The sequence below is a fragment of the Dactylosporangium sp. McL0621 genome (assembly GCF_049995355.1).
In the GTDB taxonomy this organism is placed as follows: Bacteria; Actinomycetota; Actinomycetes; order Mycobacteriales; family Micromonosporaceae; genus Dactylosporangium.
The window spans coordinates 12,579,655-12,636,363 of sequence record NZ_CP188259.1 but is presented as its reverse complement, the minus strand read 5'-3'; the positions used below and the strand labels follow the sequence as shown (position 1 = coordinate 12,636,363).

At 72.3% G+C, this 56,709-nt stretch carries 53 protein-coding genes and 1 pseudogene (1 of these 54 only partly in view); 30 read left to right on the top strand and 24 right to left on the bottom strand.

The window, feature by feature from the left end; translation table 11 throughout:
- The 8 genes from ACPPVO_RS60035 to ACPPVO_RS60000 all read right to left on the bottom strand — a co-directional run.
- Positions 1–1,932 carry the 5' portion of a UvrD-helicase domain-containing protein gene (locus tag ACPPVO_RS60035; protein WP_426508922.1) on the bottom strand. It extends 1,278 nt beyond the left edge of the window, so 1,932 of the gene's 3,210 nt are visible here — the first part of the coding sequence; it begins with the start codon at positions 1,930–1,932; the stop codon falls past the left edge of the window.
- Between the two features lie 36 nt (positions 1,933–1,968).
- Positions 1,969–3,201 carry a metallophosphoesterase gene (locus ACPPVO_RS60030; RefSeq protein WP_426508920.1) on the bottom strand — a complete coding sequence of 411 codons (1,233 nt, stop codon included), beginning with the start codon at positions 3,199–3,201 and terminating at the stop codon, positions 1,969–1,971.
- Between the two features lie 4 nt (positions 3,202–3,205).
- Positions 3,206–3,451 (bottom strand): MoaD/ThiS family protein, encoded by a 246-nt coding sequence (locus ACPPVO_RS60025; protein ID WP_426508918.1) that lies wholly within the window; start codon positions 3,449–3,451, stop codon positions 3,206–3,208.
- On the bottom strand, positions 3,448–4,488 hold the full coding sequence (gene moaA / locus ACPPVO_RS60020; protein WP_426508916.1) for a GTP 3',8-cyclase MoaA: 1,041 nt from the start codon (positions 4,486–4,488) through the stop codon (positions 3,448–3,450). Before moaA ends, ACPPVO_RS60025 begins: the two co-directional genes overlap by 4 nt.
- A 19-nt stretch (positions 4,489–4,507) precedes the next feature.
- Complete coding sequence (locus ACPPVO_RS60015) at positions 4,508–5,368, bottom strand: fructosamine kinase family protein (RefSeq protein ID WP_426508914.1); 861 nt, start codon at positions 5,366–5,368, stop codon at positions 4,508–4,510.
- Entirely contained in the window at positions 5,368–5,808 is a 441-nt protein-coding gene (locus tag ACPPVO_RS60010) for a hypothetical protein (protein ID WP_426508912.1), read from the bottom strand. Before ACPPVO_RS60010 ends, ACPPVO_RS60015 begins: the two co-directional genes overlap by 1 nt.
- A complete protein-coding gene (locus tag ACPPVO_RS60005; protein ID WP_426508910.1) occupies positions 5,783–7,438 on the bottom strand; it encodes a GTPase in 1,656 nt (551 codons plus the stop codon). The genes ACPPVO_RS60010 and ACPPVO_RS60005 overlap by 26 nt, the downstream gene beginning before the upstream one ends.
- Positions 7,439–7,532: 94 nt before the next feature.
- Positions 7,533–9,347: a dynamin family protein gene (locus ACPPVO_RS60000; RefSeq protein WP_426508908.1), complete on the bottom strand. Its 1,815-nt coding sequence runs from the start codon at positions 9,345–9,347 to the stop codon at positions 7,533–7,535.
- 226 nt (positions 9,348–9,573) lie between these two features.
- Between ACPPVO_RS60000 and dnaK the strand changes: the two genes are divergently transcribed.
- From dnaK to ACPPVO_RS59925, 15 genes and pseudogenes are all read left to right on the top strand, one after another.
- Positions 9,574–11,445 (top strand): molecular chaperone DnaK, encoded by a 1,872-nt coding sequence (dnaK, locus tag ACPPVO_RS59995; RefSeq protein ID WP_360368255.1) that lies wholly within the window; start codon positions 9,574–9,576, stop codon positions 11,443–11,445.
- A 26-nt stretch (positions 11,446–11,471) separates the two neighbouring features.
- Positions 11,472–12,095: pseudogene (gene grpE, locus ACPPVO_RS59990) on the top strand (nucleotide exchange factor GrpE); the annotation flags it as partial.
- Positions 12,096–12,120: 25 nt separating this feature from the next.
- Entirely contained in the window at positions 12,121–13,347 is a 1,227-nt protein-coding gene (gene dnaJ / locus ACPPVO_RS59985; RefSeq protein WP_426508906.1) for a molecular chaperone DnaJ, read from the top strand.
- On the top strand, positions 13,337–13,786 hold the full coding sequence (locus ACPPVO_RS59980; protein ID WP_426508904.1) for a heat shock protein transcriptional repressor HspR: 450 nt from the start codon (positions 13,337–13,339) through the stop codon (positions 13,784–13,786). The genes dnaJ and ACPPVO_RS59980 overlap by 11 nt, the downstream gene beginning before the upstream one ends.
- Positions 13,787–14,091: 305 nt before the next feature.
- Positions 14,092–14,523 carry a hypothetical protein gene (locus ACPPVO_RS59975; RefSeq protein ID WP_426508903.1) on the top strand — a complete coding sequence of 144 codons (432 nt, stop codon included), beginning with the start codon at positions 14,092–14,094 and terminating at the stop codon, positions 14,521–14,523.
- Between the two features lie 43 nt (positions 14,524–14,566).
- A complete protein-coding gene (locus ACPPVO_RS59970) occupies positions 14,567–15,136 on the top strand; it encodes a DUF1707 SHOCT-like domain-containing protein (RefSeq protein WP_426508901.1) in 570 nt (189 codons plus the stop codon).
- Positions 15,133–16,302, top strand: coding sequence for a hypothetical protein (locus ACPPVO_RS59965; RefSeq protein WP_426508899.1), 1,170 nt, complete (start codon positions 15,133–15,135; stop codon positions 16,300–16,302). Before ACPPVO_RS59970 ends, ACPPVO_RS59965 begins: the two co-directional genes overlap by 4 nt.
- A 92-nt stretch (positions 16,303–16,394) precedes the next feature.
- Positions 16,395–18,989, top strand: coding sequence for an ATP-dependent chaperone ClpB (clpB, locus tag ACPPVO_RS59960; RefSeq protein WP_426508897.1), 2,595 nt, complete (start codon positions 16,395–16,397; stop codon positions 18,987–18,989).
- 27 nt (positions 18,990–19,016) lie between these two features.
- Positions 19,017–19,382 (top strand): hypothetical protein, encoded by a 366-nt coding sequence (locus tag ACPPVO_RS59955; RefSeq protein WP_426508895.1) that lies wholly within the window; start codon positions 19,017–19,019, stop codon positions 19,380–19,382.
- Positions 19,383–19,430: 48 nt separating this feature from the next.
- On the top strand, positions 19,431–20,123 hold the full coding sequence (locus tag ACPPVO_RS59950; RefSeq protein ID WP_426508893.1) for a hypothetical protein: 693 nt from the start codon (positions 19,431–19,433) through the stop codon (positions 20,121–20,123).
- Between the two features lie 17 nt (positions 20,124–20,140).
- A complete protein-coding gene (locus ACPPVO_RS59945) occupies positions 20,141–20,917 on the top strand; it encodes an SDR family NAD(P)-dependent oxidoreductase (protein WP_426508891.1) in 777 nt (258 codons plus the stop codon).
- Positions 20,918–21,311: 394 nt separating this feature from the next.
- Positions 21,312–21,854, top strand: coding sequence for an orotate phosphoribosyltransferase (pyrE, locus tag ACPPVO_RS59940; protein ID WP_360368286.1), 543 nt, complete (start codon positions 21,312–21,314; stop codon positions 21,852–21,854).
- A gap of 57 nt (positions 21,855–21,911) precedes the next feature.
- Positions 21,912–22,292: an ArsR/SmtB family transcription factor gene (locus ACPPVO_RS59935; protein ID WP_203848243.1), complete on the top strand. Its 381-nt coding sequence runs from the start codon at positions 21,912–21,914 to the stop codon at positions 22,290–22,292.
- 17 nt (positions 22,293–22,309) lie between these two features.
- Positions 22,310–22,948: a class II aldolase/adducin family protein gene (locus ACPPVO_RS59930; protein ID WP_426508888.1), complete on the top strand. Its 639-nt coding sequence runs from the start codon at positions 22,310–22,312 to the stop codon at positions 22,946–22,948.
- A 77-nt stretch (positions 22,949–23,025) separates the two neighbouring features.
- Positions 23,026–24,546 carry a VWA domain-containing protein gene (locus ACPPVO_RS59925; protein WP_426508886.1) on the top strand — a complete coding sequence of 507 codons (1,521 nt, stop codon included), beginning with the start codon at positions 23,026–23,028 and terminating at the stop codon, positions 24,544–24,546.
- A gap of 206 nt (positions 24,547–24,752) precedes the next feature.
- Here the strand turns inward: ACPPVO_RS59925 and ACPPVO_RS59920 are convergent, their stop codons facing one another.
- The gene (locus ACPPVO_RS59920; RefSeq protein ID WP_426508885.1) at positions 24,753–25,532 is read right to left on the bottom strand and encodes a DedA family protein; all 780 of its coding nucleotides are present in this window, start codon (positions 25,530–25,532) and stop codon (positions 24,753–24,755) included.
- A 46-nt stretch (positions 25,533–25,578) separates the two neighbouring features.
- Between ACPPVO_RS59920 and amrS the strand changes: the two genes are divergently transcribed.
- The 5 genes from amrS (at position 25,579) to ACPPVO_RS59895 (ending at position 29,946) form a co-directional block, all read left to right on the top strand.
- Entirely contained in the window at positions 25,579–26,643 is a 1,065-nt protein-coding gene (amrS, locus tag ACPPVO_RS59915; RefSeq protein ID WP_426508883.1) for an AmmeMemoRadiSam system radical SAM enzyme, read from the top strand.
- Complete coding sequence (gene amrB, locus ACPPVO_RS59910) at positions 26,640–27,404, top strand: AmmeMemoRadiSam system protein B (protein ID WP_426508882.1); 765 nt, start codon at positions 26,640–26,642, stop codon at positions 27,402–27,404. Before amrS ends, amrB begins: the two co-directional genes overlap by 4 nt.
- Before the next feature lie 167 nt (positions 27,405–27,571).
- Positions 27,572–28,459, top strand: coding sequence for a phytanoyl-CoA dioxygenase family protein (locus ACPPVO_RS59905; protein ID WP_426508880.1), 888 nt, complete (start codon positions 27,572–27,574; stop codon positions 28,457–28,459).
- Positions 28,460–28,522: 63 nt separating this feature from the next.
- Complete coding sequence (locus tag ACPPVO_RS59900; protein ID WP_426508878.1) at positions 28,523–29,029, top strand: SigE family RNA polymerase sigma factor; 507 nt, start codon at positions 28,523–28,525, stop codon at positions 29,027–29,029.
- Positions 29,029–29,946, top strand: coding sequence for an LCP family protein (locus ACPPVO_RS59895; protein ID WP_426514920.1), 918 nt, complete (start codon positions 29,029–29,031; stop codon positions 29,944–29,946). Before ACPPVO_RS59900 ends, ACPPVO_RS59895 begins: the two co-directional genes overlap by 1 nt.
- 175 nt (positions 29,947–30,121) lie before the next feature.
- On the opposite strand, the gene ACPPVO_RS59890 is transcribed toward ACPPVO_RS59895, so the two are convergent.
- Positions 30,122–30,334 carry a hypothetical protein gene (locus ACPPVO_RS59890; RefSeq protein WP_360368310.1) on the bottom strand — a complete coding sequence of 71 codons (213 nt, stop codon included), beginning with the start codon at positions 30,332–30,334 and terminating at the stop codon, positions 30,122–30,124.
- Positions 30,335–30,574: 240 nt separating this feature from the next.
- Between ACPPVO_RS59890 and fbaA the strand changes: the two genes are divergently transcribed.
- Positions 30,575–31,600 carry a class II fructose-bisphosphate aldolase gene (gene fbaA, locus ACPPVO_RS59885; protein ID WP_426508876.1) on the top strand — a complete coding sequence of 342 codons (1,026 nt, stop codon included), beginning with the start codon at positions 30,575–30,577 and terminating at the stop codon, positions 31,598–31,600.
- A 291-nt stretch (positions 31,601–31,891) separates the two neighbouring features.
- Here fbaA and ACPPVO_RS59880 read toward each other — a convergent pair whose 3' ends face one another.
- Complete coding sequence (locus tag ACPPVO_RS59880) at positions 31,892–32,413, bottom strand: hypothetical protein (protein WP_426508874.1); 522 nt, start codon at positions 32,411–32,413, stop codon at positions 31,892–31,894.
- Positions 32,414–32,494: 81 nt separating this feature from the next.
- Positions 32,495–33,721 carry an LOG family protein gene (locus ACPPVO_RS59875; protein ID WP_426508872.1) on the bottom strand — a complete coding sequence of 409 codons (1,227 nt, stop codon included), beginning with the start codon at positions 33,719–33,721 and terminating at the stop codon, positions 32,495–32,497.
- Between the two features lie 227 nt (positions 33,722–33,948).
- Between ACPPVO_RS59875 and ACPPVO_RS59870 the strand changes: the two genes are divergently transcribed.
- A complete protein-coding gene (locus ACPPVO_RS59870; RefSeq protein WP_360368319.1) occupies positions 33,949–34,362 on the top strand; it encodes a DUF3151 domain-containing protein in 414 nt (137 codons plus the stop codon).
- A 26-nt stretch (positions 34,363–34,388) separates the two neighbouring features.
- On the opposite strand, the gene ACPPVO_RS59865 is transcribed toward ACPPVO_RS59870, so the two are convergent.
- Positions 34,389–36,065, bottom strand: coding sequence for a MinD/ParA family ATP-binding protein (locus tag ACPPVO_RS59865; RefSeq protein WP_426514919.1), 1,677 nt, complete (start codon positions 36,063–36,065; stop codon positions 34,389–34,391).
- A 712-nt stretch (positions 36,066–36,777) separates the two neighbouring features.
- Entirely contained in the window at positions 36,778–37,653 is an 876-nt protein-coding gene (locus ACPPVO_RS59860) for a diacylglycerol kinase family protein (protein WP_426508871.1), read from the bottom strand.
- A gap of 83 nt (positions 37,654–37,736) precedes the next feature.
- On the opposite strand from ACPPVO_RS59860, the gene ACPPVO_RS59855 reads away from it, so the two are divergent.
- Genes ACPPVO_RS59855 through ACPPVO_RS59840 form a run of 4 tightly spaced genes read left to right on the top strand, consistent with a single transcriptional unit; the run spans position 37,737 to position 41,559 of the window.
- Entirely contained in the window at positions 37,737–39,023 is a 1,287-nt protein-coding gene (locus tag ACPPVO_RS59855; RefSeq protein ID WP_426508870.1) for an adenylosuccinate synthase, read from the top strand.
- 9 nt (positions 39,024–39,032) lie between these two features.
- Positions 39,033–40,280, top strand: coding sequence for a phosphoribosylamine--glycine ligase (purD, locus tag ACPPVO_RS59850; protein WP_426508869.1), 1,248 nt, complete (start codon positions 39,033–39,035; stop codon positions 40,278–40,280).
- A gap of 35 nt (positions 40,281–40,315) precedes the next feature.
- Positions 40,316–40,807 (top strand): SigE family RNA polymerase sigma factor, encoded by a 492-nt coding sequence (locus tag ACPPVO_RS59845; RefSeq protein ID WP_426508867.1) that lies wholly within the window; start codon positions 40,316–40,318, stop codon positions 40,805–40,807.
- Positions 40,798–41,559, top strand: a complete 762-nt coding sequence (locus ACPPVO_RS59840; RefSeq protein ID WP_426508865.1) for a hypothetical protein — start codon at positions 40,798–40,800, stop codon at positions 41,557–41,559. Before ACPPVO_RS59845 ends, ACPPVO_RS59840 begins: the two co-directional genes overlap by 10 nt.
- On the opposite strand, the gene ACPPVO_RS59835 is transcribed toward ACPPVO_RS59840, so the two are convergent.
- From ACPPVO_RS59835 to ACPPVO_RS59820, 4 genes are all read right to left on the bottom strand, one after another.
- The gene (locus ACPPVO_RS59835; protein ID WP_426508863.1) at positions 41,541–42,818 is read right to left on the bottom strand and encodes a hemolysin family protein; all 1,278 of its coding nucleotides are present in this window, start codon (positions 42,816–42,818) and stop codon (positions 41,541–41,543) included. The genes ACPPVO_RS59840 and ACPPVO_RS59835 overlap by 19 nt on opposite strands.
- Before the next feature lie 22 nt (positions 42,819–42,840).
- Positions 42,841–44,391: an AMP-binding protein gene (locus ACPPVO_RS59830; protein ID WP_426508861.1), complete on the bottom strand. Its 1,551-nt coding sequence runs from the start codon at positions 44,389–44,391 to the stop codon at positions 42,841–42,843.
- A gap of 84 nt (positions 44,392–44,475) precedes the next feature.
- Positions 44,476–45,690: an acyl-CoA dehydrogenase family protein gene (locus ACPPVO_RS59825; protein WP_426508859.1), complete on the bottom strand. Its 1,215-nt coding sequence runs from the start codon at positions 45,688–45,690 to the stop codon at positions 44,476–44,478.
- Positions 45,691–45,695: 5 nt separating this feature from the next.
- Entirely contained in the window at positions 45,696–46,151 is a 456-nt protein-coding gene (locus ACPPVO_RS59820) for an SCP2 sterol-binding domain-containing protein (RefSeq protein WP_426508857.1), read from the bottom strand.
- Between the two features lie 71 nt (positions 46,152–46,222).
- On the opposite strand from ACPPVO_RS59820, the gene ACPPVO_RS59815 reads away from it, so the two are divergent.
- A complete protein-coding gene (locus ACPPVO_RS59815) occupies positions 46,223–46,882 on the top strand; it encodes a TetR/AcrR family transcriptional regulator (RefSeq protein ID WP_426508855.1) in 660 nt (219 codons plus the stop codon).
- A 14-nt stretch (positions 46,883–46,896) separates the two neighbouring features.
- On the opposite strand, the gene ACPPVO_RS59810 is transcribed toward ACPPVO_RS59815, so the two are convergent.
- Together ACPPVO_RS59810 and ACPPVO_RS59805 are read right to left on the bottom strand one after the other, a co-directional pair.
- A complete protein-coding gene (locus tag ACPPVO_RS59810; RefSeq protein ID WP_426508853.1) occupies positions 46,897–47,838 on the bottom strand; it encodes a rhomboid family intramembrane serine protease in 942 nt (313 codons plus the stop codon).
- 70 nt (positions 47,839–47,908) lie between these two features.
- The gene (locus ACPPVO_RS59805; protein WP_360368355.1) at positions 47,909–48,448 is read right to left on the bottom strand and encodes a peptidylprolyl isomerase; all 540 of its coding nucleotides are present in this window, start codon (positions 48,446–48,448) and stop codon (positions 47,909–47,911) included.
- A 185-nt stretch (positions 48,449–48,633) separates the two neighbouring features.
- Between ACPPVO_RS59805 and ACPPVO_RS59800 the strand changes: the two genes are divergently transcribed.
- Positions 48,634–49,266 (top strand): hypothetical protein, encoded by a 633-nt coding sequence (locus tag ACPPVO_RS59800; protein WP_426508851.1) that lies wholly within the window; start codon positions 48,634–48,636, stop codon positions 49,264–49,266.
- 269 nt (positions 49,267–49,535) lie between these two features.
- Here the strand turns inward: ACPPVO_RS59800 and ACPPVO_RS59795 are convergent, their stop codons facing one another.
- The 3 genes from ACPPVO_RS59795 to ACPPVO_RS59785 form a co-directional block, all read right to left on the bottom strand.
- Positions 49,536–50,675: a magnesium and cobalt transport protein CorA gene (locus ACPPVO_RS59795; RefSeq protein ID WP_426508849.1), complete on the bottom strand. Its 1,140-nt coding sequence runs from the start codon at positions 50,673–50,675 to the stop codon at positions 49,536–49,538.
- A 246-nt stretch (positions 50,676–50,921) separates the two neighbouring features.
- The gene (locus ACPPVO_RS59790) at positions 50,922–52,016 is read right to left on the bottom strand and encodes a PLP-dependent aminotransferase family protein (RefSeq protein ID WP_426508848.1); all 1,095 of its coding nucleotides are present in this window, start codon (positions 52,014–52,016) and stop codon (positions 50,922–50,924) included.
- 117 nt (positions 52,017–52,133) lie between these two features.
- Positions 52,134–52,520, bottom strand: coding sequence for a CBS domain-containing protein (locus ACPPVO_RS59785; RefSeq protein WP_360368366.1), 387 nt, complete (start codon positions 52,518–52,520; stop codon positions 52,134–52,136).
- A 164-nt stretch (positions 52,521–52,684) separates the two neighbouring features.
- On the opposite strand from ACPPVO_RS59785, the gene ACPPVO_RS59780 reads away from it, so the two are divergent.
- A complete protein-coding gene (locus ACPPVO_RS59780; protein WP_426514918.1) occupies positions 52,685–54,064 on the top strand; it encodes a GuaB1 family IMP dehydrogenase-related protein in 1,380 nt (459 codons plus the stop codon).
- A 95-nt stretch (positions 54,065–54,159) separates the two neighbouring features.
- A complete protein-coding gene (locus tag ACPPVO_RS59775; RefSeq protein ID WP_426508846.1) occupies positions 54,160–55,503 on the top strand; it encodes a hypothetical protein in 1,344 nt (447 codons plus the stop codon).
- A gap of 14 nt (positions 55,504–55,517) precedes the next feature.
- On the opposite strand, the gene ACPPVO_RS59770 is transcribed toward ACPPVO_RS59775, so the two are convergent.
- A complete protein-coding gene (locus ACPPVO_RS59770) occupies positions 55,518–56,669 on the bottom strand; it encodes a glycosyltransferase family 4 protein (protein ID WP_426508844.1) in 1,152 nt (383 codons plus the stop codon).
- Positions 56,670–56,709 lie beyond the last annotated feature (40 nt).

Sequence of the window (56,709 nt, the reverse complement as noted above, 5' to 3'; positions counted from 1 at the left end):
CGCCCGCAGCGCCTTGGCCAGCGTCTCCCGGGTCGAGGGCTCCATCGCCGCGAGCGCCCGGCGCGCCTCCCGCTCGCTCAGCGGCTCGAGCGCGGCCAGCAGGTCGGCCTCCTCGGCGATGCGGAACTGCGAGGTGAGCCCGACCGCGGCCGCGTTCTCGCGCAGCACGGACAAGCCCAGCGCGTGGAACGTGGAGACCGTGATCGCCTCGGTGACCGGCCCGAGCAGCCCCTCGAGCCGCTCGCGCAGCTCCTCGGCGGCCCGGCGGGTGAACGTGATCGCCAGGCACTCCTCCGGGTAGACGCCCAGCTCGGCGCAGAGGTACGCGACCCGGTGGGTCAGCGTGCGGGTCTTGCCGGTGCCGGGGCCGGCCACGATGAGCAGCGGCCCGCCGGGCGCCGAGGCCGCGACCCGCTGTAGCGCGTCGAGCCGGTCGAGCAGCCCGGTGCCGACCTCCTCCATCCCGGCGAGCATCGGCTCGAGGGGCTCGTGCGGCGAGGGCGGCGGGGCGATCGGCGGGGGCGGCGGGGCGGCCTCCGCGGGCCCGTTCCGCCGCCGCCGGGGCTGGGCCTTGGGGGCCGGCTCGGCCTTGCGCTGCTTGGGCAGAGCCGGCATCGGCACCTCGAACAGAACGTCCTCGTGGGCGTTCACGCGCAGCTCGGAGGGGTCGAACAGCTTGATGACGCCGTACTCCCCGTCGTATCCGGGCGTGCGCCGCACCTGCCCGCGCCGCAGCCGCGCGATGGCCTCGCCGAGCAGCTCGCCGCCGGCCCGGGCCACGTCCTCGACCGGCACCGAGCGCAGGATCGACAGCTCCGGCCCGAGCTCCGCCACCAGGGCCGCGAGCTTCTCGTCGACGGTCTTCGACTTCGGGCCGACCCCGTTGATCTCGCCGAGGATCTCGTGCAGCTGGATCAGGTGGGTGACCCCGGGCGCGCCGGGTGGCGTGAAGCCCTCGGGCCGGTCGGCGAGCTCCTCGACCCGGTGCAGCACCCCGACGGTGAGCGGCTTGCCGCACTCGGGGCAGCGGCCCTGGGCCTCGCGGGTGCGGGCCGGGGGCCAGTTCACGTCGCAGGCGCGGTGGCCGTCGGCGTGGTACTTGCCCTCCTCGGGGAAGAACTCGAGCGTGCCGACCAGGCCCTCGCCGGTGCGCAGCATGTCGCGGACGCCGAGGTAGGACAGGTCGCCGCGCAGCAGCGTCGCCTCCCGGGCCAACGCCGGCGCGGAGTGCGCGTCGGAGTTGGACACCAGCCGGTACCGGTCCAGCGACGACACCCGCCAGTTCATCTCCGGGTCGGAGGAGAGGCCGGTCTCCACGGCGAAGATGTGCTCGGCGAGGTCGGCGTAGCAGTCGGCGATGGCGTCGAAGCCGGACTTGGAGCCGAGCGCGGAGAACCAGGGCGTCCAGATGTGCGCCGGGACGAGGAAGCCGTCCGGGCTCGCCTCCAGGGTGATCTCCAGCAGGTCGCGGGAGTCCAGGCCCAGGATCGGGCGGCCGTCGGAGCCGAGGTTGCCGATCCGCCCGAGCGCGGTGTTGAAGCGGGCGACCGCGTCGAAGTCGGGCTGGTAGATCAGGTGGTGGACCTTGCGGGTACGGTCGCCGCGCTTGTAGATCGTGGAGATCTCGACGGACAGCATGAACCGCGCGGCGACATCGGCCCCGCCGAGGCGGGCCGGCAGCCGGCGCAGGATGTCGGCCTCGCGGTCGGGGTGCAGGCGGTAGAGGCCCGGCTCGGCCGGCACCAGCGCCTCGCGCAGGTGGTCGAACCAGGCGGGGTGGGTGAAGTCGCCGGTGCCGAGCAGGGCGATGCCCTTGCGCCGCGCCCACCAGGTGAGCGTCTCGATGCTGAGGTCACGACTGCACGCCCGGGAGTACCTCGAGTGGATGTGCAGGTCCGCGACGAACGAGTCGGTAGCGGCGTTCGAAGGCACGCTGCATCCTGTCACAGCAGCCCCACGCGTCGCCCGCTACGCGCCGTGGAGCTCGACGATCGAGATGTCCGGGGGTGCGCCGAAGCGGACGGGCGGGCCCCAGAAGCCGGCGCCGCGGGTGACGTAGACCTGGGTGCCGTCGACCGTGCCGAGGCCGGCCACGATCGGCTGCTGCAGGCCCACGAGCAGGTTGAACGGCACCATCTGCCCGCCGTGGGTGTGCCCGGACAGCTGCAGGTCGACGCCGTGCCGGGCCGCGTCGTGGGCCTGGATCGGCTGGTGGGCGAGCAGCACCACGGGGCGGGCGGGGTCGCGGCCGTCGAGCGCCTTGCCGAAGTCGGGGCCGTCGCCGACGTCCTTGCCGCTGAGGTCGTTCACCCCGGCGAGGTCGAGGCCGAGCACGTCGACGCGCTCGTTGCGCAGGACCCGCACGCCAAGCGAGTTCACCTCGTCGACCCACTCCTGGTAGCCGGAGAAGTACTCGTGGTTGCCGGTGACGAAGAAGCTGCCGTGCTTGCCGCGCAGGTCCTGCAGCGGCTCGGCGGCCGCGCCGAGCTCGGCGACACTGCCGTCGACCAGGTCGCCGACGACCGCGACGAGGTCCGCGTCGACCGAGTTGATCATTCGCACGATGCGCTCGGTGTGCGAGCGGCCCAGCAGCGGGCCGAGGTGGATGTCGGACACCACAGCGATGCGGAAGCCGTCCATGCTCGCGGGCAGCTTGGCCAGCCGGATGGGGACGTGCTTCAGGTTCGGGGCGCTCATGGCCTGGTACACCCCGATGCCCACGGCGCTCGCGGACAGCACGCCCGCGGTGACGGCGAGCGACCGGCCGAGCAGCAGGCGCCGTCCCGCGTCGAAGGCCGGATCGGCCGCGACGGGCGCGGGCGGCGGCTCGGCGGCGAACGCGGTGCTCTCTTCGACGTCACCGTCCGGGACGGCGGGGGCGGCTACACCCGGGCGGGAACGGTGCGTCCAGAGGCGTATCGCCAGCCGCGGTACCTCCAGGATCAGCAGCGTGACCAGCAGGTAGAACATCAGCGCGAGCCAGAGGAAGCCGGGCCAGGCCACGATCGCCTGCCGCGAGTGCGGCAGGACCCGCGACAGCGCCAGGGTCGCGGGGATCACCAGGGCCAGCAGCACCGCGATCACGGAGCCGATGATGCGGGCGCGGCGGGTGCGGGTGGTGTCCCTGACCAGGCGCTTCCAGAGGTACCAGTGGATGCCCCCGACGACGATGAGCACGACCACCAGGAGGACGGCGATCACCGGCTCAGCCGCCCGCGAACGGGGGCAGCACGTCGACCGTCGCGGCCGTGGGCAGGGCGGCGTCCCGGTCCCGCCAGGCGGTGCCGTCGACCAGGAACGAGCAGGCGGTCACCACGCCGGCGAGGCGCGGTCGGTCGGCGGTCACCGTCGCGACCAGGTCGGCCAGGGTCGCGGCCTCGACCTTCTCCTCGGGCACGCCGGCGGCCGCGCGGGCCCCCGCGAAGTAGCGGACGAGCAGCAACTCGGTCATCCTCCGATGGCAGACATGGGCCGGGCGGGCTGCAGGAACTTCGGGTCGTCGATGCCGTGGCCGGCCGGCTTGGCCCACATCGCCTTGCGCCACAGGTCGGCCAGCTCCTCGTCGCCGGCGCCGCCCCGCAGCGCCCCGCGCAGGTCGGTCTCCTCCTGGCTGAACAGGCAGGAGCGGATCGCGCCGTCGGCGGTCAGACGGGTCCGGTCACAGGCGCCGCAGAACGGGCTCGACACGCTGGCGATCACCCCGACCCGGGCCGGGCCGCCGCCGACCGCGGCGTGCCCGTCGACGATCCAGGTCTCGGCCGGCGAGCCGCCGCGTGCGTCGGGGTCGGGCCGCAGCGTGTAGGCCGAGCGCAGGGCCGCGAGGATCTCGGCCCCGGTGACCATCTCCTCGCGCCGCCAGGTGTGCCCCGCGTCGAGCGGCATCTGCTCGATGAACCGCAGCTCGTAGCCGCGCTCGAGGGCGAACGCGAGCAGGCCCACGGCCTCGTCGTCGTTGACCCCGCGCAGCAGCACCGCGTTCATCTTCACCGGCAGCAGCCCGGCCGCGGCGGACGCGGCGAGCCCGGCGACCACGTCGGCGTGCCGGTCGCGGCGGGTGAGCGCCTTGAACTGGGCCGGGTCGGTGGTGTCGAGCGAGACGTTGACCCGGTCGAGCCCGGCGGCGGCGAGCGGCTCGGCGAGGCGGGCGAGGCCGATGCCGTTGGTGGTGAGCATCATGCGCGGGCGGCGGGTCAGCGCGGCGACGGCCCGGACGATCTCGACCAGCCCGCGGCGCAGCAGCGGCTCGCCGCCGGTGAAGCGGACTTCGGTGACGCCGAGGCGGTGCACGGCGACGTCGATGAGCCGCACGATCTCGGCGTCGGTCAGCAGCGACGGGTTCGGCAGCCAGTCGAGGCCCTCGGCGGGCATGCAGTAGGTGCAGCGCAGGTTGCACCGATCGGTCAGCGAGACCCGCAAATCGGTCGCCACGCGCCCGAACCGGTCACCCAGACCGGCCCCGGGGGGTTCCTGCGATGCCGATGGGGTCATGCATCGAACGGTACCCGGTTCAGAGCGCCCGAAGCAGTGCCCGGACGGAGTCCCCGTAGGACGCGCCGAACAGCGCGGTGTGCACGAGCATCAGGTACAGGCGGTGCAGCGGCACCCGCTCCGGCCAGCCGTCGGCCAGCGGCCACGCCTCGCGGTACGCCGCCAGGAGCCGGTCGTGGTGCACCACCCCGCCCCACAGCCCGAGCAGCGCCAGGTCGGTCTCGCGGTGCCCGCCGTGTGCGGCCGGGTCGACGAGCCAGCCCCGGCCGTCGCGGTCCCACAGCACGTTGCCGGGCCACAGGTCGCCGTGGATGCGCGACGGGGGCTCGTCCCCGCCGTAGCCGGCGATGCCGCTCATCACCCGCTCGACCGCGGCGATGTCGTCGCGGGTCAGCGCGCCGGTCGACGCCTCCAGGAAGGGGAGCAGGCGGTGCTCGGCGAACCACTCGCCCCAGGGCTGGGCCGAGGGCTCGTTGGGCAGCGGGAGCGTGCCGATGTACCCGGGCCAGGGCGCCCCGAACGCGTCGGCGCCCGCGCGGTGCAGGCCGGCCAGCCCCCGCCCGAGCTCCTCGGCGCCCTCCGGGGTCGCCTCGCCGTGGTCGATCCACTCCAGGGCCAGCAGGTCCGGCAGCTCGGCGATGATCTCGGGCACCCGGGCGGCGCCGGCCGCGCGCAGCCAGCGCAGGCCCGCGGCCTCGGCGGCGAAGAACCCCGGGGGCGGGTCGGCGAGGGACTTGGCGAAGATCGAGCCGCCGTCGTCGAGGGTCAGCCGCTGGGCCGTGCAGATCGAGCCGCCCGGCACCGGCGTCTCGCGGATGCGCTGGTGCTTGATGAAGACGGGCAGCTGGGCCGGGTGCTCCCGCAGGTACTGCAGGTCCATTATTCGGACTCTTCCAGATGGTGGCTCGCGGCGAGGGCCGGAGGGAGCACGGCTCCGCCGATCAGGCTCAGCAGGCTCAGCACGCGGTCGGCGGTGCCCATGTGGCCCGCGTGCAGGGCGTGGTAGCCGAAGTGCAGCGTGCCGAAGACGGCCGTGGCGACCCCGGTGAGCCAGCTGACCGCGGGCCGGTCGGCGATCGCGGCGCCGGCGAACAGGACGGCCAGGGTCAGCATGGTGGCGCCGAGGTCGACGGTGAGGTGCTGGTTGAACGGCGGGTACGACGCCGTCCAGTGCAGCCCGAAGCCCGGGAAGGTGTTGAAGAAGTGGTGCGGGGCCGCGACTGCCCACGCGCCCCAGACCAGGTTGACCAGGCCCAGGGCGGCGAAGCCAAGCCGGCGGACGGGGCGGAGGAGCTTACGCGGCGGCGGCGAGGGCTTCACGCGCGTCATCGTACGAGCGCAGCACCTCCTCCACCGGCGCCACGATGTGGGTGCGGGCGACCCCGGCGATCGCGCTGCGCATCCGGCGTTCGGCCCGGGCCCGGGCGCGGCGCGCGGCGATGGCGGCGAAGGGGCGCACGACGACGGCGAGCAGCAGCCCGAACAGCAGCCCGCCGCCGAGCAGCACGGTGGCCAGCGGAACCCCGGAGCCGACCGTGGGCCCGCCGACGTCGGGCAGGCCGAGCAGGGCGAACACGGCCCGCACGGCGAGCCAGACCAGCCCGGCCAGGGCGGTCGCGGCGCCGAGCCACTGCAGCGCGCCGACCAGCCGCCACCAGGCGGGCCGGCGGGACAGGCCGAGATCCGCGGAGGCGACGGCGACGTCGAGCGCGTCGGGCACGTCGTCGACCCGCGAGCGCGACGCGGTGGTGATCGCGGTCGGCCACGGCTCCGGCAGCCCGCCGCCGGCCTGCGCGGCGACCTCGCGGGCGGCCAGCGTCACCGCGGCCTTCTGCGCGGCCGTGGACTCCGGCAGCGAGCTGGCGTCGGGGGCCACGACCGGCCCGGCCTCCAGGTGCAGGCGCTTGAGCGGGTCGGGCCGCAGGCGGCGGGCCCAGCGCAGCAGGGGCCAGCCGAGGGAGGCGGTGGCCCGGTGCCGGTAGGTGCGCTCGGTCGCCGCGGCCACGATCGGGGCGCCGGCGGCCTCGGCGAGCGCGCCGGAGAGGCGGTCGACCGTCTGCCGCGGTACCGCCGCCGAAGCTTTTGATCCGGTGCCGACCAGCGGCTGCAGGTCGGCGACCGCGTCGGTGACGTCACCGTTGAGGCGCAGGAGCGCGGCCTGCCGCTGGGCGACCGCCCGCTCCAGGGCGCCCCGCAGCGCGCCGAGGCCGGGCTGGCCCTTGGCCGAGGTGGCGAACACCGGCACGCCGCCGAGGCCGTCCTCCTCGAGCAGCCGGCCGAGGTCGGCGACGAGGCGCTCGGCGTCGGCCCGGTTGAGCCGGTCGGCCTGGTTGAGCACGACCACTGTCACGTCGCGGTGGCGCTGGAACTGGGCGAGGTACTGCTGGTGGACGACGCGGTCGGCGTACTTCTGCGGGTCGAGCACCCAGACCACGAGGTCGACCAGGCGCAGCAGCCGGTCGACCTCCAGGCGGTGCTGCTCCAGCACCGAGTCGAAGTCGGGCAGGTCGAGCAGGACGAGGCCGCGCAGGGCCGCCTGGTCGTCGCCGTCCAGCGCGCTCTCGCGGGTGAACCGCCGGTTCGGGGGCACGCCCAGCCAGTCGAGCAGCGGGCCGGCGCCGGCCTGGCCCCACACGCAGGCGTGCGCGACGCCGGTCGTCGGGCGGCGTACCCCGACCCGCGACAGCTGGAACCCGGAGACCGCGTTGAACAGGCTCGACTTGCCGCTGCCGGTGGCCCCGGCCAGAGCGATGACGGTGTGGGCCCGGGACAGGCGCAGCCGCTCGCCGGAGCGGTCGATCACGGTGCGGGCGGTGACGAGCCGGTCCTCCGGCACGTGGCCCTCGGCCGCGACGACGAACCGGTGCAGCGCCTCGACCCGCCCGACCAGCCGATCGGCGTTGACGGGCTGCCGCGGCACCATCTGCTTCACCCGCTCGACCAGGCTCATGCCGTCACCTCCGCCTCGCACAGGGGGCGGCGCCGGCCCCAGCCTGACAGGCTGCGTCTATTGATCGCGGCCCCTCCGCTTCGCTCCGGACCGCTCACGGTTGGTCCACCTCGGAGCGGGCGTTGTGGATTTCGGTGCTCAGCGTGCGCAGCCGGGGCGAGAGGTCCTCGTCCACGCCGGCGCCGGTCAGGGCGCTGCTGAAGCGGCCGGCCTCGGTGGCGAAGAGCTCCGCGACCCGCTCGGCGAGGCTCTGCCGGGCGCGCTCGGCCAGGGTACGCACGGCCTGGTCGCCGAAGATCGCCTCGAGCACCTTCTGGGCCGCGATCGTCGTGCCGCCGGCGACCGCGATCTCGGCCCCGGTCGGGATGAACGCCGTCGCCGCGAAGACGCTGACCATCACCAGCAGGCCGGTCGCGTTCACCGCGTAGGCGCTGGCCCTGGCGACCACGCGCTTGTCGCCGGCCTCGGTGCGCACCAGGTCGAGCACCGAACGCTGCCAGTCGCGCACGAGCCGCTCGATGCGCTCGTCGAGGTCGTCGGACGGGTGCACGAGGCCGGGCGTGGCCTCGAGCAGCGCGGCCCCGGCCGGGTGGGCCTTCCACGCGGTGCCGGCCCGCTCGGCGGCGTCGGTCGCGGCCCCCTTGAGCAGGATCGCGAGCCCCGAGGTGAGCGCCTGCTGGAACCGCTCGCCCGGTGCCGGGCGCCCGGTGATCGCGGCCACGGCGCGGTCGCGCAGCTTGCCGACGCGGGCCTGCAGCGCACGCATGATGTCGCCGGTGCCGACGAGCTCCTGCCAGCGGGCGAGCACCTCGCCGCGCAGCAGCGCGCCGTCGTGGATGCCCTTCTCGACCGACTCGGTGGCGGCCCGGTAGGCGACGTGCACCGCCTCGGTGAGCGCCTTGGCCGCGGCGACCTGGTCCTCGGCGGCGGCCGCGAGGATCACCACGTCGACGGTGAGCGCGTCGATGGCCCCGCCGACGGTCTGGCGCACCACGGCCGCGCGGGCGTCGGCGTCGCGGGCGAGCCGGCCGAGCCAGTCGTGCAGCGTGCCGATCTGCGCCTCGCCGAGCAGGCCCTGGCTGTCGAGGCGGGTCTCCGGCAGTACGAACAGCGATACCCCGCCCAGGTCCTGCTCCTGCAGCATCTGGGTCAGGTGCGGGGCGATCTCGTTCGCGGCCCCGCCGCCGGGCACGCGGTCGAGCACCAGCGCGACGGCGGTGCCCCGGTTGCGCGCGGTGCGCAGCAGGTTCCAGGGCACGGCGTCGGCGTAGCGGGACGCGGTGGTGACGAAGAGCCAGAGGTCGGCCGCCGCGAGCAGCTGCCCGGCGAGCTGGCGGTTGGCGTCGACGACGGAGTCGATGTCGGGCGCGTCGAGCAGGGCGAGGCCCGGGGTCAGGGCCTGGGCCGAGACGACCTGCAGGGAGCGGGTGTCGCCGCTGGGGCCGCTGGTGCGGGCGAGCGACGGCAGCAGGTTGGCCCGCGAGAACCAGGACATGTCGGCCGGGTGGCAGACCAGCACCGGGGCGCGGGTGGTCGGGCGCAGCACGCCGGCCGGGCTGATCGGGGTGCGGACCAGGCTGTTGACCAGCGTGGACTTGCCGGCCCCGGTGGAGCCGCCGACGACCACGAGCAGCGGGGCGTCGAGGCGCTCGAGCCGGGGGAGCAGGTAGTCGTCGAGCTGGGCGACCATCGCCTTGGCGACGGTGCCGGCCCGCTCGGCGCTGGGCAGCGGCAGCGCGAACCGGGTCGCCCGGACCGTGTCGCGCAGCTCGACTAGGCGCTCCGGCAGCGAGTCGGCCGTTGTGTGGTCTGCGTCACGCGGGCGCGGTGGACGACCGGACGATGGGGCATCCGACGAAGGGGTCGGGCCCGTCGACCGGGCGGACACCGACTCGCCCTGTGTGGTCACGGGTAAATCGTCCATGATGCGGCTCCTGAGCGCCATGCAATGGCCGTGAGCATCGATGCCACCGTGCGCAATCACACCCGGGAATCACCCCGGCCCCGCCGGAGTTGCGTCAGATGGACTCAAGGTTCCACTTGACGATCGAGAGTCACGTGGCACTATTGAGTGACAGTCACTCAACTTCGCGGCCGGCGGCTTCCGCCGACTGCCCCATGGAGGTCATAGAGCTATGGCACGTGCGGTCGGCATCGACCTCGGAACCACCAACTCGGTGGTCAGTGTCCTGGAGGGCGGCGAGCCCAGCGTCATCGCCAACGCCGAAGGTGCGCGCACGACGCCCTCCATCGTCGCCTTCGCCCGCAACGGCGAGGTGCTCGTCGGTGAGGTCGCCAAGCGGCAGGCCGTCACCAACCCGGACCGGACCATCCGCTCCGTCAAGCGTGAGATGGGCACCAACTGGGCCATCGACATCGACGGCAAGAAGTACACCCCGCAGGAGATCTCCGCGCGGGTCCTCATGAAGCTCAAGCGCGACGCCGAGGCCTACCTGGGCGAGCAGATCACCGACGCGGTCATCACCGTGCCGGCATATTTCAACGACGCTCAGCGCACCGCCACGAAGGAGGCCGGCGAGATCGCCGGGTTCAACGTGCTGCGCATCGTCAACGAGCCCACCGCCGCGGCCCTCGCCTACGGCCTGGACAAGGGCTCCAAGGAGCAGACCGTCCTGGTCTTCGACCTCGGCGGCGGCACCTTCGACGTCTCCGTCCTCGAGCTCGCCGAGGGCGTCGTGGAGGTCAAGTCGACCTCCGGCGACAACCACCTCGGTGGCGACGACTGGGACGAGCGCGTGATCGACCACCTGGTCAAGACCTTCCGCGGCCAGCACGGCATCGACCTGTCGGCCGACAAGATGGCCATGCAGCGACTGCGTGAGGCGGCCGAGAAGGCCAAGATCGAGCTGTCCGCGGCCACCACGACGTCGATCAACCTGCCCTACATCACCGCCGGCCCCGACGGCCCGCTGCACCTGGACACCCAGCTGTCGCGCTCGGAGTTCCAGCGGATGACGCAGGACCTGCTCGACCGGACCAAGGTGCCGTTCGAGTCGGCGATCAAGGACGCCGGTATCAACGTCGCCAAGCTCGACCACGTCATCCTCGTCGGCGGCTCGACCCGTATGCCGGCCGTGACCGACCTGGTCAAGCAGCTCACCGGCAAGGAGCCCAACAAGGGCGTCAACCCGGACGAGGTCGTCGCCGTCGGCGCCGCCCTGCAGGCCGGCGTGCTCAAGGGCGAGGTCAAGGACGTCCTGCTGCTCGATGTCACCCCGCTGTCGCTGGGCATCGAGACCAAGGGCGGCATCATGCACAAGCTGGTCGAGCGCAACACGACGATCCCGACCAAGCGCTCCGAGGTCTACACGACCGCGGACGACAACCAGCCCTCCGTGCTCATCCAGGTCTTCCAGGGCGAGCGGGAGATGGCGGCGTACAACAAGCGCCTCGGAACCTTCGAGCTGACCGGCATCCCGCCGGCGCCGCGCGGCGTGCCGCAGATCGAGGTCACCTTCGACATCGACGCCAACGGCATCGTGCACGTGTCCGCCAAGGACCTGGGCACGGGCAAGGAGCAGTCGATGACGATCACCGGCGGCTCGGCGCTGCCGAAGGACGACATCGAGCGGATGATGCGCGACGCGCAGGACCACGCCGACGAGGACAAGCGCCGCCGCGAGGAGGCCGAGACCCGCAACCTGGCCGAGGCCCTGCAGTGGCAGACCGAGAAGTTCCTCGCCGAGAGCGGCGACAAGATCCCGGCCGAGTCCCGCGAGCAGATGAACGAGGCGCTGGGCGACCTGCGCAGCGCGCTCGGCGGTAACGACACCGAGCGGATCAAGGCGGCGCACGAGAAGCTCGCCCAGGTCTCGCAGCAGGCCGGCAGCGCGCTGTACGAGCAGCAGCGCCAGCAGACCGCCGATGACGCCGCCGGCGCCACGGGCGGTGCGACCGGCGCGGGCGCGACGGGTGCCCAGGCCGGCGGCAACGGCCCGGATGACGTCGTCGACGCCGAGATCATCGACGAGGACAACAAGAAGTGACGGATGCCAAGAAGCCGGCCGAGCCGGAGGCCCCTGAGGACGAAGCCGTCACGGTCGACGAGACCGTGACGGCGGGGGCCACCGAGGAGCCGGAAGAGGAGAAGCCGGTGGAAGGGGAGATCGTGGACGAGGCGTTCACGGTGCACCGGTCCACCGACGGTCCGAACCAGGCGGCGGCGCAGGGCACCACCGACGACGCGCACCAGCACGGGCTGGGCGCGGAGCTGGCGGCCCTGCGCACCGAGCTCGACGAGCGCACGCGGGACCTCCAGCGGGTCACCGCCGAGTACGCCAACTACCGCAAGCGGGTCGACCGCGACCGGACGGCGGTGGTCGAGCAGGCCAGCGCCAACGTGCTGGGCGCGCTGCTGCCCGTCCTCGACGACCTCGACCGGGCGCGCGACCACGGCGACCTGGTCGGGCCGTTCGGGGCGGTGGCGGAGCAGCTCACCGCGGCGCTGACCAAGTTCGGGCTCACTGTCTTCGGGGCCAAGGGCGACCCGTTCGACCCCACCCGCCATGAGGCGGTGGCCCATCTGACCTCGGCCGAGGTGAGCGAGCCGACCTGCATCGACGTGATGCGGCGCGGCTATCTCCTCGGCGAGCGGCTGCTGCGACCGGCGCTGGTCGCGGTCGCCGACCCGGAGTAGACGAACGCCTGGAGGAGGTGGCGCGATGAGTTCGAAGGACTGGTTGGAAAAGGATTTCTACGCGGTTCTGGGCGTCACCAAATCCGCTTCCACCGACGAGATCAAGAAGGCGTACCGGAAGCTCGCGCGTGAGCTGCACCCCGACCGCAACCCGAACAACGCGGCGGCCGAGGAGCGGTTCAAGGCGGTGTCGGAGGCGTATGACGTGCTCTCCGACCCGGCGCGGCGCAAAGAGTACGACGAGATGCGGTCGCTGTTCGGCGCGGGCCAGTTCCGCCGCAACGCCCGGGCCGGTGGCCCGGCGGGGGCGGGCGGGCCCGGGTTCGACTTCACCGACCTGTTCGGCAACGCCGGGTCCGCCGCTGGTGGCGGCGGTCCGGCGGGGGCGGGCGCGGACCGGCGCTTCGGCGGTGCCGGCTTCTCGGACCTGTTCAGCTCGATCTTCTCGGGCGGCGGTGCTGCCCCCGCGACGGGACGGCGCAGCCGGGGGCGGGACGTCGAAACCGAGGTCGTGCTCAACTTCGTCGACGCGGTGCAGGGCGCGACGCTGCCCATCACCCTGCGCACGCCCGGCACCTGCGAGACCTGCCACGGCAACGGGGCCGCGCCCGGCACGGCCCCGCGCACCTGCCCGAAGTGCCGCGGCCTGGGCGTCGTGAGCAGCAACCAGGGCTCGTTCAGCTTCACCGAGCCCTGCCGCGAGTGCCAGGGCGTGGGCACGATCGTCGACGAGAAGTGCCCGGAGTGCCACGGGACCGGCGGGGTCACCAAGACCCGCACGATAAACGTGCGCATCCCGGCCGGCGTGGCCGACGGCCAGCGCATCCGGCTGGCCGGCCGCGGCGAGCCGGGCACCCGGGGCGGGTCGCCCGGCGACCTGTTCGTGCTCATCAAGGTCCGTCCCGACCCGGTCTTCGGCCGTAGCGGCGACGACCTGACGCTGACGGTGCCGGTGACGTTCGCGGAGGCGGCGCTCGGGGCCGACCTGCGCGTGCCGACGCTCGACTCGACCGTGACGCTGCGGGTGCCCCCGGGCACGCCCAGCGGGCGGACGCTGCGGGTGCGCGGCAAGGGCGTCGCCCGGCGCGACGGCAACGTGGGTGACCTGCTGGTCACCATCGATGTCCACGTGCCGGCCGAGCTGTCCGAGAAGGCCCGGCAGGCGCTGTCCGACTATGCGGCCGCGGCGCCGCCGGCCCCTCGGGAGCGGCTGGACGCCATCGCCCGGGAGCGAAGCAGTTATGAACGATGACGACGGCACCGAGCGCGAGATCTTCATCAGCTTCGAGGCGGTCTCCGACGCGAAGGTGCTGATCATCTCGATCGCGGCGCGGCTGGCCGGGATGCACCCGCAGACCCTGCGGCAGTACGACCGCATGGGTCTGGTGCAGCCCGGCCGCACGTCCGGCGGCGGGCGCCGCTACAGCGAGCGCGACGTCGCGCTGCTCCGCGAGGTGCAGCGGCTCAGCCAGGAGCAGGGCGTCAACCTGGCCGGCATCAAGCGGATCATCGAGCTGGAGGGTCAGGTCGGCGACCTGCGGCAGCGGGTGGCCGAGCTGGAGGCCGAGCTCGTGCGGACCCGCACACGGCTGGCCCAGATCGAGGCGGCGGGCTTCCCGCGCCGCGATCTGGTGCCGTCCAGCCAGCACCAGACCGCGCTCGTGGTGTGGCGTCCGACAAAGAGCGGCTGACGCACGTTTGGCCCGCGCACGTCACGGGCACCAGTGCGACAGGGAATGGTGCGGTCGTTCCGGAGGCTGACCGGAGCGACGAGCGCAAGGGGTGTGGTCACCTCGAGGGGCGTCTCGCTTTCGCGGGACGCCCCTCGTTTTGGTGGCACTTTCGGATGACATATCCGTCTATGTGGTGGTTCACCCACGGTAAGCAACCGCTCGGCTCTTCCCATGCCAGGTGGATGCGGGCTAAGTTGTCGCCAACCAGGACCCGGGCGGGACGGACTCCGCCGGTCGTGACCCGCTGGCCACGGGAGCTGACGGTGAGTGTGACAGAGGCGGGATTCCGGGGCTTCGAGAACCCGGTCGACCCTACCCCGGCCGAACTGCGCGCGTGGGCCTACCACCCCGACGCATCGCTGTTGTCGACCATGCCCAGTGACTGGGACCTGCTGGTGGCCGGCGACCGGCTCATCGGCACCCTCTTCGAGCTGGCCATGGACCCGGCCTGCCCGGCGCGCCGCTTCGCCCTGCACTGCATGTACATCTATGCCGCCGACGGCATCCGCACGCACTTCCGGGCGCACCCCAAGCGGCGCCTGAGGAAGTTCGTGGAGCAGGCCGAGGAGCACGGCGACGAGCTGCTGTCGGTCTGGGCCCACAACGCGCGCATGCTCCTGGCCCGTCCCGACCTGTTCGAATACCACGACTGGTGCGAGGGCGGCCTGGTCCGCCAGCCGCGAAGGCTGAGCTGAACCGACGCTCCCTCAACGGGGCAACACCCACTACAGTGTCGTCGTGAGCGCTGACCGGCCGGACATGCGTATCTCCGACGCTGAGCGGGAGGTCGTGGTCGCTCAGCTGAATGCCGCTGTCGCCGAAGGGCGATTGACGCTCGCCGAGTTCGAGGAGCGCGTCGACGGCGTGCTGCGCTGCCGGACGTTCGGCGAGATCGAGCCCTACGTCGGCGACCTGCCCCAGAAGGGCCCCATCGCGGCCCCGGAGCAGCTGGAGATCCGCAACCAGTCGTCCAGCCTCAAGCGGGTCGGGCGCTGGACGGTGCCGCGGCGGCTGCTCATCAGCACCCGCGCCGGATCGGTCAAGCTCGACTTCACCGAGGCCCAGTTCACCACCCAGCTCGTCGAGGTGCGGCTGGAGGCCCGCGCCAGCCGGATCGAGCTGGTGCTGCCGCCCGGGGCGACCGCCGACATCGACAGCATCGCGCCGCACTCGAGCTCGCTCAAGCAGAAGGTGCCGGCGGCGTACGACGCGGCCGGCTCCGGGATCGTCTTCCGCATCGGCGGCGAGGTGCGCAGCAGCAACGTCCGCGTGCGCTACCAGCGCCGGTTCCTCCGCTGGCGCTGGTGAAGCGGCGGCCGGTTCTGGTTCTTGCGCTCGCCGCCGCCCTGGTCTCGACGCTGAGCGCGGGCTCGTGCGCGCCGAACAGCACCCCGGAGCCGGCGCAGCCCACGGACGGCGACGTGTCCTACGAGGACATGCCGACCGCGTACCCGAGCGCCAACCCCACCGACCGGCAGAACGTGGTGCCGGTGCCGAAGGGCACCTCGCCCCGCGGCGTCGAGTTCGTCGACGCCGGCACCGGCTATGCGCTGTTCACCTCGTGCGTGGCCGGGGGCGCGTGCAAGGCCGGGCTCGCGCTGACCCTCGACGGCGGCTCCAGCTGGGTCGAGCGCGCGCTGCCCTTCAACGACGCGATCGACGTGGACATGCGGCTCGGCCGGGGCAACGTGCTGATCATCAAGGCGGCGCCGGACGGGTACTTCATCTCCCGCGACAGCGGCCGCACCTTCCAGCGCCGCCCGCTCACCCCGCCGCCGGTGGAGCTCAACCTCGCCGAACCGCAGTTCTCGGTCGGCTGCCAGGACCCCGCCGCGACCGGCTGCTCCGACGCCCAGCCGTGGATCGTGGGCGACGACGGCAACCGCGCCCCGCTGCCCGGCCGCCCGTCCGGCCAGCACGAGTGGACCGGACTCGCCGCGGCCGCCGACGGCACGCTCTGGCTGACCGCCCGCGCGGCCGGGGGCGCGCCCGGCTCCTCGCCGGCCGCCGGCACCACGATCAGCGTCTGGAGCAGCTCCGACCACGGGCACAGCTGGAAGGCGCAGGGCAACGCGTTCGCGTCCCAGGCCAACGCCGTCGTGCGGCCCGTGGTCTCGCCCGACGGCGGCGACGTCTGGCTGGTCGGGCCCCAGTTCGCGGCCCACATGGTGGCGGGCAGGGACGGCGCGGCCGCGGGCTGGACCGAGTCGACCGCGATGCGCGAGGTCGCCCAGGTCTTCAGCGCCGAGGTGCTGCCCGCCCACCGGCTGCTCATCGCCAGCGGCCAGGGCGTCTGGCTCCTCGACGGCCAGCAGCGCGTCCGCGACACCGGGGCCCGCCTGATCTTCCGGCTGCGGCGCCTCGATGCCACGACGATTCTGGGGTACCCCGCCCAGCAGTCCGGCGACGTCTGGCTCTGCACCGTCGGTGACCAGGGGTGTGACTGGATACACGTGGGAGTCTCCTCGCGCTAGTGGCGGGACGCTCGGCAATTGAGACTTGAGTGGAATAGACTCAACCTCGTGGGTGTCGTACCTCCTGAAGGACGCACTGGAACGAGGAGTCGATGAACGCCGAACGCCTGACCACCAAGAGTCGCGAGGTCATCAAGGCCGCCGTGGACGCGGCGAGCCAGCGCGGACACGCGACCGTTGAACCTTGGCACCTGCTCCTGGCGCTGCTGGACACGGGCGGGTCGACCGCCGCCGGTCTGCTGCGCGCGGTGGGGGCCAACCCCGCCGACGTGCGCCGGGCCGCCCTGCACGCCGTCGAGAAGCTGCCGAGCGCGCGCGGCGCGAGCGTGGTGGAGCCCAACGTCGCCCGTGAGTTCGCCAACGCGATCGCGGCCGCCGAGCAGGTCGCCCGCCCGCTGGGCGACGAGTACACCTCGACCGAACACCTGCTGGCGGGCCTGGCCCGTGTCGGCGGGCAGGTCGCCACGCTGCTGAAGGAGGCCGGTGCGACCGAGCAGAGCCTGGTCGCGGCGTTCCCGCAGGTGCGCGGGGGCGATCGCAAGGTGACCTCGGCCGACTCGGAGCAGACCTTCCAGGCGCTGGAGAAGTACGGCGTCGACCTGACCCAGGCCGCCCGGGACGGCAAGATCGACCCGGTGATCGGCCGCGACGCCGAGATCCGCCGCGTGATCCAGGTGCTGTCCCGGCGTACCAAGAACAATCCGGTGCTCATCGGCGAGCCCGGCGTGGGCAAGACCGCGATCGTGGAGGGCCTGGCCCAGCGCATCATCGCCGGTGACGTGCCCGAGTCGCTGCGCGACAAGCGCCTGGTCAGCCTCGACCTCGGCGCGATGGTCGCGGGCGCGCAGTACCGCGGCCAGTTCGAGGAGCGGCTCAAGTCCGTGCTCGAGGAGATCAAGGGATCCAACGGCCAGGTCATCACGTTCCTCGACGAGCTGCACACCGTCGTCGGCGCCGGCAAGGGCGAGGGCTCGATGGACGCCGGCAACATGCTCAAGCCGATGCTGGCCCGCGGCGAGCTGCGGATGGTCGGCGCGACGACGCTTGACGAGTACCGCGAGCACATCGAGAAGGACCCCGCGCTCGAGCGGCGCTTCCAGCCCGTCGTGGTGGGCGAGCCGTCGACCGAGGACACCATCGGCATCCTGCGCGGGCTCAAGGAGCGCTACGAGGTGCACCACGGCGTGCGGATCACCGACGCCGCGCTGGTCGCGGCGGCCGCGCTGTCGGACCGGTACATCACCGACCGCTTCCTGCCGGACAAGGCCATCGACCTCGTCGACGAGGCGGCCTCCCGGCTGCGCATGGAGATCGACTCGCGCCCGACCGAGGTGGACGAGGTCGAGCGCAGCGTGCGCCGGCTCGAGATCGAGGAGATGGCGCTGGCCAAGGAGCCCGACGCGGCCTCGGCCGAGCGGCTCCAGCGGCTGCGCGCCGAGCTGGCCGACCGCCGGGAGTCGCTTACCGCGCTCACCGACCGGTGGCAGAACGAGAAGGCGCACATCCAGAAGATCTCCAACACCAAGGAGCAGCTGGAGCAGCTGAGGCTCGAGGCCGAGCGGGCCGAGCGCGACAACGACCTGGAGAAGGTCTCGGAGCTGCGCTACGCCGTGATCCCGGGCCTGCAGAAGGAGCTCCAGCAGGCCGAGAGCGAGCTCGGCGCCCTGCAGTCCGCGGGCGCGATGCTCAAGGAGGAGGTCTCCGCCGACGACATCGCCGCCGTGGTCGCCGCCTGGACGGGCATCCCGGCCGGCCGGCTCCTGGAGGGCGAGACCACCAAGCTGCTGCGCATGGAGGAGGCGCTGCACAGCCGGGTGATCGGGCAGGACACGGCGATCCAGGCCGTCTCCGACGCGGTGCGCCGCGCCCGGGCCGGCGTCGCCGACCCCGACCGGCCCACCGGCAGCTTCCTGTTCCTGGGCCCGACCGGCGTCGGCAAGACCGAGCTGGCCAAGGCCCTGGCCGAGTTCCTCTTCGACGACCAGCGCGCCATGGTGCGCATCGACATGAGCGAGTACGCCGAGAAGCACACGGTCGCCCGGCTCCTCGGCGCGCCGCCCGGGTACATCGGCTACGAGGAGGGCGGCCAGCTCACCGAGGCGGTGCGGCGCCGGCCCTACACGGTCGTGCTGCTCGACGAGGTGGAGAAGGCGCACCCGGACGTGTTCGACGTGCTGCTGGCCGTGCTCGACGACGGCCGGCTCACCGACGGGCAGGGCCGCACGGTCGACTTCCGCAACACGATCCTGGTCCTGACCTCGAACCTCGGCTCGGAGGTGCTCGCCGACGACCCGACGCTCAACCCGGAGCAGCGCAGCGACGCGGTGATCGCCGCCGTGCGCACCCACTTCAAGCCGGAGTTCGTGAACCGGCTCGACGACATGGTGGTGTTCAACGCGTTGTCGCCGTCCGACCTGCGGGCGATCGTGGAGATTCAGCTCGATGGGCTGGGCCGGAGGCTGGCCGACCGCCGGCTGACGCTCGATGTCTCCGACGCGGCACGTGACTGGCTGGCCAGTCTTGGGTATGACTCGGTGTACGGCGCTCGACCCCTGCGCCGCCAGATCCAGACGTCGATCGGCGACCAGCTCGCCAAGGCGCTTCTGGCCGGCGAGATCAGGGACGGGGACCGTGTGGTGGTCGACCTGTCGGACGACAAGAAGACGCTCACGGTGCAGGCCGGCTAGCTCGGGGTTTGGGGAGGAGTGCCGCTGATGCTGTGGAAGAAGCAGGCGTACGACGAGGAGCTGCGGCTGCTCGCCCAGGCCGACACGCTGGCGTTCGGCGGGGTCGGCATCGCCGGCACCCTCCTGCCCGCGACCAAGGCCTACTTCGCGGTCGAGGAGGGCCTGCGGTTGCACGGCGGCGAGCTCCGCCCGCGGCTGGAGGCCCTGCTCGACAAGGCCACCCCGGCCGGGCGGCTCTACGCCGCCGAGCTGCTCACCCACGCCGACGCGGGGGCCGGGCGCTCGGCCTGGCAGAAGCTGCGCGGCCAGAGCGGCGAGGTCAAGACATTCAGCGGCTGCATCATGGGCAGCACGACCGTGTCACGGTACGCGGAAGAGCGGCTGCGCGATTAGCGTCACATCGATACGGTGACTCCCAGGATTTCCTGGGAGGAGACCGACTTGTCATTCGCAGTCCCGAACGCGCCGCGCGCTCGGCCGTCCACCGTCAGCCTCGCCTCCACGCTGCTCTTCGTGGCGGCCGGGCTTGAAGTGATCAACGTTGTCCTCTCGCTCCTCTACGCCGGCAAGATCGCCGAGGGCACCAAGAAGGTCTACGAAGACGCCGGCCTGACCGCCAGCTCGACCGCGACCACGAGCATCGGCTCGACGGTCGGGGTAGTCCTCGGCTTCATCATCATCGTGATCCTGGTTCTGCTCGGCTACTTCGTGAGCCGCGGCAACCAGGTCGCGCGGGTGCTGACCTGGGTCGTGGGCGGCATCGCGCTGTGCTGCAGCGCCTTCGGCCTCGGGGCGACCCTGTTCGCCCAGACGTTCTGGGACCAGGCCCGCAAGACCAGCCCGGAGCTGCCGACCTGGGACCGTTATCAGGAGATCGTGTACTCCCAGGTCCCCGGCTGGTACCAGCCCCTCACCACGGTGCTGAGCATCCTGGTCGTCCTCGCGATCGCGATTCCGATCGTCCTGCTCGCGCTGCCGGCGTCGCACCCGTACTTCCGCAAGGCCGAGCAGCAGTGGGAGCCGCCGGTTCCCGGATCCGGTGGCCCGGGCGGTTACCCCGGCCCCGGCTACCCCGGGCAGCCGGGTCAGCCGGGCCAGCCGGGCCAGCCCGGATACGGACCGCCCAGCGGCTGATTGGGTAGCCTGCGGCGGTGCCAGTCGCACTCATCACCGGCGCTACCGCCGGCATCGGCGCCGCCTTCGCCCGCCACCTCGCCGCGGAGGGCCACGAGCTCGTGCTCGTCGCCCGCCGCGGCGAAGTGCTGCAGGCCCTCGCCGCCGAGCTGCCGGTGCCGGTCGAGACGCTTGTCGCCGACCTGGCCACCGTCGCCGGGGCCCAGGCGGTGGCGGCCCGGCTCGCCGACCCGGACCGCCCGATCGACCTGCTCGTGAACAACGCCGGGCGGTCGCTCAACCGGTCCTTCCTGCGCTCCTCGCCCGAGCTCGAGGAGGAGCTGCTGCGGCTCAACGTCCACGCGGTCATGCGCCTGACGCTGGCCGCCCTGCCCGGAATGGTGGAGCGCGGCCGGGGCGGCATCGTCAACGTCTCGTCCGTGTCGGGGTTCGCGGCGATGATGCCCGGCTCGACGTACCCGGCGAGCAAGGCCTGGGTCACCAACTTCAGCGAGTCGCAGGCGCAGCTGGTGCGCGGGTCCGGCGTGCGGGTCATGGCGCTCTGCCCGGGGTACACCCGCACCGAGTTCCACGCGAGCGCCGGCATCGACACCGCGCGGATGCCGTCGTGGCTGTGGCTTGACGCCGGCGAGGTGGCGCGGGCGGCCCTGCGGGACCTGCGGCGCGGCCGAATGGTCAGCGTGCCCGGCTGGAAGTACAAGATTGCCGTGCTCGGCATCCGTCTCGCGCCGCGCGGTCTGCTCCACCGTGCGTCCCGCGGTGCGAGGGGACGCATCGGGCATGAGGAGCGTTAACGCCCAACACGGCACCGGTCTTCGTCGATGTGTGCACTATGACAAGCATTGAATTTGCTGTGTATCGAACATGATTGTGGTCACGTACGTTCGGCTGATGGGCCGATTGGCAGCGCTCCCATAGGCATCCGGTCGGGCCGCGACCGTACTTTCGGCTGTCGGTGCAGGTCAAAGCCCTGTATCGAGTATTGCCACGATCTAATGAGAGCAAGATTCGGGTTAGTGCCCGAGGCATCGGTGCATCGTTATCCCCAGTCACCGCCACCTCTCGCGTCACTCGTGGTGATCGCTGCGATCACCTTCGTATTCACCCTTGTCCCCTTGACGGCCATTAATTTGGCCGAGAGTGCGGGTCATCGATTCACTGCGGAGCTTTAGCGCGTACGCTTCGGACATGACCGACCGTGACGACCTGCTGAAACTCGTACGGGACCTCGCCGTGGTGTCCGGACGGGTCACGCTGTCGTCCGGACAAGTTGCCGACTGGTACGTGGACCTCCGTCGTTTGACGCTGCACCATGCTGGTGCACCGTTGGTCGGCCGGGTTCTCCTCGATCTCGTCGACGACTGGGAGTTCGATGCCGTGGGAGGGCTGACCCTCGGCGCGGACCCGGTGGCCACCGCGATGCTGCATGCGGCGGCCGCCCGTGGGGGACGATCGCTTGACGCGTTCGTTGTCCGCAAGAGTGACAAGGCTCATGGTCTGCAACGCCGGGTCGAAGGGCCCGACGTCGCCGGCCGGCGCGTCCTCGCGGTCGAGGACACCTCCACTACAGGTGGAAGTGTGCTCACTGCGGTCGACGCGTTGCGAGAGGCGGGCGCCGATGTGGTCGGTGTGGCCGTTATCGTCGATAGAGGCGCGGAAAAGGCGGTTCGCGCCGCGGGGCTGAGCTATCGCTCAGCATTTTCGTTGGCCGACCTCGGCCGACAGGGCTGAAAAATTGTCGATTCGGACCTGCGCATATGCAGGCGGGTCGATGGTGTTGGTGGAAGGATGGAATACGTGGGAACTGCGCTGGCTGAGATGACCCTGCCCCAGATCTCGCCGCTTGCCGGCGAGCCGATTGACCGTGCTGACGCCGAGCGTTTGGCCGGTGTCCTGAAGGCGCTTGCCGACCCGGCCCGACTCCGGCTTCTGAGCCTGATCCAGTCGGCGCCCGACGGCGAGGCGTGTGTGTGTGACCTGACGGCCCCGCTTGGGCTCTCGCAGCCCACGGTGAGCCACCACCTGCGAATCCTGACCGAGGCTGGTCTGCTGGAGCGCGAAAAGCGGGGTGTGTGGGCGTTCTACCGCCTCGTGCCCGCCGCTATCGGCACCATCGCCGACCTTCTGACGCCGCCGCGCAAGCGCGCGACCAAGAAGGCGCCTCGCTAGCAGTGTCGGGTAGCGCCTTGGGGCACTACCCGACCGGGGACCTCCGCGACCAACTCGCCCATCTCGGGCAGGCGGTCGTGCGGGCCGGACTCGTCGTGGGCTCGGGTGGCAATCTGTCCGCTCGGGCACCAGACACGGACGAATGCTGGGCAACCGCGGCCGGGACCTGGCTCGATGGCCTCGACCGCGGATCATTCGTTCGGATCCGAATCATCGACGGCGCGACCCTTGACAGGGTCGCGCCGTCGTCGGAGCTCGGGCTCCATCTGGCGATCTATCGCGCTCGCCCCGACGTCAACGCGGTCGTGCACCTGCACCCGCAGAGCGTCCTGCTGCTCGACGCGATCGGCGCGCCGATCCGGCTGGTCACCACCGACCACGCCTTCTATCTGCGCCGCGTCGCCACCACGCCGTTCGTGCCGCCGGGCCGCCCCGAAGTGGGCCGGCTGGCCGCCGAGGCGTGCGCCGACGGCACCAACTGCGTCGTTCTCTCCCGCCACGGCTGCTGCGTCGTCGCCGATTCGGTGGAGCTGGCGCACAAGCGCGCCCTGTACCTCGAGGAGGCGGCGCGGCTGACGTACCGCGCCCTGGCCCTCGGCACCCCGCTCCCGCCGCTGCCGGCCGACTGGCTCGACGACCCCGCCGCCACCGTCTGAGGCCGGTCCCTTACCCTCGTCCTCCTGTTGAACCGCAGGTCAAGGGGGCATGAACGGTGGATGTCCGGAGAAGGCGGGTGCCCCTCGCGGCCGGTGCCGCGCTGGCCCTCGTCGCCGTCACCTTCGTCGCCGTGCGCGCGGTGACCGGCGGCCACGGCTCCTGCACCGGCGGCGTGCGGCTCCTCGTCGCCGCCGCCCCGGAGATCGCGCCCGCGGTGCGCGCGGCGGCCGATCGGTTCGCCGCCACCGGGCCGGAGGTCCGCGGCGACTGCGTGCGGGTCGAGGTCACGGCGGCCGAGCCGGCCGACGTCGCCGGTCGGCTCGCGGCCCGCACCGGCGGCAACCTCGGCACCGCAGCCTCGGCCGCCCCCTCGCCGGCCGACGCCGACGTGCCCACGGTGTGGATCCCCGACTCGACGGTGTGGCTGACCCGGGTGCGCGGCGCCGACCAGCAGGCGTTCGAGGCGCGGACGGACTCGGTCGCGACCAGCCCGGTCGTGTTCGCCGCGGCCCCGCCGACCGCGGCCGCGCTGGGCCTGCGCTCGGTGGGCGCGGCCCAGGTCGGGGCGCTGCTCGCCCGGGCGCGCATCGGCGCCGTCGACCCGCGGCGCAGCGCCGCCGGGCTGGCCGGGGCCGGGCTGCTGTACGACGGCATCGCCACCGACCCCGACCGCCTGGTGGATCTCGTCCGGGCGTACCGGTCGATCGCCGTCGCGCCCGACCCGGCGACGCTGCTGCGCAACGCGGCCGCGGGCGGCCAGGCGGTGCTGACCAGCGAGCAGCAGGCCGGGGCGCTGACGGCGCTCCCGCTCGAACCGGCGGCCGCCCTGGACTACCCCTTCGCCGTGGTCAGCGGCCGTCCGGCGGCGAACCTGGCCGCCGCCGAGCTGCTGCGGGCCGCGCTGGCCGCGAACGGCGACGCGTTCACGAGCCGGGGCTTCCGCGCGCCCGCGACAGGCAAGGCCGACGACGGGCAGAAGATCGCCGACGTGCTCGGGTACTGGAACGCCACGACCGCGCCGTCGCGGGTGCTGACGCTAGTCGACGTGAGCGCGTCGATGACCCGGCCGATCGCCAAGGGCGGGCCGTCGCGGCTCGACGTGCTGCGCAAGACGGCCACCGACGGGCTGGGGCTGTTCACGGACGACAGCGAGCTCGGGCTGTGGGCGTACTCCGCCGGCCACCAGCAGGTCGTCCCGGTGTCCGCGCTCAACGAGGGCCAGCGCGCCCGGCTCAGCGGCGCGGTCGCGGCGGCCCGGGCCGCGCCGAGCGACGTGTGCGGCCTCTACGAGACGGTGCTGGCGGCGTACACGTCGCTCCGGGACGGCTACCGCGAGGGCCGCTCGAACACCGTCGTGGTCTTCACCGACGGCTCGAACTCCAAGCCCGGGATGAGCCTGGAGACGCTGCGGCTGGAGCTGGAGCGGGCCACCGACCCGACCCGCCCGGTCCGCGTGGTGCTGCTCGGCATCGGCCCCGACGTGCACAAGGACGAGCTCGAGGCGATCGCGGCGACGACGGGCGGGCGGGCCTTCGTGGTGCAGGACCCGGAGCAGATCGGCAACATCTTCCTCCGGGCCCTGATCCGTACGTCTTAGGCCCTATCCTGCCGATCATGCCGGCCTGCGCCGGGCCCAGGCCCTCGCCCAGGCCGGCCCGGCGCGCTGCGCCAAGCCGGCCCGCCCAAGGCGCTGCGCGCACCCCGCGAAGGCCGGGTTACAACACCGGTAGCCAGGCCTCCGCGGGGCACACGCAGGCGAAATCTGGACCTCGTCTCGGCTCGACATGATCGGCAGGACAGGACCTAGTCGTGCACCCGGTGGGTGCCGGGGCGCTCGGCCGGGGGAACGGTCGGGAAGACCTCGGTCGGGGCGTTGGCCGGGTCGGCCGCCCGGTGCGCGACGCCGCGCTTGCGCTCCCGCCAGCCGCGGAAGATCTCGATGAAGATCGGCAGCGCCGAGATCAGCACGATCAGGGCGACGGCCGGCACGAGGTACTTGTCGATCTCCCCGCCGGTCAGGTCGAAGATCTGCTTGGCCAGGGCCCAGCCGATCAGGATGATGCCGTCGGTCCACAGGAAGCCGCCGACCACGTTCCACACGAAGAACTGCCGCGCCGGCATGCCGATGACGCCGGCGACCGGGTTGAGGAACGTGCGCACGATCGGGATGAAGCGGGCGAGCACGACGGCCTTGGCCGGGCCGAACTTCGCGAAGTAGTGCTCGGCCTTCTCGACGTACTCCTTCTTGAAGATCCGCGAGTTGGGCCGGTCGAACATCCGGCGGCCGTAGCGGGCGCCGAGGTAGTGGCCCAGCTGGGCGCCGGCGATCGCGCAGATGGGGGCGCCGATCAGCAGCTGGGTCAGGCTCAGGTGTGTGCCGACCAACTCGCTGGCGACGGGGGACGCGGCGACGCCGGCCAGGAACAGCAGCGAGTCGCCGGGGAAGAAGAAGCCGACCAGCAGCCCGGTCTCGACGAACATGATGAGCCAGACGCCGATCACGCCGAACGTGCTCAGCAGCCCCTTCGCGTCGAGAGGGTTGAGGGAGAGCAGGTCGCCCAGGGCACGCGTCTTTTCTTCCACGGGTCACCAGGGTACGTGAGGGCGTTCGCAAAGCTAAGCTCGGAGTATGGCGGTGGTCACGACCGCACACTGGCACCGGCTCGACGACGGGCGGGTTCAGTGCGACGTTTGTCCCCGCAACTGTCGTTTGCACGAAAGCCAGCGGGGTTTCTGCTTCGTGCGGCAGCGCGAGGACGACCAGATCGTGCTCACGACCTACGGCCGATCGTCAGGGTTCTGCGTCGACCCCATCGAGAAGAAGCCGCTGAACCACTTCCTGCCCGGGACGCCGGTGCTGTCGTTCGGCACCGCGGGGTGCAACCTCGGCTGCCGGTTCTGCCAGAACTGGGACATCTCCAAGAGCCGCGAGATCGACACCCTCGGCGCGGCGGCCGGCCCGGAGCAGCTCGCCGCCGAGGCCGAGCGCCTGGGCTGCCGCTCGATCGCGTTCACCTACAACGACCCGGTGATCTTCATGGAGTACGCCATGGACGTCGCCGACGCCTGCCGGGAGCGCGGGATCAAGGCGGTCGCGGTCTCGGCCGGGTACATGAACCCGGCCCCGCGCGAGGAGTTCTACCGGCACATCGACGCGGCCAACATCGACCTCAAGGCGTTCAGCGAGCGCTTCTACGAGAAGGTCACGTTCGCTCGGCTCGGCTCGGTGCTGGACACGCTCGAGTACCTGCGCACGACCGACGTGTGGTTCGAGGTCACCACGCTGCTGATCCCGGGGCAGAACGACGGCGACGACGAGCTGCACAAGCAGTGCGACTGGCTGCTGGAGCACCTGGGGCCGGACGTGCCGCTGCACTTCTCCGCCTTCCACCCCGACTTCAAGATGCGCGACGTGCCCCCGACCCCGCCCGAGACCCTGCGCCGGGCGCGGCGGATCGCGCTCGATACGGGCCTGCGGTTCGTGTACACCGGCAACGTCCACGACCCCGGCGGCCAGACGACACGCTGCCCCGGCTGCGGCGCCGCGGCCGTGGTGCGCGACTGGTACGACCTGGTCAGCTACGCGCTCACCGACGACGGGCGGTGCACCGCGTGCGGGCATGCCATGCCGGGCGTGTTCGAGGGCCCCGCCGGCGGCTGGGGCCGGCGCCGGCTGCCGGTGAGGATCGGGTGAGACCGCCCGCCGTGGCCGGGAGCTTCTACCCGGACGACCCGCGGGAGCTGCGCTCCACGATCGAAAAGCTTTTGGCGGCGGTACCGGCGGCAAGCGACGAATCGCGCGCGTACATCGTCCCGCACGCCGGTTACCGGTGGTCGGGTCCGACGGCCGCGCACGCGTACCGCCGCCTGGAGGGGCGCACGGCCGAGCGCGTCGTCCTCGTCGGCCCCGCGCACCGGGTCGCGCTGCGGGGGGCCGCGGTGCCGACGGTCACGGAGTGGTCGACGCCGATGGGTGCTGTGACGCTCGACACACTGGGCGCCGGGGAGCTCGTGGCGGCCGGGCTGGCGGTGGCCGACGACGCGCCGCACGCGCCCGAGCACTCACTCGAGGTACAACTCCCGTTCCTGCAGTTTCTGGGGTTCTCGCGGGTGCTGCCGGTGTGCGTCGGGGTCGCGCCGGTGGACGCGGTGGCGGCGCTGCTGGCCGCCGTCGCGGGGCCCGGCTCGATCGTGCTGTGCAGCACCGACCTTTCGCACTATCTGACGCAGGAGCAGGCCCGGGCGGCCGATTCGCGCACCGTCGCGGCGATCGAGCGCCTCGAACCCGGAGGCGTCGGCGACCGGGACGCTTGCGGACGGTATGCGCTGCGCGGCCTCCTGGCGTGGGCCCGCGATCGCGGATCCGCGGTCCGGGTGCTGCACCGGGCCACCTCGGGCGATGAGGGCGGGCCCCGCGACCGGGTCGTCGGCTACCTGGCCGCCTCGCTGGACTGATCACGCTCGGTAGCCGTCATCGGCACACCGACGTCATAACGGACTATTCCGTTGCGTCCGTTTCGGCCAAAAGACCCTGACCGATCGGCCGACCTCTGATGAGGCGCTCCAGCTCCGTCTTTCGAATGGAGGCGCCGGTGGACGGCGCCGGAACTGGAGAACGGGGCATGTCTGCCACGACGACGGCCGGCCCGGCGGCCGGCACCGGCTGGGTGCCGATGACGAGCGAGCAGCGGGAGCAGTTCGACACGGACGGTTACCTCGTGTTGAAGGGCGTGCTGAGCCCCGACGAGGTCCGCCACTACGCGTCGGTGCTCGACGTCGCGCACGCCACGCACCCGCGCGCGGCGGACGGCTCGCTGCACCTGCTCAGCGCCGTGACGAGCTGCCCGGAGCTGGTCGACCTCATCGACCACCCGGCGACGCTGCCGCTCGTGTGGTCGATGCTCGGCTGGAACGTGCACATCTACCACTCGCACCTGGACGTGCACCCGACCGTCCCGGCGGCCAAGCCGGACTGGTGGCACTGGCATCAGGACGGCGGCCGGCAGAACCGGGAGCTGGAGACCGACCCGCGGCCGCGACTGTCGGTGAAGCTCGCGTTCTGGCTCTCGGACGTCTCCGAGGAGGGCCGGGGCAACCTGACGCTCCTGCCCGGCAGCCACAAGACCAACTGGCTGCCCGGCCCGCCCAAGCGCGATGTGCCGTGGCCGGCCCCGCAGGGCGCCAAGCAGGTCAAGGTCGACGCCGGCGACGTGGTCTTCTTCGACCGCCGGATCTGGCACGCGCGCTCGGACAACTACTCCGAGATCACCCGGCGCTGCGTGTTCCTCGGCTACACGTACCGCTGGATCGCCATCCGCGACGAGGTCGCCGGCCTGCCGAACAAGCCCTGGTGGAGCCGGCTGAACCAGGTCCAGCAGCAGCTGCTCGGCGGCATCGGGGTCGGCGACGGCGACCACCACTGGGGCCACTACCCCGAGTCGACGCCGCTCTACGTGGCGCTGCGGGAGCGGGGCCTGCTCGACCCGAGCTACCCGCCGCTCATTCCCTGACGCAATGTTCGCCCGGCTTCGATCCGTCTTAGGGTCGGAGCCGGGTTTCGCGTAAGGGGTCGGATGACGTTCGAGGAGTTCGTCGAGGCGCGGTTGCAGGCGCTGCTGCGCTATGCCGTCATGCTCACCGGCGACCCGCACACGGCGCAGGACCTCGTCCAGGACACGATGATCCGCGCGCAGCTGAAGTGGCGCCGGATCGCGGCGGCCGACCTGCCCGAGCGCTACGTCAAGCGCATGATCACCAACGCGTACGTCGACCTGCACCGCGGCTCGTGGCTGCGTCGGGTCGCGCTGCGCGGCGTCGAGATCGACAGCGGCCAGCTGGAGCCCGACCACGCCGACACGCACGCCGAGCGCGACCAGGTGTGGCTGCTGCTCGGCGGCCTGCCCCGCCAGCAGCGCGCGGCCCTCGTGCTGCGCTACTACGAGGGGCTCACCGACGGCGAGATCGCCGACGTCATGGGCAGCCCCGTCGGCACCGTCCGCTCGTGGATCTCCCGGGCCCTCGCCTCGCTGCGCGCCAGCACCGCGCCCACCCTCGCCGGCGACGGGGGCTCAACGCCGTGATGGACGACCTGCTGCGCGAGACCTTCGCCCGCCACGAGGAGCTGATCCCGGTGGCGTCGCCCGAGCTGGGCGATTCGATCGTGACCGGGGCCCGCCGGCTGCGCGCGCTGCGGCGCTGGGTCGTCTCCGGCCTGACCTTCCTGTGCTCCATCCTCGCGCTGCTGCTGGTGCCGTTCGTGGCCGCGCCCCGCCCGGCGCCGCCCGAGGCGGTCCCGCCTACGCAGCCGATCAACCTGCTGATCATCGGCATCGACCGGGGCAGCGGCGCGCCGGCCCGGGTGAACGCCAACGCGATCGTGCTGGTGCACGTCAACCCGGGCGCGCGCACCGCCTACGAGGTGGTGCTCCCCCGCGACCTGCGGCTCGAGCTGCCCGGGCTCGGCCTGCAGCGCGCCGACGGGGCCTACCTGGTCGGCGGGTACCAGCTCGCGTCCGAAGCGGTCGCCGCGATGACCGGGCTGACCCTCGACGGCGGCGCGGTCGTCGACCTCGCCGGGCTCGAGTCGGTCACCCGGGCCGCGGGCGGGGTCGATCTCTGCGCGCCCGGCTGCCGGCACTTCGACGCGCACGAGGCGGTCGACTACCTGCGCCGGTCCGTGGCGGCCGGCGACGATCGGGTGCTGCATCAGTACCTGACCGAGCTCGCGAAGGCCGCGGCCGACCCGGTCAGGCTGCCCGGCCTGGTCTCCGCGGCCGCCGACGGGCTCGAGCTGCACCTCGGGCCGACGTCGCTGTCCACGCTGGCGACCCGGATGGCCGGGGTCGACCCGGCGGCGGTGACGGCGATCCGGCTGCCCGCCACCGCCGGCGAGCGCGGTCCGGAGCCGGTGCCGGGCGGGGACGGGCTCTTCGAGGCCATGCAGAACGGGCGGGTCGGGGCCTGGCTGAAGGCTCACCCGCAGTACGCCCTGGCCTAGGGGCTGTATCGAAGTGGATGGCCGGGCTGCGGCGGACTCAGGCGCCGCCGGGAACCACGCCGGTCACACCCCGATACAACCCCCGGTATCGGGGCGCGCCCGGCGCGGCCCCAGCCGACGCCTGAGCCTCGCCTCGCTCCGACCCCCACTTCGACACAGCCCCTAGCGCGCCCGGTCAGTACTCGTCGTCGAGGTCGACCTCGCGGTCCTGCTCGATCGCGTCGTACTCGTTCGCCTCCCACGGCCGCGCATGGGGCGCGTACGGCCGGTCCAGCGGGTTGGCCGGCTGGGCCTGCTCGGCCGCGTCCTCGGGCGAGGCCTCCGGGTCGCGCACGTCCGGGTCGAGAAGCTCGTCGAGGGTCAGTAGTTCCTCGTCTGGCTGGGTCATCGCCGGGGCTCCCTGTCGCTCGCTGCGGTAGCTCGCTTCCGTACCTTGGCCGTTCTCCACCGTACGACTGTTCCGGGGGCCGCGCCCCCCGGCCCGGGCAAATCCGGCCCAGGTCACCCGGCTACGAGCGATGCTCAGGACTGCGAGATACTCCGTGGCAGGACAGCGCGGTCCGCGTTGGGGCTCGCGCCTGTCGGCTCCAGCAACCCCGCACGATCCATTGAGTCAAGGAGCGCCGTCATGCCCATCGCCTCGTCCGATGTCTACGCCGAGATGCTCGACCGCGCCAAGGCCGGTGCGTTCGCCTACCCGGCGATCAACGTCTCGTCGTCGCAGACGCTCAACGCGGCGATCCGCGGCTTCGCCGAGGCCGAGAGTGACGGCATCATCCAGGTCTCGACCGGCGGCGCGGAGTACCTCTCCGGCCCGACCGTGAAGGACATGATCACGGGCTCGGTGGCGCTTGCCGCGTTCGCGCACGAGGTCGCGAAGAAGTACTCGGTCAACATCGCGCTGCACACCGACCACTGCCCGAAGGACAAGCTGGACAAGTTCGTCCGCCCGCTGCTGGACATCTCGGCCGAGCGCGTCGCCAAGGGCGAGGAGCCGCTGTTCCAGTCGCACATGTGGGACGGCTCCGCGGTGCCGCTGGGTGAGAACCTCGACATCGCCGAGGAGCTGCTGGCCAAGACGGCCGCCGCCAAGGTCGTCCTCGAGATCGAGGTCGGCGTCGTGGGCGGCGAGGAGGACGGCGTCGTCGGCGCGATCGACGAGAAGCTGTACACCACCGTCGAGGACGGCCTGGCCATGGTCGAGAAGCTCGGCCTGGGCGAGAAGGGCCGCTACATGGCCGCCCTGACCTTCGGCAACGTGCACGGCGTGTACAAGCCGGGCAACGTCAAGCTCCGCCCGGAGATCCTGAAGACCATCCAGGACGCCGTCGGCGCGAAGTACGGCCAGGACAAGCCGCTCGCGCTGGTCTTCCACGGCGGCTCCGGCTCGCTGCTCTCGGAGATCCGCGAGGCGCTCGACTACGGCGTGGTCAAGATGAACATCGACACCGACACGCAGTACGCGTTCACCCGCCCGGTCGCCGCGCACATGTTCAGCAACTACGACGGCGTGCTGAAGGTCGACGGCGAGGTCGGCAACAAGAAGGCGTACGACCCGCGCGCCTGGGGCAAGGTCGGCGAGGCCGGCCTGGCCGCCCGCGTGGTGGAGGCCTGCGAGCACCTGCGTTCGACGGGCACCACGCTGTCGAAGTAGTTCCGAGCGGCGCATACGACGACGGCCCGGCTGGACTCCAGCCGGGCCGTTCGTGTTGCGTCACCGGTTACTCGTTGAGGAAGTTGAAGTAGCCGCCGGCGGTGACCGGGCCCCGGATCGGGTTGGCCGAGTCGGGTGATGTCCGCGATGGTGACCGGGCAGGTCCCGGCGTACGCGTTGGCGCCCAGGCCGTCGGTGTCGTTCGTGACGTCGGGCGTCGTGACGGTGACCTGCGTGCCCGCGGTGTTGATGCCCGGCGACCGTCGCGATCTTGTTGCAGAACATGACCGCCTAGGTCGCCGAGGCGCCGTTGTAGTCCGCCGCGGTCTTGTCGATCAGCAGCGCGCTGTTGTCGTTGATGACCGGCTTGTCGCTCGCCGCCGCGATGGCCGGCGGCGCGATGAAGGTCAGGCCGCCGGTCTTGCTGAGCGTGTTGCCGCCCGCGAAGAGGATGTCGATGCTGTCGCCGCCCGACGTCGTGGTGGCGGGGCAGCCGCCGGTCGGCGTCTTGACCGCGAGCGTGGTTGCGCTCGTGACGATGTACGTGGGGATGTTCTGGCAGTTCGTGTCGGTGCCGAGGTTCACGCCGGTGACCAGCGCCTCGGACAGCGTCTGGCCGGTCACGGTGAGCACGAGCACCTGCTTGGCGGTGTCCGCGGCCAGCTTGCCGGTCGACGGCGTGGTGATCGCGATGGTGCCCGTCAACGCGGCGTGCGCCACGTACGGCAGGCCGCCGACGATCACGGCGGTGGCGGCGGCGGTGCTCAGCCCGAGGGAGACGGCGCGCTTTCGCCAGAATTGTTGCTGCGTCATGGGGTCTGGGTCCTCTCTGCGACCAGTTGCTGACCCAACGTAACAGCATCATTACTTTAAGTAATGGCGAAACGCACTCACTTAGGCGGTCAGAATTTCGGCCGCCTCCGCCACGTCGTCGGTGATGTGCAGGAGCGGGCGCAGGTCCCCCACCGGCGAGGCGGCCAGCAGCGGCTCGAGCAGGCCGCGGATGGGCAGCCGCTCGGTCCAGTGCGCCACGTCGAGGAAGACGAACGGGCCGCTGACGCCGTCGGTGGCGTAGAAGGTCTTGGTCGCGGCCTGGAACACCTCCTGCACGGTGCCGGCCATGCCCGGCGCGAAGACGATGCCGCCGCGGGAGAGCCGCAGGATGGTGTCCTCGCGGATCGCGTTGGAGAAGTACTTCGCGATCTTCGCGGCGAACAGGTTGGCCGGCTCGTGGCCGTAGAGCCAGGTCGGGATGGCCAGCCCGCCGCGCCGGGCCCAGGTGACGGGGTCGACGGCGGCCTGGTCGGCCGGCTCGGACGAGTCGGGCGTCGGCGGGACCGGGCGGCCGTAGCGCTCGCGGACGGCCAGGGAGGCCGCGGTGTACGGCTGGTGGTCGTGGAAGTCGGGCGCGCCCGCGAGCTGGTCGATCGCCTCGCCCACGACCTCGACCGGGTGCTCGGCCAGGAACGCGCCGAGGTTGGCCGCCTCCATGACGCCGGGGCCGCCGCCGGTCACCACCAGGCGGTCGGCGCGCGCCAGCCGCCAGGCCAGCTCGGCGGCGCTGCGGTACTCCACCGCGCCCCGCCGCGCCGCGTGGCCGCCCATGATGCCGATCGCGGCGGCCGGCCCTCGCGCGGCGATCCAGCCGGCGGTGACGTTGGCCAGCGCGTTGTCGACGCCGGAGTCGTGCATGCGCTGGGCGACGGCCTCGCGGATCTCCGGCGTCGCCCCGCCGGTGGCGCGGAAGTGCCGGTACACGACCGTGTCGAACATGCCCTCGAAGCCGGCGGAGGTGAACCCCGCGGCGAGGTCGTCGGGCACGTAGAGCTGGGAGGGGTGGGTCGCGTACGGCACGCTGTCGAACTCGGGCACCACGACGGCCCGGCGCCGCAGCAGGTCCACGACGTGGTCGAGGCCGTCGAAGTGGCAGCCGATGAACAGCGCGTCGGCGACGTCCACGGCGGAGAGGTCGACGGCGCTCAGGTCGAGGCCCTGGACGATCTTGCCGGCGATGGTGCCCTGGCGCAGGTGGAACTGCAGCTCCTCGGGCGACTCGATCTCATCCGGGGAGTGATCGTGCAGCGCGACGACGTCGGGCGGTGGCGGGGTTGGCACGGTCATATCCTGCCAAACCCCTGCAAAGCCGCCGCCGGCCGACCCGGGTCTCCACCGGCGTGGCCTGTGACGTTGAGAGCGACGGCCCGATCCGGAGGACCGAGCCGTCGCGAACCGGGTCCTGGGGAGGCTCCGGACTTTCAGTTGTAGTACGTCCCCGCGGGCGGCACACCCTCCGTGCGCTTCACGCGGGCTCAACCGTTCAGTCAGGCCTTCTCTGGTGTAATTGCGGCATGCCGAACCTCCTGCCCGAGCCCGCGCCCACCCTGCTTCCCGCCGAGCCGCACGCCGCCGAACAACTGGCGAAGGCCGACACCGAGGAGGCCGCCAAGGCGGTCGCCGCGCAGAACCCGGCCTACAGCGCCGCGTGGGCGCGCCTCGCCGAGCTGGCTCTCGCGGCCGGCGAGCCGGTGACCGCTTACGCGTACGCGCGCACCGGCTACCACCGCGGCCTCGACCAGCTGCGCCGCAACGGGTGGCGCGGGGCCGGCCCGGTGCCGTGGGCGCACGAGCCGAACCAGGGCTTCCTGCGGGCGCTGAACGCGCTCGGGCGGGCGGCCGCGGCGATCGGGGAGGACGAGGAGGCCGAGCGCTGCGCGACCTTCCTGCGCGACAGCGACCCGGCCGCCGTGACTGCCCTTTCCTAGAGCCCCTCCGGCACGGCCGCTCTCTCCTAGAGGCCCTCCGACACGGCCGCGGCGACCTTGAGCCAGGCGTCGCGGCTCGCGGAGGTCAGGCCCGGGTAGCGGATCGGCTCGCCCGAGTCGATGAACTTCTCGTAGGGCACGATCAGCACGGTGCGCGTCCGGGCCGCGAAGTGCCGGGTGATCGCGGGCACGTCGACGTGGCGCCGGCTCGGTGGCATGGACACGACCGTCACCGCCTGGCGTACGAGCCGCTGCCGGCCGTGCTGCTCGAGGTGGTCGAGCATGCGCGAGGCGGTCTCGGCCGAGTCGTTGCGCGCCGACATCGTGACCACGAGCTGGTCGGTCGCGTCGATCGCGGCCTGCCAGTTCTCGGCCCGCACGTTGTTGCCGGTGTCCACGACGATCAGCTTGTAGAACCGGCTGACGACGTCGCGGATCTCCCCGAACGCGTCGGCGGTAAGCATCTCGCCCGCGGTCGCCGACTCGTCGGAAGCGAGCACGTCGAACATGCCCTCGCCCTGCGCGCGGACGTACTGCGACAGGTCGCCGACGCGGCCCTGGGCGCCCTTGAAGTTGCCCAGGTCGTGCATCAGGTCGCGGACCGTACGGTTGTGGAAGTCCTGCTGGGCGCGCATGCCCAGGGTGCCCTGGGTCTCGTTGTTGTCCCAGGCCAGCACGTAGCCGCCGCGCTTCTGCCCGAACGTCATCGCGAGCAGCAGCACGGCCACGGTCTTGCCGGCGCCGCCCTTGGGGTTGACGACTGTCACCTGGCGCAGGCCGCCGAAGTTGCGGCGGACCATCTCGACTTCCTGCCGGTACTCCTGCTCACGCCGGCCCGGGGTCACCGCGACGAGGCCCAGGGTGCCCTTGGCGAGCGCGCCGCGGACGCCGCGGGATGCCACCGGGTCGGCCGGCTTGGCCTGGCGGCGCCGGGCGAACTCCTCGGCCGTGGGGGTCGTGCCGTCGTGCCAGTTGTCCTGGGGCATGGGCGGCAGCGGAGGGACGGCGGGGTTCTGGCCGGGCGGGCCGGCGAGTCCCTGGTACGGCCCGGGGGGTCCGGGCGGCATCTGCCCGGGTGGGAACTGCCCGGGTGGGAACTGCCCGGGTGGGAACTGCCCGGGTGGCGGCATTTGTCCCGGCGGGAACTGTCCGGGTGGCATTTGTCCGAAAGGCGGGCCGGGCGGTGGGCCCTGGTGCGGTCCGGGCGGGGGTCCCTGCGGGGGTCCCTGGGGCGGCAGGACGGGGAACGCCTGCGTCGGGGGCGCCGGTGGGAAACCGTCCGGTCCGGGGAACGGCGGCCCGGCCATGGGCGGACCGGGAGGACCCGACATGGGCGGACCGGGTGGGCCTGACATGGGGGGACCCGGCGGACCCGGCATCGGCGGACCCGGCGGGCCCGACATGGGCGGCCCCGGCATCGGCGGACCGGGGACGGGCGGACCAGCCATCGGAGGACCGGGGATGGGCGGGCCGGGCATGGGCGGGCCGGGCATGGGGCCCGGGCCCGGCGGTGGCGGCATAGGGGCGCCGGGCGGCGGACCGCTCACCGGCCACGCGCCGGGAGGAGGCGGCAGCACGCCGGGCGGACCGGGCAGCGGCGGCCCCGGCAGCGGACCCGGAGCGGGCGGCGGCGGGGCGAAGTTGGACGGCGGCGGCGTGGTCGGAGGGGTCGAGTAGATACCCACGGCGGGAGGGCCCGAGATGGGCCCCGGCGGACCCGAGACGGGGGCGGGCGGACCCGACACCGGCCCCGGAGGCCCCGACACCGGCGCAGGAGGACCAGGAATCGGGGCGGGGCCGCCCGGGAAGGAGATAGGAGGGCCGGGGATCGGTGCCGGCGGACCGGAGAACGGGCCAGGGGCGGGCGGACCGGAGAACGGCCCCGGAGCTGGGGGCCCGGAGATCGGACCCGCGCCGGGACCGCCCGAGACCGGCCTCGGAGGGCTCGAAACAGGAGGCTGGAACGGCCCGCCCACCGGAATGCCGCCGGACACGGGGATGCCGTTCCCGCCGCTCAGCGGGATGCCACCCCCCGGCGCCGACACCGGCTCGCCGGCGCTTGGCGCGTGCGGGACCGGGCGGCCGTGCTGCAGGCCGCCCTCCACGCCCGGGCCCGGGCCGAAGATCGGGCCGCGGCCGTTCGGATCGTCCTCGTTGTCGTCCTCGGGCCTGGCGGGGCCGCCGGGCGGTGGCGGGGGCCACGCCAGCGGATCCACCGAGCCGGGCGGCTGTGACCAGGGCGAACCGGCGTGGTCAGACCCCGCGCCGGCGCCCTGAGCCGCGCGTTCACCCCGCCGTCCGTCGATGCTCTCGTCCGGCGGCCAGACCATGTCGTTCACGCTCGATTCCCTCCCCGCGGTGCACTACCACCGTATGCGACGAGTTCGACCTGCGACACTGCTGCGACTACGGGCCCTATGGCACGTACACGCCCCAGGCCCCGCGCTCCATCCACCACGATCGCTTGCGGGTCAGGGTGCCCTCCACGCCGTCGTCGACGAACGGCACCTCGGCGCGCGGCGAGATGGCCACCGCGCGACCGTGGGCGCGGCGGACCTGGATCTCCACGCGGGGGCGGCGGAACAGCCCGCGGGAGGCGACCGGGACGGCGACGGCCACGTCGAGCACGCCGTCATCCATGACCGGCGCGGTGATCAGGGGCAGGCCGTCGACCGTGGCGTACCGGGACGCGTTGGCGACGACCGACATGAGCACGGGCTCGGTGCCGTCGGCCAGGACGGCGTCGTCGACCTCGACGCGGGCCAGGTAGGTGCCGGCCGCCCCGTCGGCGTTGATCCCGCCGAGCAGGGCGCCGTCGAGGGTGACCGAGCCGCCGTCGTTGCGCAGGAGGTCGAGGCGGCGCACGTTGCCGCCCAGCACCGCCGCGGCCACGTCGGCCGGCGCGCGGGGCAGGCCCAGCCGCGTGGCCAGGTCGGTCGGGTCCGGGCCGAGCGGGAGCACGCCGATCGGCGGGAGGTCGGGGATGGTGCGGTCGCCGGGCAGGGACTCCGGGCGCTTGCTGGGCGCGGGGGCGTACCGCCGCACCAGCCGGCGCATGACGGCCCGCAGCTGGCCGTCGGCGGCCGTGGCGACGATCACGCGGGCCTCGGGCAGCGCCGCGAGAGCTGCGTCGATCTCCTTGTCGTCGTGCGCCACGACGGTCCGGACCTCGGCACTTGCCGTGCGCAGGGCGTCGCGGCAGGCGAGAATGGGGGTTCGGGTGCCGCACGCGCCGTTTTCGCAGCCACACTGCGAGTCTTCGCCGAGCGCGAGCAGCACGATGTCGACCACCGTTGTCAGCCTGCCTTTCCGAAGGTTGTTAGCCTGGCACCCCGGGCGAACGCGGGTCGCCCGACCTTGGAGGGCGAGCAGACATGCCAGCGATCGTGCTCATCGGCGCTCAGTGGGGCGACGAGGGCAAGGGCAAGGTTACCGACATGATTGGCGGCGGCGTCGACTACGTCGTGCGCTACTCCGGCGGCAATAACGCGGGTCACACAGTCGTGACGCCGGATGGGCAGAAGTTCGCCCTGCACCTCATGCCTTCGGGCGCGCTGTGGCCCAACGCGGCCATCGTGATCGGCAACGGCGTCGTGATCGACCCGAAGGTCCTGCTCACCGAGATCGACGGGCTCGCCGAGCGCGGCGTCGACGTGTCGCGGTTGATGATCTCGGGCGACGCGCACCTCATCATGCCCCACCACCGGGCCCTGGACCGGGTGGTGGAGCGCTACCTCGGCTCGTCGCGGATCGGCACCACCGGCCGCGGCATCGGCCCGGCCTACGGCGACAAGGTCTCGCGGATGGGCATCCGCGTGCAGGACCTGCTCGACCCGGGCATCCTGCGCAAGAAGCTCGAGATCGTGCTGCGCGAGCGCAACCAGGTGCTCTTCAAGGTGTACAACCGCAAGGAGATCGACGTCGACGCGGTGGTCGAGGAGTACCTCACCTACGCGGAGCGCATCCGGCCGTACATCACGGACACCCGCCAGGTGCTGTGGCGCGGCCTGGAGGAGGGCCGCACGGTCCTGCTCGAGGGCGCCCAGGCCACCATGCTCGACATGGACCACGGCACCTACCCGTTCGTGACGTCGTCCAACCCGACCGCGGGCGGCGCGTGCGTGGGTGCGGGCATCCCGCCGACCGCGATCAGCCAGGTCATCGGCGTGACGAAGGCCTACACGACGCGGGTGGGCTCGGGCCCGTTCCCGACCGAGCTGTTCGACGAGAACGGCGTGCACCTGCGCAAGATCGGCCGGGAGTACGGCACGACCACCGGCCGCGAGCGGCGCACGGGCTGGTACGACGCCGTCGTCGCGCGGTACGCCACCCGGCTCAACGGCATCACCGACCTGGTCGTGACCAAGCTCGACGTGCTCTCGGGCCTGGACAAGGTGCCGATCTGCGTGGCGTACGACGTGGACGGCAAGCGCACCGACGACATGCCGATGACGCAGACCGAGTTCCACCACGCCACCCCGGTCTACGAGGAGCTGCCCGGCTGGTGGGAGGACATCTCCCAGGCCCGCTCGTTCGACGAGCTCCCGGTCAACGCTCGCCGCTACGTCGAGCGCATCGAGGAGCTCGCGGGCACGCGGGTGTCCATCGTGGGGGTGGGCCCGGGCCGGGACGAAAACGTGGTGCGGCACCCGCTCCTCTAGGCTGTCCGGGTGCGCGTACTCCTCATCGGAACGGGCGGCCGCGAGCACGCGCTCGCCGCCGCCCTGGCCGCCGACCCGGCCGTGACCGCCCTCGTCTGCGCGCCCGGGAGCCCGGGCCTGGCGACGCTGGGCGAGCTGGCCGCGGTCGACCCGCTCGACCCGGGCGCGGTGGCCGCGCTCGCCGTCGAGTCGGGCGCCGACCTCGTCGTCGTCGGGCCGGAGGCGCCGCTGGTGGCCGGGGTCGCCGACGCCGTACGCGCCAAGGGCATCCCCTGCTTCGGCCCGTCGCAGGCGGCGGCCCAGCTGGAGGGGTCGAAGGCGTTCGCCAAGGACGTCATGCGCGCCGCGGGCGTGCCGACCGCGCGGTCGTTCGCCTGCACCACGCCGGAGGAGATCGCGGCGGCGCTGGACGAGTTCGCGCCGCCGTACGTGGTCAAGGACGACGGGCTCGCCGCGGGCAAGGGGGTGGTCGTCACCGAGGACCGGGACGCGGCCCTCGCGCACGGCGTGGCCTGCGGGCGGGTCGTCGTGGAGGAGTACCTGGCCGGCCCCGAGGTGTCGCTGTTCGTGGTGACCGACGGCGTGGCGGCGGTACCGCTGCAGCCCGCCCAGGATTTCAAGCGAATCTTCGACGGCGACGAGGGCCCGAACACCGGCGGCATGGGCGCGTACTCGCCGCTGCCGTGGGCCCCGCCCGACCTCGTCGAGCAGGTCATGGCGAGCGTGGTCCAGCCGACCCTGGCCGAGATGCGCCGGCGGGACACGCCGTTCAGCGGCACGCTGTACGTCGGGCTGGCGCTCACCGCCGACGGCCCGAAGGTCATCGAGTTCAACTGCCGCTTCGGCGACCCGGAGACGCAGGCCGTGCTGGCCCGCCTGGAGACCCCGCTCGCCGGGGTGCTGCACGCCGCCGCCGTCGGCCGCCTCGCCGAGGACCCGCCGCTGGCCTGGCGCTCGGGCGCCGCCGTCACCGTCGTCATGGCGAGCGCCGGCTACCCGGAGTCGGCCCACACGGGCGACGTGATCACCGGCGCCGACGGCGTGCCCGGGGTGCTGCACTCGGGCACCGCCCGCCGCGACGACGGCGCGCTGGTCACGGCCGGCGGCCGCGTGCTGACCGGCACCGCGCTCGGCGCGACCCTGGCCGAGGCGCGCGAGGCGGCCTACGCGATCGTGCGCGGGATCTCCTTCGACGGTGCGCAGTTCCGCACCGACATCGCCCTCGCCGCGGCCGAGGGAAGAATCTTCCTGCCGTAGGCAACCCGGCCGGTCGATGCCTCCGTTTCCTCCACGTGACGCTCGATCAGTCCTACCGGGAGTACGTCGCCGGCAACCTCGAACGCCTGCGCCGCACGGCCTTCCTGCTGTGCGGCGACTGGCACACCGCCGACGACCTCGCCTCCACCGTGCTGGTGAAGCTGTACCGGCACTGGCGGCGGGCGACGCGCTTCGAGCACCTGGACGCGTACGTGCGCCGGATGCTCATGCGCGCCTGGCTCGACGAGCGGCGGCGGCCCTGGCGCCGGGAGACGGCCACCGAGGTGATGCCGGAGGCGTTCGCGCCCAGCCCCGACGCCGACCGCCGGCTCGCCGTGCTCTCCCTGCTGGGCTCGCTGCCCCCGCGCCGCCGGGCCGTGCTGGTCCTGCGGTACTTCTGCGACCTCTCCGTCGAGGAGACGGCCGCGGCGCTGGGCTGCAGCGAGGGGACCGTGAAGAGCCAGACGGCCCGGGCGCTGGAGTCGCTGCGGGCCCACATCGGCGAGGGAGAGGCACTGTGGACCTGAGAGAAGCGATGTGGAAGGCCAGCGAGGCCCCGCCCCCCACCGCGATCGACGTCGACCGGCTCGTGGCCGGCGAACGCCGCCGCGCGCGTGGCCTGCGGCTGGCCGGCTTCGCCGCCGTCGTGACCGTGCTGGCCTTCGGCGCGACAATGCTGCCGCGGTACTTCGGCGAGAGCCTGGCCCCGCCAGTGGTGGCCGCGTCCGGCGGCAGGTCGGCGTCGGCCCTGGCGACGCCCCGTCCGGCCGGCTCGCACTCGATGTCCACCACGCCGCCGTGCCAGGTCACGGTGGGCCAGGGCGACCCGCCGCGGCATCCGGTGACCGAATCGTGCGAGCAGGCCACCTCCCGGCTCGCCGCCACTTTCGGCGGAAACTTCCAGCAGGAGCTGGGCAACGACTGGCAGGCGCCCCGGTTTGTGCGGACGCCCGCCGCGGCCGTGGCCTACCTCGCGTCGTGGGACTACGACGTCGGCGGTCACCCCTTCCACCTCAACGTCTACCTCTACGCCAACCCGCAGGCCAAGGCCGAGTGGGCGGACTATCCGTGTGGTTCCGAGTGCCGCCTGGAGACGGTGAACGGCATGCTGGTGAGGATCTCCGGTGGGCCGCAGGTCATGGTCTCGCGGCCCGACGGCACGGAGGTCGTCGTCGACGTCGAGTCCCAGGAGCCCGGGTACGTGCCGCCGATCACCGAGGATCAGGTGCTCAGGCTGGCCACGGCGCCGGAGATGACGCTCTACCCGACCGGCTCCTGAGCCCGCGCGGCCGTCACCGCGGTGATGGCGCGGCCGCGCACCTGCGAGACGGTGAACCGCCAGTCCTGGACGGTCACCGTCTCGCCGGGGGCGGTCGGCAGCTTGCCGAGGCGGGCCAGCACCAGGCCGGCCACCGTGGTGAAGGGCGCGTCCGGGGCGATCTCCAGCGGGATGCGCACGTCGTCGAGGTCGTGGATCGGGAAGGTGCCCGGCAGCAGCACGCTGCCGTCGGCGTTGCGGCGCACGGGCGAGCCGGCGTCGGGGCCGGGCAGCGCGCCGACCACCTCGGCGACGGCGTCGGTGAGGGTCACGATGCCGTCGATCGCCCCGCGCTCGTCGACGACCAGCGCGAGCTCCTGCCGCTCGGCCTTGAAGCGCTGGAGCGCGCCGGCGACCGGGAGCGACTCGGGCAGCAGCAGCGCCGGGCGCATGACGTCGCGCACGGTCGCGGCGGGCGCGGCCCGGACGAGATCGGCCCAGTGCACGATCCCGGTCGCGCTGTCGAGGTCGCCGTTCTCGATCACCGGGGCGCGGGCGTGGCCCGACGTGGCCAGCTCGGCGGCGGCCTGCGTGGCGGGCGTGCCGGCGTGAAGAGCGAAGACCAGCGGCCGTGGTACCAGCACAGCGCGCAGGCTGCGCGCCGTGATCTCGATCGCGCCGGAGATGATCTCGCGCTGCTGCCGCGTGAAGGCGGGCTGGGAGGCGACCAGGTCGCGCAGCTCCTCCGGGCCGATCTCGTCCTGCCGGCGGTGCGGGTCGGCCCCGGCCGCGCGCACGACGAGGTCGCTGGCCGACGCGAGCACCCAGTTGGCCGGGCGCAGGAGGGCCGAGAGCACCCGCAGCGGCCGGGCCACGGCCATCGCCCAGCCCTCGGCACGCTGCATGGCGATCCGCTTCGGCGCGAGCTCGCCGATGACCAGGGTGACGAAGGTGAGCGCCAGGGTGACGACCACGATCGCGACCGGGCCCGACGCCCCGCCGAGGAAGCTCAGCATCGGCTCGACCGGCTCCGAGAGGGACACCGCGGCGGTGGCCGAGGCCAGGAAACCGGCGAGCGTGATGCCGATCTGGATCGTGGACAGGAAGCGGTTCGGGTCGCGGGCGAGGCGGGCGAGCGCACGCCCGGCGCCGTCGCGGCGCTCGAGGCGGCGCAGCTGCCCCTCGCGCAGGGAGATGAGCGCCATCTCGCTGCCGGCGAACGCGGCGTTGAGCAGGGTCAGCAGGAGAACCAGGGCCAGTTCGAACCAGACGTTGTCCATCGGACAACCCACGATAGTGGCCCTAGCTGGGGAAAAGCTGACGGCGAACGATCTTGCCAGTGGCGTTGCGGGGCAGCGCGGCGACGAAGTACACGTCCCGCGGCACGGAGAAGCGGGCCAACCGGTGCCGCACGTACTCGCGCACGGCGTCGGCGTCGACCCGCTCGCCCGGGTGCAGCGCGATCCACGCGGCCAGCCGCTGCCCGAACTCGACGTCGGGCACCCCGGCCACGGCCACCTCGCGGACCTGGGGCAGCTCGGCGATGACGTCCTCGACCGAGGCCGGGTACACGTTCTCGCCGCCGGAGATGACCATGTCGTCCTCGCGGCCGTCGACGAACAGCAGCCCGCCGGCGTCGAGGTGGCCGAGGTCGCCGGTCCCGATGAGGTCGCCGTGGTACTCGCGGCCGGTGCCGTTGGTGTAGCCCTCGAAGAGCATGTCGTTGCCGACGAAGATGCGCCCGATGACGCCCGGGGGCTGCGGGGTGCCCGCGGCGGACAGAATCGCCACCCGCGTGCCGTGCGGGGGGCGCCCGGCGGTGCCCGGCGCGGCGCGCAGCTCCTGCGGCACGGCGATCGAGGCCCACGAGGCCTCGGTCGAACCGTAGAGGTTGTAGAGCACGTCGCCGTACACATCCATGAACCGTGTCGCCAGGGGGCCGGTCAGCGCCGAGCCCGAGACCGCGACCACCTTCAGCGTCGGCGTCCGGGTCGCGGGGGCTTCCAGGATTCGCTGGAGCATCACCGGTACCGCGAACATGGAGGTGCAGTGGTGCGCGTTGACCGAGGCCAGGGCGCTCGCGGGCGCGAAGCGGCGGTTCAGCACGATGGTGCCGCGCAGGGCGAGGCAGAGCTGCAGGGCGGCCAGCCCCCAGGTGTGGAAGAGCGGCGCGGCCACGAACATCCGCTCGCCGGCGTTGAGCGGGATGCGCGACACGACCGTGGCGAGCGGGCCGAGCCCGGCCGGGTTGCGGCGCCGGGCGCCCTTGGGTGCGCCGGTGGTGCCGCTGGTCAGCACCACGATCGAGCCCGGCTCGGCCGGCGGGGCGAGCTCGTCGGCGGGCGCGCGGTGGATGAGCTCCTCGAGCCGCTCGGTCGACTGCCGGGACAGATTCGGCGGTACCGCGGCCAGCATGCCCAGGAAGGTCTCGTCGTGCAGCAGCAGCTGCAGACCCTGATCGTGGGCGACCGCCTCGACCTGCGCGTTGCCCAGGCCGGTGTTGACGAGCACCGCCTGGGCGCCGAGCGCGACGACCGCCATCATCGACTCGATCATCGTCGCGGAGTTCTCGCACAGCAGCCCGACGCGGTCGCCGGGGCGGACGCCGAGCTCGACGCGCAGGGCGTTGGCGATGCGGCGGACCCGCAGGTCGAGCTCGCCGTAGGTGACCTGGCGGCGCTCGTCGATGATCGCGGGGCGGTTCGGGTCGCGGGCGGCGGCGGAGCGCATCTCGCCGTAGAGGCCGAAGCCCCAGCGGCGCAGCGCGTTGAGCTGGCGGACCACCCGGGCCGGGCTGGCGGGGTTGAGCACCTTGCGGCGGGCGAGCGTGCGCAGTACGAATCCGGCGTCCATCGGCGGCGGGACTCCTCGTTCTGATATTTCGGCCTATGAGGGGTAAGTCCGAAAACCTACCCCTCCGGCCGCTGGTGCGCGAGGTCAGCGGATGTACGTGCCGGAGATCGCACGGGCGATCACCAGGCGCTGGATCTCGCTGGTGCCCTCGAAGATGGTGTAGATCTTGGCGTCGCGGAACCAGCGCTCGACCGGGTGCTCCCGCAGGAAGCCCGCGCCGCCGAGGATCTGGACCGCCTTCTCGGTGACCGCGACGGCCACCTCGCCGGCCTTGAGCTTGCTCATCGAGCCCTCGCCGGCCTCGAAGACGCGGTTGTTGCGCCCCATCCACGCGGCCCGCCATACGAGCAGCCGGGCGGCGTCGATCTCCATGCGCATGTCGGCCAGGGCGAACGCGATGGCCTGGTTCTCGATGATCGGGCGGCCGAACTGCACGCGGCCCTTGGCGTACTCCAGCGCGTACTCGTACGCGGCCCGCGCCACGCCGAGCGCCTGCGCGCCGACGGCCGGGCGGGACAGCTCGAAGGTACGCATCGCCGCCTGACCCTGCGCCTTGCGACCCTCGCGGGCCCGGGCCAGCCGCTCCTGGAGCGCCTCCCGGCCGCCGAGCACGAGCTCGCCGGGGACCCGCACGTCGTCGAGGAACACATCGGCGGTGTGGGAGGCGCGCAGGCCGAGCTTCTTGAGCTTCTTCGTGCCGTTGAGCCCGGGGGTGCCCGGCGGCACGATGAACGCGGCCTGGCCCCGCGAGCCCAGCTCGGGCTCGACGCTGGCCGTCACCACGTGCACGTTGGCGATCCCGCCGTTCGTCGCGTACGCCTTCTGGCCGTTGATCACCCACTCGTCCGCGGCCTCGTCGTAGCGGGCGCGGCTGCGCATCGAGCCGACGTCGGAGCCGGCCTCGGGCTCGGTGGTGCAAAACGCGGCGACCTTCGGGTCGTCGGCGTCGCCGAAGCACTGCGGCACCCACTCCACCATCTGGTCGGGCGTGCCGCTGCCATAGATCGCGGCCACGGCCAGGCTGGTGCCGAAGATGGCCATGCCGATGCCGGCGTCGCCCCAGAAGAGCTCCTCGTTGGCGAGGCACAGGGAGAGGCCGGACGGGTCGGCCCAGGCGTTGGCGAGGAACTCGAAGCCGTACAGGCCGATCTTCGCCGCCTCCTGGATCACCGGCCAGGGGGTCTCCTCGCGGGCGTCCCACTCCGCGGCGGCCGGGCGCACGACCTCGGCCGCGAAGCCGTGCACCCAGTCGCGGAGATCCCGCTGTTCCTCGTTCAGGTCGAGCGAGAACTCGGGCATCGCGATCAGGCCTTGGGGATGTCGAACAGGTTCGCGATGTTGGCGGCGAGGCCCAGGTCGCCCTTGGCCTTGAGCTTGCCGGTCATGAACATCATCATGGGGTTGCCGACACCGGAGACGACCTTGAGGAAGTCGACCGGGCCGACGGTGATCGAGAGCTTCGGGTCCTGGTCGGGGCTCGGCGACAGCGTGCAGGCACCGTTGGCGATGACCAGCTCGTAGGAGTCGGTGCCGCCGTCCGGCGCACCGGTGATGTTCCAGTGAATGATCGCGTTGGTCGAGCCGGCGCGGTCGGCGCGGAACAGCTCCGGGAACCGGGAGAAGATCGTGTCCAGGATCGTCTTGCGCTGCGGGCTGTTCATGAGGTCGGCCAGCTGCGAGTCCGGCGCGTTCTTCACCAGCTGCGCGAACTGCTTCGGGTCGATGTTGTTGAAGTCGCCCAAGGCGTCGAGGTCGGACATGATGAGCCCTTCATTCGGGATAAGCTACTCGTGCGTAACCTTACGCATGAGTAGGTAAGGTGGCAAGATATATGGAGTCCTACGATGCTCAGCTGTCGCCTAGGGCGTCGTCCTCGAAACGCCTCCCCCGCGTAGTGCGCGAGCAGCAGATGCTCGACGCCGCGGTGAAGGTCTTCTCCAGGCGCGGCTTCCACGCCGCGTCGATGGACGAGATCGCGGAGGTGGCCGGCATCTCCAAGCCGATGGTGTATGCGTACCTCGGCACCAAGGACGAGCTGTTCCTGACCTGCCTGCAGCGCGAGGCGACCCGGCTCATGGAGGCGGTCGCGGCCGGCGTGGTGCCCACCGCGCGCCCCGACGAGCAGCTGTGGAACGGGCTGCGGGCGTTCTTCGCCTTCGTCGGCGCGCACCGCGACGGCTGGCAGGTGCTCTACCGCCAGGCCCGCAGCGAGCCGCCGTTCGCGGCCGAGCTCTCGGCGATGCGCACCCGGATCGTGGAGCTCGTCGCCGGCCTGCTCGAGGGCGCCTGGGCCCAGGCCGAGGCGAACCGCACCGCCGGGGCCGACGACTTCCTCGCGATGGCCTTCGCCTACGTGGGCGCGGCCGAGTCCCTCGCGGACTGGCTGGCCGACCACGCCGAGGAGGACCCGGAGCACACGGCGACCCGGATGATGAACTTCGTCTGGGTCGGCGCGGACGCGCTGCTGCAGGGCCGCGTCTGGCGGGCTTAGGGGCTGTACAGCCCCTAACTCATCCCGACCGCCGGCACCTGGGTCAGGCCCACGCCTACCAGCGCGCCGAGCAGCAGCAGGGTGCCCACCACGGTCGCGATGTGCATCGCGTTGCGGTGCTTGGGCGGCGCATAGGCGAACCCGGCCGCCACCACCGCCCCGACGATCAGCCCGCCGACGTGCGCCTGCCAGGAGATGTACTGGCTGAAGCTGAACGTCACCACGAGGTTGAAGATCAGCACGGGCACCACGCTGGCGATGCTCAGCCGCAGCTTGCGCAGGATCACGATGAGCGCGGAGAACATGCCGAACACCGCGCCCGACGCGCCGGCGCTGGCCACGTTCGGCGCGGCCAGAAGGAAGACGAGCACGCCGCCGCCGAGGCCGCAGAGCAGGTACAGCGCCAGGAAGCGGGCCCGCCCGAGCGCCGTCTCCAGGGGCCGGCCGAGCACCCACAGCGCCCACATGTTCATCGCCAGGTGCAGCAGCCCGTAGTGCAGCCACATGGCCGTGAAGATCTGGTAGAAGTTGCCGTCGGCGACGCTGTCGCCCGCGACCCGCACGCCCGAGCGGGTGGCGAAGTACGGCACCTCGGCGCCCCAGTCGTGCAGCGGCGTCGACCCGCCGAGCAGGCCGCCGAGCCCGCCGCCACCGAGACCGTCCGCGGCGCCGCGGCCCGCGCTGATGATCCCGATGATGAAGACCATCACGTTGATCACGATCAGCGTGATGGTCACCGTGCCGGCCGAGCCGGCCTGGGTGCCGCCGAACGCCGTGCGCGCCTGCCGCTGCGTGCGGCTGCCCTCGCGGACGCAGTCCGGGCACTGGAACCCGACCGAGGCCTCGTTCATGCAATCGGGGCAGATCGGCCGGTCACACCGGGTGCACCGGACGTACGTCTCGCGGCTGGGGTGCCGGTAGCAGACGGGGACCACGTTCGCCGGCGGCTGAGTCATGCTGACAAGGTTAGCCAGGACTCACCCACGGCCCGGCGGCGCGCGGCCCCGTCCGCTTCCCGTGGTCGTTTCAGCTGGTGCGCTCGACCGTGACGCTGTTGATCACGATGTCGTTCACCGGGCGGTCCATGCGGCCCGTCTGGGCGGCGGCGATCTGGTCGACGACCTTGCGGGAGTCGTCGTCGGCGACCTCGCCGAAGATCGTGTGCTTGCCGTTGAGGTGCGGGGTCGGCCCGACGGTCACGAAGAACTGCGACCCGTTGGTGCCCTGGCCGAAGCGCACGCCGGCGTTGGCCATGGCCAGCAGGTAGGGCCGGTTGAACTGCAGCTCCGGGTGGATCTCGTCGTTGAAGTTGTAGCCCGGGCCACCGGTGCCGGTGCCCGTCGGGTCGCCGCCCTGGATCATGAAGCCGCTGATCACACGGTGGAAGATGACGCCGTCGTAGTACGGGCCCTTGCCCGCCTCACCCGTGCGCGGGTCCGTGTAGTCCTTGGTGCCCTCGGCGAGCTCCACGAAGTTGCGCACGGTCTTCGGGGCGCGGTTGGGGAACAGCTCAAGCCGGATATCGCCGACATTCGTGTGCAGCGTCGCGAACAGTTGCTCGGCCACCAGTTCTCCCTTTCCTTGGTGACATTCCGTCATCACGGTATCCGACGCGGATTCTGCCGGTTCCGGGTGTACGGGGGCCCCGTTGGATGCAGGATCAACTGCAGCGGGCCTGGCCGTGAGGTTCCCCCTGGTCGGATCGGGGTAACCGAGGATGGACGGATATCGCGCCTCGGGAGGTGGAGCAAGTGTTTCGACGTCGTCAGGTGCAGTCGCACACCCGGCTCATGAAGGACGAGCTCGGGGAGAGCCTGGACCACCTGCGGATGGCCGCGGCGCATGCCGCCGATGGCGCTTCGGGCGCCTTGGCGCCACGCGTCGACGCGGCTCGCAAGGTGGTGAAGCCGCGGCTGGACAACGGCCTGAACATGGCTATGGGCAGCATGGAGTCGGCCATGGACCTGGCGCGCCAGCGCGGGAAGCAGGCCGGGCGCCAGGCGGAGAAGATGAGCCGCAAGGGCCGGAACAAGCTGATGCGCCAAGAGCCCAAGAAGTCGCGGCGGCTGCCGATGGCGATCGGCGGCATGATGATCGCGGGTACGGCCGTGGCCGCGGCCGCGTATATGCGCCGGCGCCGTGACGAGCGGACGTGGGACGAGTACGGCGCGACGCGCACGACCGGTGACACCGGCTCGATGCTCGACGCCGCCAAGCACACCATGGACGCCGGCGTCGACAAGGCCCGCACGATGGGGGAGGCGGCCAAGGACCGCGCCTCCGACCTGATCGGGCACAAGGGCACCAACGAGGGCCCGGGTGGCACCACCGAGTACGACAAGCACCCGATGCCGCACACGATCTCGAAGAACGGTCGCTCGTAGTCGTAGTAGCCCGATCACGCAGACGGCCCGTCCCCGGCCACGGGGGACGGGCCTTGCTGTTTCTCGCGCTTCGCTCCCCATGGGTGGAGCTCCGCTCCACCCAAACCCCCTCCCACACGTGGGTCGCCGTCCGTGGCCGTAGGGGGCGGGTTCGTTCGGCTGCGGGCCTTCGCGGACCGCGCCGGCTCCCACGTCCTTCGTGACGTGCGCCTCGGTCCCCTTCGGTTCGGGCCCTTCGGCCCTTCGGCCTTCCCCGGGCCTGAGCAGGCCTACAGCCAGCCGCTTCGTCTGAAGCCCCAGAACAGGGCCCCGCTCCCGGCGAGCATCAGGGCCATCACGCCGGGGTAGCCGAAGACCCAGTGGGTCTCGGGCATGTAGTCGAAGTTCATGCCGTAGATGCCCGCGATCGAGGTCACGACGGCGGCGATGGCGGCCCAGGCGGCGATCTTGCGCATGTCGTTGTTCTGGTCGACGCTCACCTGGGCCAGGCGCGCGGCCAGAACCGAGTTGATCACGTCGTCGAGGTACAGCGTCTGCTCCACGGCGCGGGCTAGGTTGTCGGCCACGTCGCGGAAGTAGCGGCGGATCTCGTCCGGCATGTCGGCCAGGTTGCTGGTGACCAGGCCGTTCATGGGGCGCTGGAGCGGCAGCACGGCCCGCTTGAACTCCATCAGCTCGCGCTTGAGCTGGTAGATGCGCTGGATGCGGTCGGCGCTGCGGCGGCCCCGGTTGCCCTGGGGGCTGAACACCTGGTCCTCGACCGCGGCGACGTCCTCCTCGATGTTCTGCGCGACGTCCACGAGCGTGTCGACCACGCTGTCGGCGACCGCGTACGCGACCGCCCACGGGCCGCGGGCCAGCACCTCCTGCCGCCGCTCCAGCCCCGAGCGGACCGGGGCGAGCCGGCTGGCGTCGCCGTGCCGGACGGTGATGATGAAGTGCTCGCCGATGAACATCAGCACGTCGCCGGTCTCGACCACCTCGCTGGTGTCGGTGAGCTCGTCGTGCTCGACGTACCGGGCCGTGCGCATGGTCAGGAAGATCATCTCGCCGTACTGCTCGACCTTCGGCCGCTGCCGCGAGAGCACGGCGTCCTCGACCGCGAGCTCGTGCAGCTGGAACGTCTCCGCGATCGCCGCCATCTCCGCGGCCTGCGGCTCCTTGAGCCCGATCCACACGAAGCCCCGGTGCCGCCGGGCCGCGTGCAAGGCCTCGGTGTAGTTGCGCTCGCCGGGCTGGCGGATGCCGTCGATGTACAGGGCGCAGTCCACGATCGCGCTGCGCTCCGGCGCGGACGGCGACTTGTCGGTGAGCGGCGCGGAGTTGTTGAGTATCCGCGACATCGCCCGGACCGGCCGGGACAGCGCGCGCTGCAGTGCACCGGAGTTGGGGTGCTGTTCGTCGGCCATCTCGACCTCCCGGGTGGGACGGGGGCCGGCCCGCACGATGTTGGCACCGGGCGGACCGACCGCAGGTGGGGGGTGGGGGCGCGGTCGGCCCACCCGGTGCCGTTGGGGGGCGGGGGGTGATGCCTTTGCGGCGCACTCGTAAAGCGCGCCGGGCTGGATTTTGATCCATCCGGTACCGGCTGGGGAACCACCCCCACCATCACGGTTTGGTGTCAGGTTTCTTGGAGTGCTGCCGCGCGGTGAACCTCAGGCGGACTTGCGCACGGCCTCGATCGCCGCGGCCAGGCGCTGCACGCCCTCCTCGACCTGGTCGGTCAGCACCGCCGAGAACGCCAGGCGCACCGAGTGCCGCCCGCCCTCGAGCAGGAAGTCGGAGCCCTTGACCACGGCCACGCCGAAGTCCTGGGCCGCCACCTTCTCCAGCTCGGTGGTGTCGACGTCGTCGGGCAGCTCCACCCAGAGGAAGTAGCCGCCGTCCGGCTCCACGAAGGTGGCGTCGGGGATGTGCTTGCGCAGCCCGTCGGCCAGCAGCCGGGCCCGCTCGCCCAGCGTCGCGGCGACCTTCTCGATCGAGCGCTCGATGTCGCCGCTGACGCAGAACTGGTGCGTCACCGCCTCGGCCACCATGCTCGGCGAGATGTAGATCGTCGTCGCCTTCTTGGCGATGCCGCCGATCGTCGTCTTCGGCCCGACCAGGTAGCCGACCCGCAGGCCGGGCGCGATGGTCTTGGTGAACGAGCTCGCGTGCACCACGACGCCGGCGGTGTCCTGGGACAGCATCGTCGGCAGCTTCTCGCCCCGCCAGCGGATGTCCGCGTACGGGTCGTCCTCGAAGATCGTGAAGCCGTACTCCTGGGCCAGCGTCAGCAGCTCGGACCGCTTGCGCGCCGAGAGGGTGACCCCGGCCGGGTTCTGGAAGTTCGGGATGATGTGCGCCAGGACCGGGCGGACGCCGCTGTCGAGCAGCGCGCGCAGCTCGGCGACGTCGATGCCGTCGGCCTCGAGCGTGACCGGGTGGACCTCGGCGCCCAGGTTGCGCAGGTTGAGCAGCGTGCGGTCGTAGGTGGGCTTCTCCACGACGACCGCGTCGCCCGGCTTCACCAGGTGCTCGAAGAGCAGGGCATCGGCCTGCATCGAGCCGTTGGTCACGATGACCTGGTCGGCCTCCACGCCGTGCTTCCCGGCGATCCACGTGCGCAGCGGAAGGTAGCCCACGGACGTGCCGTAGGCCGTGATGCCGGCCGGGTCCGCCTCGAAGGCGCGGACAGCGGCCGCCTTGAGCCCGTCGACGTCGATGATGTCGAGACTGGGCGCGCCACGAGCGAAAGAAATCAGCTGCATGTCTGGCAGCCTACGCACGCGCGGGCTGACCGTTCAGCCGAGTTCCCGCCCTCCACCTGGGGTGTAACGCGCCGGTCCCGCCGTTCTTGCGGCCGGACGGGGCCGGCGCGCCAGATTTCACGCCGAGATTGATGTCTGGACCCAGACTCGCATGATGTCGCGCACGGAAATGACTCCCAACACATCGTCGCCGTCGAGCACGACCAGGTGACGGAAGCCGCCGCGGACCATGGCGGCCGCGGCCTCCTCGATCGTCCAGGCCGGGCCCGCGTAGACGACCTCCCAGGTGATGTGGTCGGCCGTCCGCTCGACATCGGGGTCGAGGTCGGTGCCGATCGCGTTGAGGATGTCCCGCTCGGTGATGATGCCCACGCCGGAGCCGTCCGGGTCGAGGACGATCGCCGAGCCGACCTTCCGCCGGGCCATGAGCCCCGCGGCCTGCCGGAGGGTGTGGTCCGGGCCGAGTTGCACGACGGCCGTCGACATCGCTTCGTGTACCTGCATTGGTGATCACTCCTCGCGAGGGCACGGTTACGGCAAATGGTCCCGTGCTACCCGCGAAGTCTCAAGACCTGCTCACCCGCGGGTGCGGGCAGATACAGTTGGCCAACGTGCGGTTCCTCAACGACCAGACGCCCGGCTACGACCTGACCTACGACGACGTCTTCATGGTGCCGAGCCGCTCGGCGGTGGAGTCGCGGATGCAGGTCGACCTCACCACCCGCGACGGCAGCGGCACGACGATCCCGATCATCGTGGCGAACATGACCGCGGTCGCCGGGCGCCGGATGGCCGAGACCGTGGCCCGCCGCGGCAGCCTCGCGATCATCCCGCAGGACATCCCGATCGACGTCGTCGGCGAGGCGGTGTCCTGGGTCAAGCAGCGCCACCTCGTGCACGACACCCCGATCACCCTCGGCCCGACCGAGACCGTCTCGCTCGCCCTCGACCTGCTGCCGAAGCGGGCCCACGGCGCGGTGATCGTCGTGGAGGACAGCCGCCCGGTCGGCGTGGTGACCGAGGCCGACTGCGTCGACGTCGACCGCTTCAGCCAGCTGCGCAGCGTCATGTCGAGCAACCTGCTCACCCTGCCCGACGACGTGACGCCGGAGGAGGCGTTCAACCGCCTAACGGCCGGCCACCACCGCCTGGCCCCGGTCATCGACCCCGCGGGCCGGCTGGTCGGCATCCTCACCCGCAACGCCGCCCTGCGCGCCACGCTGTACTCCCCGGCCGTCGACGGCGAGAACCGGCTGCGCATCGGGGCCGCGATCGGCATCACCGGCGACGCCGCCGGCCGCGCCGACAAGCTGCTCGCCGCCGGGGTCGACGTGCTCGTCGTGGACACCGCGCACGGCCACCAGGAGCGGATGATCAGCACCCTGCGCGCCGTGCGGGCGCTCAACCCGTCGGTGCCGGTCGTGGCCGGCAACGTGGTCACCCGCCAGGGCGCCGCCGACCTGCTGGCCGCGGGCGCCGACATCGTCAAGGTCGGCGTCGGCCCCGGGGCCATGTGCACGACCCGGATGATGACCGGTGTCGGCCGGCCCCAGTTCTCCGCGGTGCTCGAGTGCGCCGAGGAGGCGCGCCGCCACGGCGGGCACGTGTGGGCCGACGGCGGCGTCCGCCACCCGCGCGACGTGGCCCTGGCCCTCGCCGCCGGCGCGTCCAACGTGATGATCGGCTCCTGGCTGGCGGGCACCCACGAGTCGCCGGGCGACCCGCGCCGCGACCCCGACGGCCGGCTCTACAAGGAGAACTTCGGCATGGCCTCGGCCCGGGCCGTGAGCCGCCGCACCGCCGACGACAGCGTCTACGAGCGGGCCCGCAAGGCCCTGTTCGAGGAGGGCATCTCGACCTCGCGGATGTACCTCGACCCGCGCCGCCCGGGCGTGGAGGACATCCTCGACGCGATCGTCGCCGGCGTGCGCAGCGCGTGCACCTACGCGGGCGCCGCGGATCTGGCCGAGTTCGCCGAACACGCCACGGTGGGTGTGCAGAGCGCGGCCGGCTACGCCGAAGGCAAGCCTCTCGATGTCAGCTGGTAGAAGACCTCGGAATTACCTCAAAGACCGGATAGTCGGGTGTCCCGCAGGTCACGTAAGGTGCACGTCGTGAACTTCGCTCGCGACCCCCTCGGCTTGTGACCCGCGGGCCGTTGCTGCGCCGTTTGCAGGGGCTGCGCGGCGCGTCACGATTCGTCGGTGCGGGTCTGCTCGACCAGGTCGTGATCGCCGCGGCCAACTCGGCGAACACGCTCCTGGGTGGCATCCTGCTGCCCAAGGAGCAGTTCGGCGCGCTCGCCCTGGCGCTCGCCGTCGGGTACTTCGCCATGTACCTCAACCGCGCCATCGTCGGCGACGTCCTGCTCGCGCTCGCGTCCCGCTACGACGGCGAGCCGCGCATCCGGCTGGCCCGCAACGGCCTGGCCACCGCGCTCTGCTCCGGTCTCGTCACGACCGTCGTGTTCGTGGTGCTGTGGGCGGCGTGGCCGAATCGCGGCGAGATCGACCTGCACCAGCTCATCTGGCTGGCGCCGTTCATGGTGCCGATCATGCTGCACGACACCGCGCGCTGTGACTACCTGGCCGACCGGCGGCCGGACAAGGCGCTCGGCATCGACATGGTCTGGGCCGGCACCCAGGCGATCATGGTCGCGATCATGGTCGCCACGCACACCTCCAGCGCGGGCGGGCTGCTCGCGGTCTGGGGCGTCGGCGCGACCGCCGGCATCACCGTCTACCTGCTGCGCGAGCGGCGCCTGCCGTGGCAGGGCCAGCCGCTGGCCTGGCTGGCCGAGACCCGCCACCTGTCGAGCTGGTTCACCATCACCGCGGTCGTCGCCCAGGTGCAGGTGCTGGCGATCAGCTTCGTCGTGGCCGGGCGCCTGTCCAAGATCGACCTGGGCAACCTGCGCTTCGTGCAGACGGTGCAGCTGCAGCCGGTACAAAATCTGATCACCGCCATCCAGAGCCTGCTGGTGCCGCGGGCCTCCCGCAACGCCGCCGCGGCGGCCCGGCCCGGCCCGGAGGGGGCCGAGGCGGCCACGGCCCTGCGCCGGCAGACCCGCACCCTCGCGACCGCGTTCGCCGTGCTGGGCGCGCTGATGGTGCTGATCGTCTGGCCGGTCGTGTCGTGGGTGCTCGTGCACACGCACAAGTTCTCCGAGGCCGCCCCGCTGGCCCTGCCGATCGCCCTGCAGGGGGCGGTCTACCTGCTGCAGGTGCCGTTCACGGCGGCCATGCGCGGCATGCACCGGGCCCGGATGCTGTTCCTGCAGTACGTCGTGTTCGCCGTCGTCTCGCTGAGCGGCCTGACGCTCGGGGCCGAGTACGGCGGCCTGCACGGCGCGGCCTGGGGCCTGCTGACCGGCTCGACCGCGGGGCTGATCTGCATGGTGATGCTCTACATGTACGCCGTGCGCTGGGTCGGCCCGCCCGCCGGCAGTCCGGCGCCGGCCCGCCCGGCCGCCCCGCAAAACGCCTAGCACCCACAAAACGTTCAGCGGGTAACTGCGCGGTATACCTCGATCAGGCGCTCTGTCAGCACGTCCGGAGAGAACTGCGACTCGTAGCGGGCCCGGGCCACCGGGGCCAGCGCGGCGGCGCCGTCGCGGGCCTTCGACAACCCCTCGGCCAGGGCGGCGGGCTCCGGCTCCACGACCCAGCCCGCATCGCCGGCCAGGTAGGGCAGGCCGCCCCGGTCGGTGACGAGCACCGGCCGGCCCCCCGACAGCGCCTCGAGCACGATCGTCGGCAGCACGTCGTGCCAGGTGGAGGCGGCGATCACGCACGCCGCCCGGGCGATCTCAGCGCGTACCCCCGCGTTGTCGATCGGCCCGAGGTACGTGACGTCGGAGCGGGTCGCCGCGGCGCGCTCGGCCAGCGGGCGCAGCGGCCCGTCGCCGGCGATGCGCAGCGGGCCGAGTGCCCCGTCCTCGTGCCGCGACCAGGCGTCCAGCGCCAGCTCCAGGCCCTTCTCGGGGGTGAGCCGGGCGGCGTAGAGGAACCCGTCGCCGGGGGCGGTGGCCGCGCCCGCGTCGGGGATGCCGTTGGGCTTGACGGTGATCCGCTCGGCCGGGATGCCGAAGTCGGTCAGGTGCGCGGCGATGCGGTCGGTGAGCGCGATGAAGTGGTCGACCTGCTTCCACGTGCCGCGGTGGTACGCCAGCGTCGCCGCCATCACCGCCGACTGCGCCTTCGAGCCGCGGTAGCACGTGTGCGTCACGGCCGGCAGGGGGAACGCCTTGCCGCGGCACTCGGTGCAGATGTGGCCGTCGCGGAAGTACAGGCCCGGCGCGCACACCTGGCGGTAGTTGTGCACCGTGTGCACGACCGGGACACCGTGCGCGTGGGCCGTCTTCACCACCGTGGGTGAGAGCAGCGGATACGGATTGTGAAGGTGTACGACGTCCGGCTTCTCGCTCTTCAGGAGCGCGGCGAGCGCCTTCTGTGACTCCCCGTTGCGGATCGGTGACAGCGGCAGGAGCACCTTCTGCGCCGTGGAGAACGTGCCGATCTCGTCGGAGCTGCGCAGGAACGGCAGCACGGTGACCCCGGCCGCGCCGAGCTGCGCGATCTCGGCGTCGACGATCACGTTCTCGCCGGAGGGCTGCCCGGACGCGTATCGATTGTGTGCGACGACCACCTTCATGATGAGGAAAGCCTACGGACCCCCGGGTGAGGCAGACTGT

Bases quoted from the DNA above. Each gene is read 5' to 3' on its own strand.
- ACPPVO_RS60025 (WP_426508918.1), bottom strand. From the start codon at position 3,451: ATGACCGAGTTGCTGCTCGTCCGCTACTTCGCGGGGGCCCGCGCGGCC.
- moaA (WP_426508916.1), bottom strand. From the start codon at position 4,488: ATGACCCCATCGGCATCGCAGGAACCCCCCGGGGCCGGTCTGGGTGAC.
- ACPPVO_RS60015 (WP_426508914.1), bottom strand. From the start codon at position 5,368: ATGGACCTGCAGTACCTGCGGGAGCACCCGGCCCAGCTGCCCGTCTTC.
- ACPPVO_RS60005 (WP_426508910.1), bottom strand. From the start codon at position 7,438: ATGAGCCTGGTCGAGCGGGTGAAGCAGATGGTGCCGCGGCAGCCCGTC.
- dnaK (WP_360368255.1), top strand. From the start codon at position 9,574: ATGGCACGTGCGGTCGGCATCGACCTCGGAACCACCAACTCGGTGGTC.
- dnaJ (WP_426508906.1), top strand. From the start codon at position 12,121: ATGAGTTCGAAGGACTGGTTGGAAAAGGATTTCTACGCGGTTCTGGGC.
- ACPPVO_RS59980 (WP_426508904.1), top strand. From the start codon at position 13,337: ATGAACGATGACGACGGCACCGAGCGCGAGATCTTCATCAGCTTCGAG.
- clpB (WP_426508897.1), top strand. From the start codon at position 16,395: ATGAACGCCGAACGCCTGACCACCAAGAGTCGCGAGGTCATCAAGGCC.
- ACPPVO_RS59955 (WP_426508895.1), top strand. From the start codon at position 19,017: ATGCTGTGGAAGAAGCAGGCGTACGACGAGGAGCTGCGGCTGCTCGCC.
- pyrE (WP_360368286.1), top strand. From the start codon at position 21,312: ATGACCGACCGTGACGACCTGCTGAAACTCGTACGGGACCTCGCCGTG.
- ACPPVO_RS59935 (WP_203848243.1), top strand. From the start codon at position 21,912: ATGGAATACGTGGGAACTGCGCTGGCTGAGATGACCCTGCCCCAGATC.
- amrS (WP_426508883.1), top strand. From the start codon at position 25,579: ATGGCGGTGGTCACGACCGCACACTGGCACCGGCTCGACGACGGGCGG.
- ACPPVO_RS59905 (WP_426508880.1), top strand. From the start codon at position 27,572: ATGTCTGCCACGACGACGGCCGGCCCGGCGGCCGGCACCGGCTGGGTG.
- ACPPVO_RS59900 (WP_426508878.1), top strand. From the start codon at position 28,523: ATGACGTTCGAGGAGTTCGTCGAGGCGCGGTTGCAGGCGCTGCTGCGC.
- ACPPVO_RS59895 (WP_426514920.1), top strand. From the start codon at position 29,029: ATGGACGACCTGCTGCGCGAGACCTTCGCCCGCCACGAGGAGCTGATC.
- ACPPVO_RS59890 (WP_360368310.1), bottom strand. From the start codon at position 30,334: ATGACCCAGCCAGACGAGGAACTACTGACCCTCGACGAGCTTCTCGAC.
- fbaA (WP_426508876.1), top strand. From the start codon at position 30,575: ATGCCCATCGCCTCGTCCGATGTCTACGCCGAGATGCTCGACCGCGCC.
- ACPPVO_RS59880 (WP_426508874.1), bottom strand. From the start codon at position 32,413: ATGACGCAGCAACAATTCTGGCGAAAGCGCGCCGTCTCCCTCGGGCTG.
- ACPPVO_RS59875 (WP_426508872.1), bottom strand. From the start codon at position 33,721: ATGACCGTGCCAACCCCGCCACCGCCCGACGTCGTCGCGCTGCACGAT.
- ACPPVO_RS59870 (WP_360368319.1), top strand. From the start codon at position 33,949: ATGCCGAACCTCCTGCCCGAGCCCGCGCCCACCCTGCTTCCCGCCGAG.
- ACPPVO_RS59855 (WP_426508870.1), top strand. From the start codon at position 37,737: ATGCCAGCGATCGTGCTCATCGGCGCTCAGTGGGGCGACGAGGGCAAG.
- ACPPVO_RS59835 (WP_426508863.1), bottom strand. From the start codon at position 42,818: ATGGACAACGTCTGGTTCGAACTGGCCCTGGTTCTCCTGCTGACCCTG.
- ACPPVO_RS59830 (WP_426508861.1), bottom strand. From the start codon at position 44,391: ATGGACGCCGGATTCGTACTGCGCACGCTCGCCCGCCGCAAGGTGCTC.
- ACPPVO_RS59825 (WP_426508859.1), bottom strand. From the start codon at position 45,690: ATGCCCGAGTTCTCGCTCGACCTGAACGAGGAACAGCGGGATCTCCGC.
- ACPPVO_RS59820 (WP_426508857.1), bottom strand. From the start codon at position 46,151: ATGTCCGACCTCGACGCCTTGGGCGACTTCAACAACATCGACCCGAAG.
- ACPPVO_RS59815 (WP_426508855.1), top strand. From the start codon at position 46,223: ATGGAGTCCTACGATGCTCAGCTGTCGCCTAGGGCGTCGTCCTCGAAA.
- ACPPVO_RS59810 (WP_426508853.1), bottom strand. From the start codon at position 47,838: ATGACTCAGCCGCCGGCGAACGTGGTCCCCGTCTGCTACCGGCACCCC.
- ACPPVO_RS59795 (WP_426508849.1), bottom strand. From the start codon at position 50,675: ATGGCCGACGAACAGCACCCCAACTCCGGTGCACTGCAGCGCGCGCTG.
- ACPPVO_RS59790 (WP_426508848.1), bottom strand. From the start codon at position 52,016: ATGCAGCTGATTTCTTTCGCTCGTGGCGCGCCCAGTCTCGACATCATC.
- ACPPVO_RS59785 (WP_360368366.1), bottom strand. From the start codon at position 52,520: ATGCAGGTACACGAAGCGATGTCGACGGCCGTCGTGCAACTCGGCCCG.
- ACPPVO_RS59780 (WP_426514918.1), top strand. From the start codon at position 52,685: ATGGTGCCGAGCCGCTCGGCGGTGGAGTCGCGGATGCAGGTCGACCTC.
- ACPPVO_RS59770 (WP_426508844.1), bottom strand. From the start codon at position 56,669: ATGAAGGTGGTCGTCGCACACAATCGATACGCGTCCGGGCAGCCCTCC.